We start from the raw sequence: 42378 nt of genomic DNA on the forward strand, positions 1-42378 counted from the left end.
TGTATAGTAATATCAACTTACATTATAATGGATTTTTTATGTATGTGGGAGATACTTTTTGTATCTCCTTTTAATTTTTTAAGCAGTAATTATTACTACTTTTGCCTACTAAAATTATACTCTAAGTGTGGCATTGATGGAAGGAAAATAATGTGATACGTTGGAGACTTAATGAGGGAGTTCTTATTAAGAATGAAATTAAGGGATTTATATGGCATTAAGTCTAAGTTAAGTTATGATTAAAACTGTTCTATTAGTACAAAACATATTTTTATATTAGCCATTGGGGTTCTATTCGGCAGCTTGTGCATCTGCTTTAGTTTTATGAACTGTACCATATGGATGCTGAGGCGGTGCATAGATGGAGTACAATTTAATTGGCTTATTACCTGTATTGATTAAATTGTGCCATTTACCAGCTGGTATGATGAAGATAAAATCATCATATACTTTTTTCTGAAAATCCAAATTATCTTTACTATTACCCATTTGAACAAGTCCTTGACCTTCTTCAATACGTATGAATTGATCAAGATTAGGATGAACTTCTAAACCTATGTCTTCACCGACATTGATACTCATTAATGTAAGTTGTAAGTGGTTTCCTGTCCATAGAGCTGTACGATAATTAGTATTTTGCTTGGCAGCCTCATTAATATTAACTACAAAGGGTTTGGGTCCATAATCTTTTAGCTGAATTAAATTAGCTCTATACATTGGTGTATTAGGATATAAATATGATCTGTAAGAATTATACATATACATTGGTGTGTTCATGAAATAAGGGCAAGGGCATGTTTTATAAGCATTATACATAGTATTCATTCCTTTCATAGACTTACAACATTATTATATGCTCTGTGTCTAGAGAATGTGCCTATAATACTTATTGATTAATAGCAAAAAATTAGAATATAATATAGATAATTCAACTAAAAGTTGATACTATTTGTCTATATTATTCCATATAAGTGCAGTTGTCCGGATTCTGCAAGAATGTGCAAGCATATAGCAGCTGCCTTATATGGAATTGGTGCACGATTAGATGAAGATCCAATTTTATTCTTCAAGCTTAGAGACATTGACTTTCAAGAATTACTCAAAAAATCAATGGAAGAGAAAATGCAAAGTATGTTTAAAAATGCAGATAAGAAGAGTGAACGCATTATTGATGATGGAGATGTATTTGATTTATTTGGTGTATAATACTGTATAAACAAAAAGGTACAGAAATATTTCATAAATAATAAAGAAGGAAATCTCAACATGTGCTAAGACTGTCCTTCTTTTTTTGTTGCTATTAATTATTATTTGATATAAAGTTACGTGTTACGTAAATTGTAATACCTAAATAAGTATCAAGTGTGAAATTTAAAGCAGTTGTTTTGCTGATGTAACTGTTATTTCTAAGACTCTACTTAGGAATGGGTATTTTTCTTTCATTATATCAAATTCTGAACCAGATGTGAGGAATTTTGCTGTTCCTCCAACTTCAAAACCTGTTCCTTGGTAATTATTATATCCCATAACTTCTCTAGAACCTAGAGTAACTTTTACTTTGTTATTATGATTTACATCATTTTCAGTGCTATGCATTCCAGCAGCAGGGATTAAAATTCTTTCGTCTTCTGTTACAACTAGATAGGAGTTCCAAGTACAAGTTACATGTGCCTCATCCACACCCCATGATACAATTGAAACTACACCTTCATGATTTAATACTTCATAAAATTTTTCTGTAATCATTTTATATTTCCTCCTCAAAATTTATTAAACAACACCATTAGAATTATGAAATACATATAATAGAATAATCAAATCCAAAGAAAATATGTATTGCATATATTGCAGACAACTGTTATCTACAATTATTATATAATTGCTTTTTTAAAAAGTCAACAAAATAAATATATTATAGATAAATATTATACGTAATATTATTGCGCAGATATTGACTAACAAAAAATAATAAAGTATTATGTGGGAAGATTATATTGTTAGATAGGAGGATGATTTTATTGCAATTTTCTATAGGAGTAGAATATGCATTACATTGTTTATTATATATGGTAGATATTCCGCCAGGAAAATCTGTTGGGATTAAGGATCTAGCAACATATCAAGGAGTGTCAGAGACTTATCTATCAAAGGTATATACAAAATTAAGAAAATCATGTATTGTGAAGTCAATTCCAGGTGTTAATGGAGGATATGCGTTGGCACGTAATCCCGAAGACATAACATTTTGGGATATAATTGAAGCAGTAGAAGGAAGCTCCCCATTATTTCAATGTGTAGAAATTAGGCAAAATGAGCTGTTGTTAGATAAAGATAACTTACCTGATACATATACGAAATGCCCTTGCTTAGTAAAAGCTGTAATGTGGGAAGCGGAAGAACAGATGAGACAATATTTGAGGAATAAGACTTTGGCGTGGTTGCATGAGCAAGTAAGAAATAAGATTCCTGAAGAGCATAGCAAAGCAACCATTGAATGGTTTAATAATACTAAATCAAGGTAAGAACTAATAAGTAAAAAGTAAAGGTTTATTTCTTACCTCTTACTTGTCTACAAATTTCAATTTTCAGAGTAGGCATATTATAGATATTTGTTCCACTAAATAATTTTCCACAGACTTTAGACAAATTTAGGTTGCATTTTTTACCATAAGGGTATATAATTAATTATTATAAATAAGAAAAGCTAGGGGTGCCGCAAGGCTGAGAAGGTAAAACCTAACCCTTGTACCTGAACTGGATAATACCAGCGTAGGAAAGCGCTATTTTAGTAGCTTAATTTAAAGTAACTAAAAGACACTGTTTTCTACAGTGTCTTATTTTTTTTTAAGGAGTGTGAAAAATGAACATATTAAATTTCAAATTCAAATTACCAGAGGCGGGACAATCTTTAAATACAGTGTTTAGTGATCCAAAAATCTATATTACTTTAGCAATTATTTTGGCTTTAGCAGCACTATTTATAGTGGTTAAAAATGTTAAATTAAATGCAAAAATAATAACAAATATTGCCATGGCGGTAGCTTTAGGCACAGTGCTTAAAATGTTTACCATTATGAAAATGCCTATGGGTGGTTCTGTTACACTTGGAAGTATGATCCCAATAATATTAATTGCTTATATTTATGGACCTAGGATAGGATGTCTTTCAGGATTACTTTTTGGCATAACTGATTTGCTGCTTGGAGCATATGTTGTTCATCCAGCACAACTTATAATTGATTATATTCTTGCATTTTCAGCTTTAGGTGTAGCAGGTTTCTTTAAAGAAAATATAACAATAGGTACATTAGCTGCAATAGGTTTAAGATTTTTATGCCATGTAGTTTCTGGTGTAATATTTTTCTCGCAATATGCAAATGGTCAAAATGCTATTGTGTATTCAATAATGTATAATGGAACATATTTATTACCAGAGGCAATAATTTCTGTAATAGTATTAAAAATTATACCTGTTGCAAGAGTTAAAAAAGAAATAGCTAAAACTGTATAAAAATGAAAAAGTAAAATGTAGTATTTATGCAAGGCTTACGCAAATTAAGCATCTCAATTTGGGGTGCTTTTTTCAATTGCTACAGTAATTTGTGTAATATAATCACTTTCATTTTTAACAGCAACTTCATCTAATAGGTATTCCTCATAGGCGAATTCACCTATATGAAAGTGTTTTTCTTCTAAGAATTTTAAAAGCCTTTCATAGGTTATGCTTAATGTTTCATAACTTCCATGGTGATAAGCAATAGCATACATACCCTTTGGTTTCACAAACATTGAAGGGACTTTTCGCTCTTTATTTGTTTTCACAAAGAAATAAGAATAATTGCTGTAATTGTTTTTTAACATATTTTCCTTGCTAAGCATGGCACCTGCAAAAGAGGTATCCATAGATTGTGTACTGTTTATAAAGCTTGTAAAATCTAACATAAATTGAATATAATTTTTAGTATCTTCCTCTGTTAGTAAAGCGCTTCGAATGAGATATTCCTCTTCCTGTTCTTCAATTGTTATTTCATCACAATTTACATGTGTGCCCTTATTAGTAAAGACAATTGTTTCCTCTAGTAAGTGCTTAATTTGATTTAGTTTTTCAATTTCATTATCAACCTCTGCAATTTTTTGTGTTGATAAATCAATGAGCCGCTCTGGAGTTCTTTCGTCAAGATATGATTTCATCTCTTTTAATGGAACATTTAACTCCTTTAATATGGATATAATAGAGAAAACATCTAACTGTCTATAGGAATAATAACGATACCCGTTTTTATCTGTAATGGCAGGACAAAACAGTCCAATGTCATCATAGTGAAAAAGGGTTCTTTTATTTACTCCGCAAAGTTTTGCGAATTTTCCTGTTGTAAAGTATTTCTGCAAATCTTTTCTCATAATTCAATATCTCCTCTTGACTATCTGGTTACGTTATACATTATTATAAAATAAGTGATACACAAATTCAAGTAAGGAGAATTCTATGTTAAGATTATTACGTTTTTTAAAACCATATAAAAAAGAAGTTGCAGCCATAGTATTTTTTACATTTTTACAAACTCTGAGTATATTATATATTCCAACACTCACTGCTGAAATTGTAAATAATGGAGTTACAAAAGGAGATATACATTATATTTTCAAGGCAGGATTATTTATGCTGCTGGTGTCGGCGATAGCAGGAGTAACAGCTATATTGTGTTCTTGGTTGTCAGCAAATATGGCCTCTGGGTTTGCCAGGGATATTAGAGAGGCCATGTTTGAAAAAGCACAAGCCTTTTCCATGAATGATTTAAATAAAATAAGCACAGATTCAATGATTACAAGAACCACCAGCGATGTCACCTTAATTGGACAAATGACTGTTATGTTTATGCAAATGTTGTTGCCAGCACCCATTATGTCCATAGCTGGACTGTGGCTGGCTTTCTCTACGGATAAGGTAATTTCATTAATTATTCTAGCAACAATGATCATATTTTTGCTCATTGCTTTTTTCCTTGGAAAAAAGATTATACCTTTGTATAAGCTGGTTCAAGTTAAAATGGATAATATCAATAGTATTCTTCGAGAAATTGTTACCGGCGTTCGTGTCATTCGAGCATTTAATCGTGAGAAGTATGAAAAAGGCAGAATTGATGCTGCTGCCTCTGATTATGCGGACAATGCCATTAAAATAAATAAGATGATTGCTGTTCTGCTTCCAGTGGTTATGTTCATTATCAACATGGGAGTTATCTGTATTCTATGGATTGGTGCGAAAAGGGCAGCAGCTGGAGATATGCAGATTGGTGATATTATGGCTATGATTGAATACTGTTTTCTGATTTTGATTTTTCTTATTATGGGCATCATGATGTTTATGTATATTCCTCGTGCACAAGCATGTGCTGATAGAATCAATGAGGTACTTTCCATCACTCCTGAAATTTTGGATGGTGAGGTAAAAAATCAAGAAATAAAAGAGAAAGCCCATGTTGAATTTCGCAATGTTACATTCCAATATCAAAATGCAGAGGAACCTGTACTGGACAATTTGAATTTTCAGTCAAAGTCAGGAGAAGTCACTGCAATCATAGGAGGAACTGGGTCAGGAAAATCTACAGTAGCAAATTTGATTCCGCGTTTTTTTGAAATTCAAAGTGGTAGTATTCTGGTGGATGGTATTGACATAAGGAATCTGCCCCAAAAAGAACTTCGTGATAAGATTGGATTTGTTCCTCAAAAAGCGTTCCTTTTTAGCGGCACAATAGCTGAAAATATTAGATATGGGAAAAAGGATGCAACCCAGGAGGAAATAGAGCATGCTGCACAAATAGCACAGGCACATGATTTTATTATGAATATGAAGCATGGGTATGACTCCTATGTTGCACAGGGAGGAAACAATCTATCAGGGGGTCAAAAGCAGCGTTTGGCAATTGCAAGGGCGCTGATTCGCAAACCGGAAATATATATTTTCGACGACAGTTTTTCAGCACTGGACTTTAAAACAGATGCAATGCTTCGAAGAGCACTGAAAGGGGAAATTGGAGGCTCAACTATGATAATTGTGGCACAGCGCATCACTTCTATTATGGATGCGGATAGAATTATTGTGCTGGATGATGGAAAAATCGTGGGCAGCGGTACCCATGGTCAGCTGATGAAAAGCTGTGAGGTTTATGGCCAAATTGCAGCTTCCCAGCTTAGCGAAGCCGAATTAGCTTAAATAATAATGGAGGTAACCATATGGACGAGAATGCAAATGAAGAGATAAAAACAACGGATGATACATCAGTTGAAAGAGCTAAAAATGCCAAAGCAGTTACTAAACGTTTAATAAGAATTTTAGGAAAACAGAAGCTGAAATTTTTAGCAATTTTAATTTCAGTTCTTATAAGTTCTTCTCTTATAATTGCTGAGCCTTTGGTCATAGGAAAAGCCATTGACAAGCTCTACAATGGCATAAAAGCATCTATAGCAACGGGAGTTAAATTTCATGTGAATATCAGTACAATGGGAGAAATAACTGGCCTTCTGCTTTTGATTTACATTGCTACTTCATTGTTTAAATACTTTGAGCAATATATGATGGCAGGGGTATCTCAAACCCTTACATTAGGCTTGCGTAAGGAATTGAGTGATAAGCTTAACCGTTTGCCCTTGAAATATTATGATTCCCATAAAAAAGGTGATATATTAAGCCGTGCCACAAATGATCTAGAAAGAGTAGCAGATAGTTTGCAGGAAGGTTTAATGCAGCTTATTACATCTGTAGTCACTATGACACTTGCAGTTATTGCCATGGTGACAATAAGCCCTATGCTTACACTGATTATAGCTGTAACGCTTATGGTGTCAATGCTTGCAACAACTAAGTTTGCCAATAAAATTGAGGGCTATTTTGCAAATAATCAGGAAACTCTGGGTGAACTAAATGGCTTCATTGAAGAAACATTCACAGGACAGTTGGTAATTAAAGCTTTCAGCAAAGAAGAGGATGCGTTGCAGGATTTTAAAGAAGTTAACCAGAGGATTTATGATGCAAGCAGGAAAGCTGAATTTTACGCTTATGCCATAGAGCCATTTATTAGATTTTTGGGGAAAATAGGCTATGTTATTGTTGCCGTTATTGGCGGTGTTTTCGCCGTAAATGGAACATTGACATTAGGAAATATTCAAGCTTTCCTTCAGTATGTGGATCAATGCTCAGAGCCAATGACTCAAATTTCATATATACTGAATATGCTTCAGTCTGCTGTGGCATCTGCAGAACGTGTCTTTGAAATATTAGATGAGGAGGAAGAAGCTCCGGAAGAGTTAGTTTGTAAAAATATTGATAATCCTAGGGGTGAGGTTGCATTTGAACATGTGAAATTTGGCTATAGTGATAATGCTATTTTGATGAATGACATTAATCTCAATTTAAGTGCAGGAAGCACGATTGCCATTGTAGGACCAACAGGAGCCGGAAAAACCACTCTTGTGAATCTGTTAATGCGATTCTATGAAATTCAGGGTGGAAGAATCACCATTGATGGGGTGGATATTAAAGAAATGAGCCGAAGTTCATTGAGGACAATGTTTGGAATGGTGCTGCAGGATACCTGGATTTTTCATGGAAGTATACAAGAGAATATTGCATACAGTCGTATGGATGCTAGTTTAGATGATGTTATTCTTGCTGCCAAGGCTGCCCATGCGGATCATTTTATCCGAACACTGCCTGAGGGTTATAAAACAATTTTGGAAGCGGATGGTTCCAATGTGTCTCAGGGGCAAAAACAGCTTCTCACAATTGCCAGGGCAATACTTGCGGATCCTACTATTCTGATTTTGGATGAAGCCACTTCCAGCGTGGATACAAGAACCGAGGCAGAAATTCAAAAGGCAATGAGCAACTTGATGAAAGGTAGGACAAGTTTTGTTATTGCCCATAGATTGTCTACCATTCGTGACGCAGATTTGATTTTGGTAATGCAAAATGGAACAATCATTGAGCAGGGAAAGCATCAGGAGCTTCTTAATAAAAAAGGATTTTATGAAAAACTTTATAATAGCCAATTTGCAAATAGTGCAGCAGAAGAAGTAAAAGCTCTATAATATAAGGCAATACCCGCCAACAAAAAGTGTGAGTTTGGCGGGTTTTTTTGTGCTGTAACAGTTAGTGAGAGGGAAAGGAGTGTTGGCACTCCTTTCTTTTGTGGCATAAGAACATAAGAAATTAATTATACTTTCATTCTATCAGTGAACAGTTTTTCTGATAATACATGTTTGCAGATAATATAAAGTCATACTTATTGTTAGTGCAACTACTATATATCCAATATTAATTACACCATTAAGATTATAAACATTTGTTGTAACTTCCTCATTAAACCATACACTGTGACCAGCAGCGAATAAAAGTGATGAGTGTTGTATTACACTTAATGCAAATAATATCCTCTTGTATTTATTAGAAATATTATGCAAAGTAAAAATCAATAGACTATAGACAATGCAGATTGCCATTAGTAAAATAAATAACCTATTAATTTTGTTTTGTAATACTAATAACCCTTCATTATTTAGTGTATATTTCATACCAACTTTAATATATATTTGGTAGTATATAATAACTAATGAACTTAATATTGTAATTACTATACCCACATGAAAATAAGGAGATACTTTAGCATTATTCTTCTTTGATTTTAAAAATATAAACAAGTTAACAAATGTATAAAATATTACTGCCATTAATGTATAGTAAAATTGAATTTCTAAAATAAAATTTTTATTTTTTATTAAAATCATAGGAACACTAATCAAATTTACAAATATAGAAGCTGTTATACCTGTTGTTAAAATAAATTGTTGGCAAGAAGCTTGCATACCAGAAAAATTCAATGGCATTTCAGGATATTGATGTTGACTTAATAGATTACTATATTTTGTATCATAAAGACAAAATATACAGAATGAAATGAATATAAATATCATTGATACCAATTGCATCATATAAAACCTAGTTAAACTTAAATAAGAGGTAAGAGCTATTACCTTTTCACTCTTACCTCTTGCCTCTTACTTATTATTTCTGCCACTCATTCTATAAGAAAACTACAACGTTAATTCCATTTTTTGATTTTAACATAATATATTCTTAAAAATAAAGTTATTATAAAAGCAGTTACTAATATAAGAGCTATACCTGCCATCTTATGCAATGGGAAATAGAAACATACAAAGCCTAAAGGTATACATATGAGAAAATCACAAGATAAAAATACCAATAAAACCACCACTCCATTTTTAATAAGGAAATAATAATAGAAAGCTATATCCCAAATGACTAATGAAATCATGAATAACATGTATGAAATATTTTTAAAACTATTTTTAATTAAGTTTCCACTAAAATACTGAATGTTTTCACCATTGTAAAAGATACTGATAACTTGAAACAAGCACCCTATGATAAAGACAAAAATGCCTGCTTTTATGAGCATTTTTGCAAATATACTACGATTCTTTAATATACAGTTCATTTCGTTTACTACAGAATTTTTTTGCCCAAAGGATTCCAATGCCTTTTCTACACTCTCTTCTTCACTTAGTCCTTGATTTTTTAAATCTTCTACTTCTTCATACAGATGATTCCTCGTCTCCTCTTTTAATATTTTTGTATTCTTATCTGCATTATCAAAATTTCCATAGATGTTATTAACATATTCCTCGATTTTACAATTATATTTCTCAGTTTTTTTCATCTAATACAACCTCCATAAAATTATTTAATAATGATTTTAAAAGCTTCCATTCCTCTACTTTATCTGAAAAATATTTCTTGCCTTCTTCAGTAATTCTATAGTATCTTCTTCTTCCGCCTCCAGTACCTTTATTATCATTCCAGTATCCTTCTAAATACTTCTTTTTTTCTAGCCTTTTTAAAGATACATATAGAGTAGCTTCCTTTATTTCAAATTCTTTTTTAGATTTTTCTTTTATTTTTTTAGCAATTTCATATCCGTACATATCACTATTTTGTAAAACACATAATACAATTGTATCAATATAACCCTTCAATATTTCTTTATCAAATTCCAATGTTTAAGCCTCCTTAATAAATTTATTTTAGTACATAAACTACTTAATGATGTTAAGTACTATTATACTATATAATAATGTAAATTACTATATTATGTGATGTAGTTTTATATAATTTTGTAAGATATATTCGAACAAATTGTGACCAATTTCTTCAGTTGACAGTTGATAGAGGATAATTGGCAGTTAAGGATAATTTTTCACCACATTTAGCTACTTAAATCTGTAAAGCTTGCAAGCATGGCTTGCTTTATTTAAATATGGTATAGACAACTATCTATATTGTGCATATAATATACATATAGATAGTTGTCTATATGATGAATAGTATTAATATAATTACAAAGGAAATGGAGTGGATTAAATGAAATGCAGCTATGCTGAATATGTGCCTATATTTAAAGCACTTGCCGATGAAACGAGATTGAAAATAATTGATATGCTTTCCTGCGGAGAAATGTGTGCCTGTGACATTTTAGAATATTTTAATATTTCGCAGCCAACACTTTCCTATCACATGAAGATTTTAACTGACTCTGAAATTGTTAATGCCAGGAAAGATGGCGCGTGGATGAAATACGCTCTAAATACATTTGAATTTGAGACAGTGGAAAAGTTTCTAAAGGATATCAGTGAAGATACTGATGATTGTATTTGTAAGAGCCTTGGAAAGTGTTCAAAGGACTCTGAATGTAAATAGTTTTAAAAATATTAGAAATTTGGGAGGCTAGTAAATTGGGAAATAATAATTGTTGCAATTCTGAAAATAAACTTGACAAGAATGCAAAAGTAAAAATAGTAAGAATAAAACCAAAATCCATTGGCAGCCTTACTTCTTCTAAGGGCGGAAAAACTAAAAGCTCCTGCTGTTGTGGAAATGGGAGTAGTGCATCATGTGAAGCCATTACTAAATATGATTTAAAGGAGAAATGGATAATTGGAGAAATAAGTACCCCTGCTGGTATGGTACCACGGGTTTCTACCAAATTGACCTTCGAGGATACATGGGGTACATGGAAGGTACGTTTTGGGATAAATAGAATGAATTATAAAATCAATGCTGGAATTTATGCAGTAGGAACACCTGATAATACTTCTCCTGTACTTGTAACGGCAAACTATAAGCTGACCTTTGATAGTTTGAGAAAAGAGTTAGAAGGACTTAATGCATGGATAATGGTGCTGGATACAAAGGGGGTAAACGTATGGTGCTCAGCAGGAAAAGGTACCTTTGGAACTAAGGAGCTAGTAAACAGAATTTCAAAAGTAAGGATTCCACAAATTGTATCACACAAAACTTTAATACTTCCTCAGCTTGGAGCACCAGGGATAAGCGCTCACCAGGTTACAAAGCAGTCTGGATTTAAAATTGTGTATGGGCCTGTGAGAGCTGAAGATTTAAAAGAATTTTTAGAAGCAGGTATGAAAGCTACAGAAGAGATGCGTGAAGTCAGGTTTAATATAATTGATAGAGTGGTTCTGACACCAATTGAATTTTTAAGTACTTTTAAAGTTGCCATTATTGTTTTTGGAATAATGTTTCTTTTAAACCTAGTTGCAGTTAATCCTTTTGGAGTAATTGATTTTTATGCATTTATGGGTGCATTGCTGGCAGGCTGTGTTATAACTCCTATATTACTTCCATGGATTCCTGTAAGGGCTTTTGCTGCAAAAGGCTGGATTATGGGATTAATATGGACAATTGTTGTAAATATGCTTAATGGCTGGCCTGCAATGCCTCAATATGGCGTATTAAAAACTATCGCCTATTTATTGATTTTACCCTCTGTTTCCTCATTTTATGCTATGAACTTCACCGGGTCTTCTACTTATACATCTTTTTCAGGTGTAATAAAGGAGATGAAGATAGCAGTTCCTGCAATTGCTGTTTCCATAGGAATTGGGGTAGTATTACTTTTGATAAACAGTTTTATTTATATTTAAGGAGGATGCTATGAAGAATAAATATTTAAAAAATGTTTGTACACTTAAACTTAATTCAGATAAATGTGTTGGCTGTGGAAGATGCATTGAGGTCTGCCCGCATAAAGTATTTGATTTGAACCAAGGTAAGGTTGAACTTATTAACAAAGATGGCTGTATGGAATGTGGTGCATGTGCAAAAAATTGTGCATTTAATGCAATTGAAGTAAATTCAGGGGTTGGATGTGCCTATGCAGTTATTATGGGATGGCTTCTGGGCACTGAACCTACTTGTGATTGTTCTGGTGGCAGCAGCGGTGGATGCTGTTAAATCAGTTTGAAAAAAGGGTTTAAATACATGACAGAGAAAATAAAAGTTGCTTTTGTTTGCGTTCATAACTCCTGCCGTTCCCAGATGGCAGAAGCAATTTCCAAGATAATTGCAGCAGATGGTTTTGAAGCCTATTCAGCAGGAACTGAAACTAAGCCACAGATTAATCAAGATGCAGTTGAAGTAATCAAATAGATTTATGGCGTTGATATGAACACAACACAAAAATCAAAATTCATATCAGATATTCCTCAGAAAGTAATATTTTTACGGATGTGATGCTTTAATTAAATACAGCACCTCCTGAAAGTTAAGGGAGGTGCTGGCATATTAATGAATAGTAAAACAAAAAAAGAAGTGCTAATCTTTGCAGGATGTAGCACTTCTTTTACGGCTTTTTGGCATTGAAATAGTCGAATTTAATTTATTGTTATATTTTTAACTTTTATGTTCTAAACATATTGCAATTTATATTTAAATGTGCTATATTTACTCACGGAGAGTTAGTTGTACATACAAATGAAGAGCTTATAAAATAGAATTAAGTCGAAATAATTAACTTTTCAACAAATTACTAGTAGTTTATATAAAAAGTGACTTTTAAAATTTTTAATCCGGATGATAAAAAATAAACAATTGTCAAGGACAAATTTTATGATAGGAAGAAGAGAAATATGATACAAGAGAAGAGAGTAAACCAAGAGGACATAGTAGAAGAAGAAAAATCAACATCTAAAAAAAGACTAACACCTAAAGATTATTTAAACAAAGTTTTGGCTGGAACTGCAACTGGAATAGTTGTAGGGTTAATTCCAAACGCAATTTTAGGTTCAGTATTTAAAAATTTAATACATGTTTCACCAATATTTGCTACTTTCTATAATGCAGTAAATATTATGCAGTTTGTAGTGCCACTTCTTGTAGGTGTTTTAGTAGCTATGCAATTTGATTTTAACCCTATGCAGTCAATCATTGTTGGATCAGCAGTATTTTTAGGTTCAGGTGCTTATAAGGTTACTGAACATGGCGTACAGATGATTGGTATAGGTGATTTAATAAATGTAATGTTGCTTTCAGCTATAGCAGTGTATGTTATTAGAGCAATAGGAAATAAGTTAGGATCTTTAACAATATTGCTATTACCAATTATAGGTGGAGCAGGTGTGGGCGTTATCGGTATGTTTATGCTTCCTTATGTAAGTAAAATTACTTTAATAATAGGTAATGGAATTAATAGCTTTGCAGTGTTACAGCCATTATTAATGTGCATTTTAATTAGTATTTCATTTTCAATTTTAATTATTTCACCAATTTCAACTGTGGCAATAGGAATTGCTATAGGAATAGCAGGACTAGGTGCTGGAGCAGCTGCTATTGGAGTTACTGCTTGTACAGCTATTTTAGTAGTTGGATCCATGAGAGTAAATCAAAGTGGAGTTACTTTATCTGTTTTATTAGGTGCTATGAAAATGATGATGCCAAATTTAGTTAAGTATCCTATAATAGCAGTGCCTATTATTGCTAACGGTATTTTATGTGGAATAGGTGGATACATACTTAATATAACGGGTACAGCTAAAAGTGCTGGATTTGGAATAACTGGATTGGTTGGCCCTTTAGCTGCTATGAACAGCTCAACCTCAACTGTTAAAGTGTTATTAGCATTTATTGTTATACCTTTTGTAGGTGCATTTGCTATTGATTGGTTCTGTAGAAAAGTTATACATTTATATGATGAAAATATTTTCAAATACATTTAAATTAATATAAAATAGAGGGTGAATTGAAATGAAAATTGCAATTGTTGGAGCAGGAGCTATGGGCTCACGTTATGGATATATGTTGCATAAAGCTGGAAACAAAGTTACTTTAATAGACGCTTGGAAACAACATGTAGACATTATAAATAAAGAAGGATTAACAGTTGAAGAAAATGGAGCATTAAGCAAGGTGAAAATACCAGCAATGCTGCCTGAAGATGCTAAGGAAGTTCCAGACTTAATAATTTTATTTACTAAGTCAATGGGATTAGAGCCTATGCTAAAATCTATAAAAAATATTTTAGGGAAGAATACAAGAGTATTATGCCTACTAAATGGATTAGGTCATAACGAAACTATTGCAAAATATGTGGATAGGAAAAATATACTTATGGGAGTAACTTTATGGACAGCTGGTTTAGCAGGTCCTGGACATGTTGTATTAACAGGAGATGGAAGCTTAGAAGTACAAAACAATGATCCTAGCATGAAAGTAGAAGCAAAAGAGATTTGTAGCATATTAAGCCAAGCCGGATTAAATGCTCATTATAGCGAAGATGTGTTATTTTCAATATGGCGTAAGGCTTGTGTAAATGGAACCTTAAATAGTAGTTGTACAATTCTTGATTGTAATATTAAGGAATTTGGAGAATTAAAAGAAGCACCACAACTTATTCGTAATATTATAAAAGAATTTGCTGAGGTTGCTGCTAAATATGGAGTAAAATTAAATGTTGAAGAAGTTGCAGAGGGAATAGAGAAGATATACGATCCAAGCCAAGCTGGAGCACATTATCCATCAATGCATCAAGATTTAATCCAAAATCATCGTCTTACAGAAATTGATTATATAAATGGATATGTATCCAGAAAAGGTAAAGAATTTAATATAAATACACCATACAATGATTTAATTACAGATATTGTTCATGCAAAAGAGCAGTTAATTATTAAATAAATATAGTTGTTTTAGAAAAGTTGATTACTATTTTAATATTAATCAACTTTTTTCTACAATTAAATAATTCTTTTAATAGTAAAAATAAAGGAAAAAATAAAATATTAACACTAATTTAGTTGCAAATGTTCGAAATTATCTTTAACATATCATTTATATAGATAAATTATAAGAATTTACAAGGGGGGATGGGATATAATGCTTGAACAAAATTTCTGTCAGTGTTTATATTTTACCGCAACTAGGTTAAAAAAGATAGCAGCTAAAATAGCTGAAGACGAGTCAAGGTTGTTAGGAATGTCGCCGACCTATGTATATGTACTTCTCGGTGTGAAATTTAAATCTGGAATAACACAAAAAGAATTATGCGAAGAACTTCATTTAAAGCCATCTACAATAACTAGACTTATAGATAAATTAGTGATAAATGGTTTTGTTGAAAGAAAAGCTGAAGGAAAGTTATCTCATATATACTTAACTAAAAAAGGAGAAGAAATTCAAGAAGATATACAAAAGTATAGGGTAAAATTACACAATCGTTATAAAGAAATCTTAGGAAAAGAAGAATATGAATTATTAATTAAGATAACAAATGATTCTGCCAGAATATTAGAATCTGAGTAGATATATTATATAAATGAAGATTGCGATACAATTTTTTTAAGTTGACAGATGACAATTGATCAATATGTTGATTTCACAAGAATATATGTTCTATCGTCTAGCGAGTTTTAATACTTTATGATATAATTTGCATAGTAAAAAGATATTCTGGTAGGGAGGGAAAGCATTGAAAAAGAATTTATTAGCTCAACCATTTTTGAAATGGGCTGGTGGTAAAAGACAGCTATTACCAGAATTAAATAAATATATTCCGTTGAAATATAAGACTTATTATGAGCCTTTCGTTGGGGCTGGGGCGTTCTTATTTGATTTACAACCTAAGAAGGCTGTTATAAATGACATAAATTCAGAATTGATTAACTGCTATAATGTTATTAAAAATTCATTAGATGATTTAGTAGAGGATTTAAAAAGGCATGAAATCTCATCTGATTACTACTATAATATAAGGGAACTGGATAGAAAACCTGAGTTTAATGAATTATCTGCAGTGCAAAGGGCATCAAGGATTATTTACCTAAATAAAACTTGCTTCAATGGATTATTTAGAGTAAATAGCCAAGGTCAATATAACGTGCCATATGGAAACTATAAAAATCCTAAGGTTCTTGATGAAGTTGTTCTAAAAGCTGTACATAACTTTTTAAATTCTTGTGATATTATTATTAGTAACCAAGATTTTGAGGAAGTTGTAAGAGATGCAAAAAAAGGAGACTTTATTTATTTTGACCCTCCTTACGATCCAGTAAGTGATTCAAGTAGTTTTACAGGTTATTCTTTAGATGGATTTAGTAGGGATGAACAAAGAAGACTAAAGTCTGTTTTTGATAGACTTAATAAAAAAGGTTGTTTTGTATTATTAAGTAATTCTTCAACTGATTTTATAAAAGATCTATATAAAGATTATAGGATTGAAATTGTATCAGCGAGCCGAAGCATTAATTCGAATGCTTTAAAAAGAGGAAAAGTTGATGAGGTATTAGTAATGAATTACTAAGTACAATTTTGGGGGATAGAGTATGGGTGCAGGAAAGGCTACTAAGAATGATATTGCATGGGAGCAATTATTTGATAAGTACAAAATAATAGATAAAATAAATGCTAATGGTTTTTATGAGATACAATCTAAAGATATCAATGAATTTAGAGAAAGTCGTCTTATGGCTAAGTTTGACCATAAGGTAAATTTACCAAGTATCTTTAAGAAATATAAAATATCTATACTTCCTATAAGTAGAAATAAATATATACTAGGTCAATTTCAAACTTACCATGATGTAAGGTATAGTGATAATATAGAGAATATCCCTATAAATTTTCCTACAGACATACAAAGTATAGATTTTAATGATTTATACTCTGAAAGTTCTGCTATTCATTGTGCTTATGTAAGTGGTATTATCAGTGATTTAATGGGTGAAGATGCTATTTTTACTTTAGGTGGAAGAATGTCAACTAATACCTTTGACTTTAACATAAAAAGCGGCAATAAACTATTTCCTGTTAAAGTTGAAAACAGCCAATGTGAAATAGATGCAGGCTTTGAAAGCTATAGCAATTTAATGATTGTTGAAGCGAAAAATTTTGAGGTCGAAGATTTTTTGGTTCGACAGTTATATTACCCTTATAGACTTTGGCAAGATAAAGTTTCTAAAAAGGTAATACCCACTTTTATGACATACTCAAATGATGTTTTTAGTTTTTTTGAATATGAATTTAAAGATAGCAACTTGTATAATTCTTTAAGTCTCGTAAAACAGAAAAATTATATAATTGCACCTGAAAAGATAGAGTTAGAAGATATTTACCAAATACTTAATAATGTAAAAATAGCAGAAGAACCTAAAGTACCTTTTCCTCAAGCAAATAGATTTGAAAGAGTAGTAGACCTTTTGGGTATCCTTTATAATAAGGATTTATCTAAGGATGAAATTACATCAAATTATCAGTTTTCCAAGAGGCAGACCGATTATTATACTAACTCAGGAATTTACCTGGGCTTAGTTACTAAGTATAAAGATAGTGATACTAATGAAATAATGTATACCTTAAGTGAAAAAGGGAGACATGTTATGAAAATGAGATATAAGCAAAAGTATCTATATCTTGTTAGGTGCATATTAGAACACGAAAGTTTTAATGTAGCATTAAGACAATATTTTGATACCGCTCAGCCTTTAAATAAAGAATCCTTATGTAGAGAGTTGAAGGGCTGCTATATATATAATGTGGATAAGGAAAGTAGCACACTGTCTCGAAGATCAGAAAGTGTAATGGCTTGGATAGATTGGATTTTAGACTTACCGAATAAGTAATATAATATTATTATGATAGTAAAAGCCCTTACCGTTGCTGTTATACAAGGGTAAGAGCTTTAATTTAATATGATTAAAAAATAGTAGCTATCCATTTGCGTACGTGGCTACTATTTTTTTGAGATTTTTTCTATAAGTAATACTATATTTACAAAATATGCTACAATTAAATGGGGAAAATGATTTTTAAATGCAAGACAAAATAGAAATTTATGGAGGGGAAAAAGATGTTAGAATTTAGATATGATACCCAGTTATTAATTGAAGGAGAAAATCTCGATGAAGATGTAATCAATGATTATTTTACAAACAACTTTAAAGGAAACTGCTTATTAGCTGTAGGTGATGAAGAACTTATTAAGATTCATTTTCATACAAATGAACCATGGAAAGTATTAGAATACTGTTCAACTCTGGGCGAAATTTATGATATCGTAATTGAGGATATGGATAGACAAGCGAAAGGATTAAAAGGCTAATAAATTTCAATTTAAAGTTGAGTGTTATAAATAGTAATTTGTTATTTAGCTAAGAACTAATAAGTAAAAAATAAGGGTTTATGAAAAAAATTCAGCAAGGCTGAATTTTCACCACAACTATTACTTCTTAGTCCTTACCTTTTACTTATCTACAAATTTCAAGAAAGAGGTCAGGAGGGAAAAACATGAGTGATTTTAAAAAGATAGATGTTAGAAATGCTGTTCGTAATAGTTATAGGAAAATAGCTATTGGAAATGTAAAAGAGAATGGCTGCTGTAGCGGAAGTATTAACCTTAAAAAATCTTCCATAGATATATCACGTAAAATTGGATATTCTGACGAAGAAATATCAACTGTTCCAGAGGGAGCTAATATGGGACTAGGTTGCGGGAATCCCCAATTAATAGCTAATATTAAAGAAGGGGAAACCGTTATAGATCTTGGAAGTGGAGGGGGATTTGACTGCTTTTTAGCTTCAAAGAAAGTTGGGACTAAGGGATATATTATTGGAGTTGACATGACTCCAGAGATGATCAATAAATCAAGGGTTATGTCTAAGAAATATGGATATAGAAATGTAGACTTTAGATTAGGTGAAATTGAAAATATTCCTGCAGCAGATAATACTGCGGATGTAATTATTTCAAATTGCGTTATAAATTTATCTCCAAATAAACAAAGGGTGTATAATGAAGCATATCGTGTATTAAAAAAAGGTGGTAGAATTGCTATTTCTGATATAGTTCTTATTAGAAAATTGACCAAGGAAATGAAGCAAGATGAGAAGCTTTATTGTGGATGAGTTACTGGGGCATCTTCAGTTGAAGAATTAAGATTATATTTAGAAAAGGCTGGGTTTAGTGATATTAGCATTGAAACCCAAGAAGTCTCAAAGGAATATGCTGAAAAATGGGGGCATAACTTAAAAGTTGGAGAATATATTATGTCTGCATCAATAAAAGCAGCAAAATTATAAGAAGATATATTATAATAAAGGGTAAAGAAAATAGCAATCTCTTTATTTTCAGATTTGCTATTTTTCTTTATTAATTCACATAACTTAAATCAAATCATCTAAACCATTAATTGTGGTCTGTTCATTCTCATTAATAGGAATAACTATGCATTTTTGACCATCAATTATTTGAGATTTTATTTCAGGTATTTTTTCAGGTTTTACTTTAAGTATAACGTCATAGGAAGCTTCTTCTAAAACCACATTATCATCATTAACCTCTGTAGACATGTGGGTTTCATCATCTGCAGCAGTTTCTTGTTTAACTTGATCAAGTCTAGCTTGAAGTGTTTCTACTTTCTTTTCAAGCTGTGCTTCCTTTTTTCTTTGAGCATTTGCCTTAAGTATTTTTGGGTCAATTAAATTCTTTGCTAAAGGCAGGTCTTCTCCAAAGTTTTCTACATAAGAATTTTCAATTTTAGTAGTAGCTTCCTCAGGAACTCCACTTTCTATTAAAAGATTTTGTACATCCTTTTGCGTTAATGTTATAGGTTCATCATCTACATCATCATATGTTGCATTGTATTCATCTACCATAGTATTTAGGTTTTCTTGTACTTCCATTAAAGTTTTCTCAGCTTTTTTTTCATCAGTGTCAATGTAATCTTTAATAATTGTTTGGAAGGTTTCCTTTTGAATAGTGGCAGTCTGTTTTGAAGAACAACCTAAAGCTTTTTCCATTAATTCAGGATGTGGATCCTTTGCATTTTTAGTGTAGTACATAATGGAGTTAACATCTGAACCACCATCAATAAAAGCAGGGAATACAAATCCAAGGGTTGGAGCATCCACCACCCAATCTCTAATACGTGATTTTATTTTTTTTTCTTCTTCGGAGTACTTAAGCCCAGGAGCCGAAAGTGAAACGGGACATATTGCACATAAAATATATTCATATACTTCTTCAGATTCATCTATTTTAGCATTATCAGTGGTTTTATTAATAACATCATAAGCATCATGGAAAACTAGTATTAAAAAATTACCAGTATAATCATAACTATCTATAATGGATTTATAAAAATCTTGAAGCAGAGCATCATCCTTTAATTGGCTTTTTTTAAGCTGCATGAGAGAAAGTTGTTTTTCATTTTCAAGATTTTCATTAAGTGGAAAGTTAAGCTCTAAAATATTATTACCAATGGTTCCAGATAGGACTTTTTTAGCAATTTCTAAATACTTAAAGTACTCATCCTCCTCTAAATTTAAAAAGTTTTCTCTAAAATTTAAAATAATATTTTTTTCACCATTAACATAGCAGCCACACATTTTGGTGAAGGTGCAATGATCTTTTTTTAAACGTTTTTTTAGCTCAAGGATATCTTTTCTCTTCATATACAAACCCCTCAATCTAGTTTTTTCTATTTAATATAACTAATGTATTATATAAGTATAGTATTTTTTTTATATTAATTAAAGATGTTATTAGGCAAAATTAAATCAGATGATAAATGTTATTATCCAAATATGTATTGAATTATTACCAATATTTGTGGTATACTTATAAAGTGGGCAGATTGCAGGACTTTGCAATTAGCTTATGACATTATAAATTAAATGTTCTTTGGTGCAATAGGAAGCTTGGCAGAGCTACTTATTGCTTTCTTTTTTGTTAAGATTTAATGTGATTTCAGAGGAAAGCTCATCATTTTTTACAGTTGTTTTTGCTTGAAATAAAGCTTTCATTATATCTTGTCTGTAACAGAAGCCAAGCAGCATAGCAACAATTCCAAGTATTGTTATACATAAAATAGGAATTATAAAATTTAGATTCATAAGATCACACTCCTTTCACAAAGATATGGATAGGTGCAATCTGCTCACTTCTTGAATAGAGTTTAGTAAATAATATATGCTTGTAGCTTAATTGTAGCATATATTATTTTGGGTTGTACTTAAAATTACATGAAAGCACCAATTGTTGTAATTAATTTCAGCGAAATGTTTAATTCAATTAACTAAAATTTTAATTTTACAGGAAGGTATTTATAAACCAATATAGAATATTTAATTAAACACAAATTATACAAAGGGGTATGATACTATATGTACAATATATTAATTTTAGAAGATGATTGTATTCAGTTGAGAACCCTGTCAGATATTATAAGACAGTCAGACGACGGCATGTATCAAGTATATGAAGCTACCAATACTGCAGAAGCTTTTGAAATAGCCAAGCAGAAGATGATTGACCTTTTTTATGTGGATATTAATTTAAAAAATGAATCAGGTCTTAGTTTTGCTCTCGAAATAAGGAAAATGAGAAACTATAGACTAACTTGGATAATATTTGTGACAATTTACAAAGAATTTATGCTTTCAGCCTTTAAGAAAATTCACTGTTATGATTATATATTAAAGCCTTATAATAAGGGAAACATTCAAAGGATAACAAAGCTTTTGCTGTCAGACAGCTGTGCACAGGCTGCCGTTACGGAAATTAAAAAGAAGTTTATAATCGTTCCTGTAAAAAACATCCAGGTAAAAATATTTATTAATGAAATAATTTTCGTAGAAGTCTTTATTAGAACTTCAATAATCCATACCATAAATGGTTCCTTCACCATAGATTATTTATCGCTTAAGAAACTAAATTCAATGATAGAAGATAAGAATATCCTTCAGAGCCATAGATCTTACTTAGTTAATATAAAATATATCAATAAGATTGAAAAAACTAATGATAAAACTGCTTACAAAATTTATTTTTATAATACCGACAAAACTGCATTATTAGGAAACAATTATAAGAAATGTATAATGGACAAGTTTAATGATGTTGTGGATGGAGAGATAGATGAGCGATTATAAGATGTTTATTCTAATATTACTTGAAGTAGGGAGCTTTATGCTGCTGTGGAACAGGTTTAATAAAAAATATGAAAAGACATTATATAAAAGTGTCATCATTGTACTTTTCACTTCATTAGTAGCGCAAATTACAAGTTGCATTTATCCTCAATTGCAGTTTTTTGTTAATTATCTGTTTTTATTTTTAGCTATTAAGTTTACATTTAAGAAAAAAATAAAGTATTTATTGTTAGAGTTCGGTTTGGTTATGGCTGTTTTTGGCATAATGCAGCTTACTTTAATAATTATATTGAGATTGTCTATTCCAGACTTTATGGCGAAGGATGATTTCATATATTTACTTATTGCAAACCTCATTTGCATGCTTTTAAGTTTATATATATATAAATATTTATCTTATGGAAAGCTAAAGATTTTTTTAAAACAGGAAAGTTCTAAAATATATTTTTTTTCTGTGAATCTTCTTATTTATATAGTAATTGCAAAATGGGTATGGAATTTTAAAAGAAATGAATTTTTAGATGTGATTGCACTGTATCTTATCATTCCTATAGTATTCATTCTGGCAAATTTGTTTTTTCTTGAGTATAATATGAAAAATAATGAAATAAAGAAGTCACTGGAGGAGTATGAGAAATATTCTGCTGTAATATCGAAGCTATTAGAAGACGTAAGAAGGAGGCAACACGATTTTAAAAATCATCTAAATACTATTTATAGCCTTGCTCTAGTATCCGATGAAAAAAATTTAAAGGAAACTATAGCACAATATATGGATTCCCTTAATACCTCCATGGAAAACATGGATAAGGTACTTCAAATAGATAATACTGTGGTAACGGCTATTCTATACAATAAAATAAATGAGGCTTCCAAGAAGGATATTGAGTTTAAATATGCCATTCAAGGGTTTTCTACATTTCCTTTTAAGGATTACGAACTTTCAGAGGTTTTAAATAATCTTTTGGATAATGCTTTTGAAGCCGTTTTAAATTCAAAAAGTGATTTGAAAAGAGTATTCTTAAATATAGGCTATCTTGAAGAGAATTATATTATAGAAATCGGAAATACAGGAGAAAGAATAGAATTTAATGATGTCGGTAAAATTTTTGATTTAGGATATACTACTAAAAAAGGAGAAAATCGTGGATACGGACTATATAACGTGAAAAAGATAGTTGAATCCTACGGAGGCAGAATTCAACTATCTTTTGAAAACAGCTATACAATTTTTAGCATTAAATTGTCATAGATTAGTCACTATTCTTCTTTCAAGCATTCTGGAATTTCAGGCTCCCCAAGAAAGAGAAAAGAGCCATACCATATAGTTACAAATGAAGTTATAGTAAGGCAAAGTGCACATAACATAGTTGCTCCTCTGAAACCCTTTGATTTTTTCATAAATTTCCTCCTTTTAGCTGGAAGCACCGAGTAGTTAATATTATACTCGTTCCCCGCTTGTAAATTATTTTTTAAATAGGCTATAGCTTCGGCTTTTTAACCAGCACAAGCTGTATATTTTGTATTAATATAGTGCTGAAGCCGCAGTTAACATAGGGAGTGCTTTCTAAAAACAATAAAATAATGATCCATAAAGCTACAGACAGAGCTGCGGTAAACTTATACTGCAGCTTTTTCTTATTACTTTTTATAGGCCTCATTACACTAAATATTGGGGCCCTAACTAAAACTATTAAAAAACTTGCTATACCAACAAGTAGATAATATACTTTAGGAAGCCTAGGAATTAATGGAGCAAGTACACTAGTTAAGATAAACATTAGTGTTGTTACAAGCAAACAATTCAGATTTCCCTTTAAGTGTACTCCACCAGCAAATACCCTTGTGGATAGAAGTATGAGTAAGGAAAAATAGAAGTATTTTTGTCTATGTATTATATTAAAGAACAGTAATAAAGAAACAATTTTAAATCCTTCACTTAAAAGTACATTTAAGCCATACTGTATTCTTGCTCTGTCTTTAACATTGTTGTAGGCTTCAGGACAAATGTAGGAGGTAAGCTGTAAAGCTAATTTATCTATCATTTTCAATGCACCACCTAGAAAGTGAAAAACACTTTAATTTTAAAATACATTCATTTAAGAAAGCTTGTTTATATAATAATACTATGATTTAAATTATGAGTTTATTACAATATGAGGATAGATTTCACTTTTTATACTTCATGAAAAAAGGGGAGTATTAGAGCGGAGAGTCATAGGATAAAAAAGCACCGGGAAGGGATGATTCCTGGTGCTTTTTATCTATATTGAATTATTTTACTTTACTTGGTGAAAGTCTGGTTGAAAGTATAATAGCTAGGATAATAAAGCATATAATCATGCCAACCACACCATTCCATCCATATAATGTCCAGAAGGTTCCGCCTGCAGTACCTCCTACACTTGAACCTACATAATAGAAGAAAAGGTAAAGTGAGGAAGCCTGTGCCTTGTCATGGGTTGCAAGGCGCCCAACCCAGCTGCTGGCAATGGAATGACCTCCGAAAAAACCAAAGGTTAACATAGCAATGCCTACAATTTTTAAAATCAAGCTGATACTTAGGGTTATTAATACCCCAACAAGCATTATAAAAAGTGCACTGAAGAGTATCTTTTGCTTTCCATGCTTGTCCGCTAAACGGCCCATCCAGGTAGAACTAAAGGTTCCTGTAAGATAGAGTACGAAAATAAAGCTTACAAGGGTGGGGCTTAAAGAATATGGCGGAGCAATCAACTGAAAGCCTATATAATTGTATAAGGAAACAAGACTTCCTAACAGTAGGAATCCAATGCAAAAAAGAGAAAGCAAGCTTGGATTTTTCAGATGACTCAGCAAGGATTTAAATAAATTCCTTATTTCTAGAGTACGGGGCTGAAAGTGCTTTGAGGGTGGAAGTTCAATTACGAACAATAGGCTTGATGCCAAGCTCAATACACCTATGGTGCAAAGTGCAACACGCCAATTAAAAATATCCGTAAGAATTCCTATGATAATACGGCCAGACATTCCACCTAAAGAGTTTCCACTAATGAATATGCCCATTGCTACTCCAAGATTTTTTTGATCAATCTCTTCACTTAAGTACGCCATGGCAATAGCAGATAATCCCGATAAAGCAAAACCCTGCAGTACACGAAGTACCAAAAGAAAGTTAAAATTTGGAGCAAATCCTGTAAGTATTGCCAGGATAGATGCAGAAAACATTGAAAATGTCATTATTGGCTTTCGACCCAATACCTCCGATAAAGAACCAACTATAAGCAGACTCACTGCCAGTGTAATTGTGGCAACTGAAAGCGAAAGGCTAGAGGCTGCGGGAGAAATATGAAATTCCCGAGACAGATAGGGAAGCAACGGCTGTGTGCTGTATAAAACTGCAAAGGTGCAGAAGCCGCCTGCAAAAAGTGCGATGCAGGCTTTTTTAAATTCATTTGAACCCTTTTCAATATAACCCATAATGATTTCACCTCAAATATATGATATAGCTATAATTTTATTACATTCTATTAACTTTGGCAATTAGTCATGATTGTTATTTTGTTTAAGTATAAATAGTATGGAATAAAGTGGAAGACAATTTCATAATATTAATATAACTTGCAAGTAGATGTGGCAGTTGTATTTAAGTCTGCAAGAGATTTTATGAAATATTCAATGGAGGTGTTTATTATGTATGATTTTGTTCTGAAAGATGGACTAGTAGTAGATGGCACAAGAAAGCCACCCTATAAGGCTTCGGTTTGTATTAAAGGTGATAAGATTGCAGAAATCACTGATGATCCAGATATTCAAGGTAATAAAATAATTAATTGCCAGGGGAAAGTTATCTCACCAGGATTTATTGATCTTCATACCCATTCAGATGCATGCCCTCTCAATTCAAAAGAATCAGAAAGTATGTTACATCAAGGAGTTACATTGGAGGTTACAGGTAATTGTGGTATTTCTTTAATTCCATCCAATAAGTCTAATCGAGAAGAGATCAGAGAATTTTTTTCAAGAACAATTGAAATAGGCATTGAAGATACATCTTTGGAAATAGACAACATGAAAGACTATATAGAAATTGCAAGCAAAAATCCATTGAGGATTAATACTGCTACATTGATTGGGCATGGCACGCTTAGAGCTTGTGTAATAGGTTTTGATGATAGAGAGCCTACAAATGAAGAACTGGATAAAATGAAAAATATGCTTCATGAAGAATTAAAGAATGGGGCATACGGTATGTCTCTAGGATTAATCTATCCACCAAGCAGCTATGGAAAATTAAATGAGTTTGTAGAACTTTCAAAAGTAATTAAGGCAAATAATGGCATATTAACTGTACACTTGCGCAGTGAAAGTAATTTAGTCTCTGAAGCTGTTGATGAAATGATTAAAGTGGCAGAACTATCAGGGGTTCATTTGCATATTTCACATCTAAAGCTTATTGGAAAACCACAATGGGGCAACTCTCAGAAACTTCTTGATAAAATTGAAGCAGCACGCCAGAGAGGATGTAATATTACTTGTGATCAATATCCATATGAAGCAACCTCAACTGGATTATCTGCACTTGTACCTGGCTGGGCGCAGGATGGTGGCAATTCAAAGATGCTTAGGAGACTTAAAACAAAAGATTCTAGGCTGCTTTTAGATATTGCATCTGAAATGGAAAGACGTGGAGGAGAAAAATGTGTAGGAATATCTTCTACACATGGTCATATTCCTGAAGTTGATGGGAAAAATATTGAGCAAATTTCAAGGATTTATAACCTATCCCCAGTAGATACTGTAATTAAAATTCTGATTCAGTGCAGCGGAGAAGTATCAGCCATATATTATTCACTTAGTTTAGTTGATGTTCTTAATATTATGAAGGAGATGGATATAGCAGTAGGAAGTGATGGATACAACTTTAGCTATGATCTTCAGTATAATCCTCACCCAAGATGTTTTGGAACATTTCCAAGGTTTTTACAGATGGTTCGAGAAAATAATTTAATGCCATTAGAAGACGCTGTATATAAAATAACAGGCCTTTCTGCTCAGATTATAAATTTACCTGATAGAGGAGTGCTTAAGGTTAACAATATAGCAGATATAACTGTTTTTGATTTTGATGAAGTAAAGGATATGTCCACATTTGTACATTCTCCAGTAAAACCTGTAGGTATCTATCATGTTTTTGTAGCTGGAGTGCCTGCACTTATTGATGGGGTAAAAACTAAAAATAAAAAAGGCAGAGTATTATTAAAAAATAATTAAAATTTTTAGGGGGAGAAAAATGGAATTAGGGAAGTATGCGTTAATTTCAGCACCATCACTATTAGCGTTAATCCCACTATTAGCATATTTAATAATGGTTTTTAGAAATAAATCCAATCTTTCAGGTTTAATTGTAGGTGTAATTGTAGCTGCTATTTTAACTGGACAAGGAATTAAAGGCTTGGCTGGAATATTTGCGGCTTCATTAGGTTCTTTTTTAGCCATAATAGGCATTATAATCATGTTTGGAAGTGGACTTGGTTACTTAATGAATAAAACAAAAGTAAGCCAAACACTTGTATACTGGATTGTAAATGGGATAGGAGTAAATACTGAAAAAAAGGGTATGGCAGCAGTTATAATTAGCTCTATTGTTATATGTGGATTACTTGGAACCTTAGCTGGCGGTAATGCAATTATTGCTCCTGTTATCATCCCTGTTGTAGCGGCAGTTGGATTAACACCAAGCGCTGTATGCACTTTATTTAAGGTTGCAGGTGAAGTTGGCCTGATAATGGGGCCGCTTACTGGAGTTACTATTGCAACTATGGGGGTTACAGGTCTTTCATATGGTAAATTAATGTTGTGGGCTGTTATTCCATTTAGCATAGTATGGCTTGGTGCTACGATTTTTGCAGTTACTAAAATCCAAAAGAAACTAAAGGGTGTTGAAGTATATGAAATAACTGAAGATATGGTTGATATTAATAAAATGGTTATAACTGCAAAAGAAAAACGTACAACAATATTATTTTTAATATCATTTGCTATTTTAGTTGGCTTTGGTGTTATTACAAAACAGGGTACGAATTATGCCATAATTGTAATGCTAATCCTGTCCTTAATTCTTACCATCAGCAGTAGACTAGAAATTGATTCTGCAATTGAAACATTTGTTGAAGGTGCATCAAAAATGACAAATATGTTCTTTGTATTTATTTTCTTTGAAGTAATGTTTAGTATGATTAATATTGGTGGTGGATTCGATGCATTAGGTAAGCTTTTGACGGGTCTGGTTTCTGGTGGAGGAAAAGCAGGAGTTTTAATCATTGCTTCTTTAGTTGGAGGATTCGGTATAGAGGCAGCTGCTGTTGCTGAAATTACAATAGTACACAAAATGTTCATCGACTTAGTCAGATCAGTTGGATTACCAATGGAAATCTGGGCTACTGCAATTCTAGCAGCTACAAGAATTACAGGATCTTTATATCCTACAGCAAACCTTGCAGGTCAGCTTGGTATTGCACGATGCAGCAATATGAAGACAGTCTTAAAAGCAGCCTGGATTGGAGCTGCGGCATTATGGGTTTGGGTTATGGTTTGGGCATTCATTGGGCCAATACTTGTGTAGGAGTATGGGAGTATGGGGACTGACCCTTGTAAAAGATTGGAAGATATAATCTACTTTATTATTTAAAGCAACTGGAGTATATGTTATATATTGTGAATGTAAACTGAAATCCCAATATAAAAGAAATTAGCATTGCAATAATGATTAATATTTGGTATTGTCTTTATCGAAGAGGAATAATATAAATCCATTTCTCTTATATTGTGAATTAATAAGGAGTGATTATACATGAGCAATATTTATACTAGAACAGGGGATAAGGGAACTACAGCTTTATTTGGTGGCAGCAGGGTAGAGAAGGATAGCCTAAAAGTTGAAGCCTATGGAACTATAGATGAATTAATTTCTAATATAGGTGCAGCTTCTTCCTTTATAAAAGATGAAGAACTTAAAGCTGAATTAGCAGACATACAAAAGAAGTTGTTTGTATTAGGTGCAGAACTTGCCAGTGATGAAAAAGGAATTAAACATCTAAAGGAACAAATTGAACAGAAGGATATAGATGATTTAGAAAAAATTATAGATAAATACATGGGAAAAGCGGGTGCTTTTAAGGGATTTGTAACCCCAGGGAAAAATACTCAGTCAGCTATGCTTCACATAGCTAGGACTGTGGCAAGAAGAGCAGAAAGAGTAATAATAACTTTGAGCAAAGAAGGTAATGTTAGAGAAGATATTAGAAAATATGTAAACCGACTTTCAGATGCCTTGTATGCTATGGCCAGATTTGAAGAGGAAAAATAGTGGTAAGAAAGTCTTTTCTCTTGTATATTAAGAAATAAATATTTACCCAAAATAGTTGTATTAGAAATTATGAAAATAAACAGAGTTCTTGGCTTTGGAGGGAGTTTTTATTTCCAATAAAGCTTAGAACTCTGTTTATTTAACACATAACAATAATTTTGTATGGTACGGTTTGAGCTGGGATACTTCTGGTGGTAGGGCCATATATAACAATTAGATATCGGTTTGAAGGATTTTGGGTAAAGGTTTGATCATTTTCAAGTATTATCTCAGTAGAGGGGGCAATATTTAATTTTAATGTATTATCGCTGCTCACCAATTGATTATCAAAATAGTCTACTTTCACATTTTCATAGGGCATATCTTCTGCCATTACAATGGCATTATATTGTGGTGGGTAAATAAGGGGAACAGGTACATTTCCATCATAGAATCCAGTTACCATATTTCCTAATGCCATAGTTGTATGGTCTACAAAGTAAGTAGTTGGTGATACAATATTATTTTTTCTGGAAGGAGACACTTTGATGATTAACATAATGATATGTGATGATTGCTTGGAAATACGGAATATTATAACTAATGTAATCAATGATTTTTATAAGGAAATTAACTTTAAAGAGTTTAATATAGTAAGTTTTGACAATTTTCATGATAGTATTGATTATGTGAGAAAAAACAATAATGAGAAGAATATATATTTATTAGATATTGATTTAAATGAAGAAAAAAATGGTTTGATTTTAGGACAAGAGATAAGGGAGTTAGATAATTATTTAGGGGAAATGATATTTATAACTAATTATTCTCATATGGGGTTTAAGGTTTTTCAGTATAAATTAAAGGTTTTGGACTTTATTGATAAAAATTATAATTTTCAGAAACAATTAAGAGAAAGTATTCTAATTGCTACTAAAATATTGAGTAAAAAAGAAAATGGACATGCAGAAAAAAAGCTGCAGATAAAGGTAGGGTCACAGATATACAATGTATTATTTAAAGATATATATTACATAGAAACTATAAAAAGTAGCCGTAAAGTTGTTTTATATACATCTAATAGCAGATTAGAATTTTACGATACATTAAAGAATTTAAGTAGTTTATTAGATGATAGATTTATCCAAATTCACAGAACAATTATAGTTAACAAAAATTATATAGAAAATGTGTGTAAAGATTATAATAATCCATATGTAGTATTGAAGGATGGAGTTAAATGTATGATTTCTAAAGATAGATTAAAAGAAGTGATGAAAAATTGGATGTAATTGGCATTAGTATTTTACATTATTATGTTTGTATATACATTGCATATAAGTTAAGTAAATGGGAGGTTAAAATAAATTTATTTAACCTTTTAACAGTAATTGTTCTATCTATAGTATTTAGCTTTTTAATTCAGGTACCATTTTTTTATAAAATAAGGATAATTCTATCCACTGTAAATACTTGTTTGATTTTTAAAATTCACTTTAAAAAAGATATTTTTACAACACTTAAAACTACTTTTTTTATAATTTTAATAATGTTGCTTTCAGAAATGTTAATAACAGCAGTTTATATTAATGTATTGCATATAGATTTTGCAAAATTGTACAATGATAAAACAACAAATATAATGTTAACTATTTCATTGGATGTTATTGCTATATTTATAACCTGTTTAAAAGAAAGGTTTATAAAATTTTATACTATAAAAGACCATAATAATTTATTTAATATATTTTTTATGATTTCTATAATAAATATGCTTATATTAAACTACTTTGCATTGTATAAGAATTTAAGTATTATAGCCTTCTGCATAACCTTTATAATATCAATAGTTTATGCGATTATTGTATTAATATTTATAAAAAAGAATTCCATAATTAATAAAAAGGAAGAGGAGTATGAAGAACTGAAATTATATACAAGCATTATAGAGGATTCAGTCAACGATACAGCAAAATTTAAACATGACTTTAACAATATAATGTTTATGATAAAAGGATACTTAGATAATAATAATTTTGAAGAATTAAAGGAATATTTCAGTGATAAAAAATTACAGGAAAATGAACCCTCAGATATTTTAAAACTTAAAAAAATTAAAAATGCTGGATTAAAGGGGCTATTAACTTATAAAGTAACAACTATAGAAGCTAACAAGATAAAGGTTTATATAGAAATATTGAATGATATAGATGAAATAAATATGGATATTATGGAGCTATGTAGAATTTTAGGAATACTCATAGATAATGCTTATGAATCAGCCAAGAATAGTGAGGAGAAATTTATAGCTATAACCTTTATGCAGCAGAAGGCTTTAAATATAACTATATTAAATAGCTGTAATGATAGTGTAAATATACCTAATATATATAGATTAGGATATTCAACTAAAGGCTCTAATCGTGGCATAGGGCTTCAAAATGTAAAAGATATTATAGATAAATATGACAATGTTTTATTGCAAACAAATTTTAATGAAGATGTGTTTATACAAGAATTGTATATAAATTGATTAGGTACCTGACCCTTTTCAAAAATTGGAAGTGTGGTGAACAATTTTTATTTTCATACATCATAAATTCAATACATAATATAGGCTATTAAGCTAATATGTGTATAATTTTATTTCAAATAAGTCTATTATTATAAGTGGAAGAAGCTTACCTAAGTGAAATTAAAAATTATTGAGAGGACAACCATATGTCTATTGGCTAGACTCCTGGTTACAAGTGGATTTAATTATGAAAACATTAAAAGTTTTAGTGATAGTTTTGTTCCCAATGTTTTTACTGTATTTATTAAATATTCTTATATTTAATAAATATCCTATGTTTCTAGGAAGTTTTTGTGGTTCAACTATATATAGTAAAAGTTTGTTTGAAATAAGCTCTTGTAACAAAGTAATAGATGATTTATTAGAAAAAGAGAAAAGAAAATTATCTACCACAGATTTTATAAATTTACTATTAGTTTTTATTATAACTGTTTTATTTACCTTTTTAATATATTTGTTATTTAATAATGGTGATTTAGGTTCTCCTTTTGGATTAACATCATTGTTTTTTGCGCTTATGGTACATTTTAAATTTCCTAAAAGATTTTTTCATTAGGTACCTGACCCCTTTTACTATAGTTAACATTTTTTCACCTGGCAAAAAACACGTAGTGCTTTTGCTATGTGTGTGGGGAATAGTGCCATATGAGGGTTCTCGTGGAATATAAATTAAACATATAATATATTTATAAAGAGGTGACTGTATATGAAGGTTGTTCCATCTATAACTTTTTTAACTGATTGGTATACAATTTTGTATTTTGCAGTTTTGATTTCTCAATTAACTTCAATATATAGCAATGCTAAGAAAGGGAAAAATCGTTTCGCAATTGCAAATATTGTTTTCATAGTAATATTTAGTTATTTGTATTTATCTAAATATTATATTCTTAAGTAATTTGAGTCTATGTAATGGCAAAAGTTTCTAGGTACCTGACCCCTTTCAAAAATTGGAAGTGGAGTGAACAATTTTTGTTGCTAAAAAGGTGGTGGTAAATAATGAAAGTCGCAAAATCAGTTTTAATACTTTCTATTCCAATACTTTTACTGTATTTATTAAACATTTTTATGTTTAACAAATATCCTTCGTTTTTCGCATGTTTTTGCGCTTCATCTATATATATACCTAGCTTGGACAAGATGAAATCTTTTAATAAACTAGAAGATAATTTCTTAAATAAAGAGAAGAAAGAATTATCTACTGAAGATTTTATTAATTTAGTATTAATTTTTATTCTAACTTTTTTATTTACTGGTTTAATATTCATATCGGGAAATCATAATGAATTGGGTTTTCCTTTTTTCGGAGCATCAATTATTTTTCTACTTATGAGTTATTTTAAATTTCCTAAAAGATTTTTTTCTTAAAAACCTAAGTATATGGATTATTTAATTTTATGATAATATTGAATCAATCATTAAAAATAGCACTAATTGTTCTATGATTTTTGGAATATTTAGTGCTATTTATCTTTTTTATTTTCATCATCATAAATCCAATACATAATATAGGCTATTAAGCTAATATGTGTATGATTTTATTTCAAATAAGTTTATTATTATAAATGGAAGAAGCTTACCTAAATGAAATTAAAAATTATTGAGAGGACAACCATATGTCTATTGGCTGGACTGCTGGTTATAAGTGGATTTAATATGAGGACATTAAAAAGCTTAATAATAGTTTTTTTCCCAATGTTTTTAATTTATTTATTAAATATTCTTATATTTAATAAATATCCTATGTTTCTAGGAAGTTTTTGTGGTTCAGCTATATATCTTAAAAGCTTATTTGGAATAAACTCTTGTGCCAAAGTAAAAGATAACTTATTAGAAAAAGAGAAAAGAAAATTATCTACTACAGATTTTATAAATTTGCTATTAGTTTTTATTATAACTGTTTTATTTACCTTTTTAATATATTTGTTATTTAATAATGGTGACTTAGGTTATCCCTTTTGGGCAACATCATTTGTTTTTGCACTTATGGTACATTTTAAATTTCCTAAAAGACTTTTTCCTTAGGTACCTGGCTATTTTCAAAAATTGGAAGTGGTTGAACGATTTTTATTGCTAAATATGATATAATTAGTTGATTTAACATTTGAAAGGAAGAATTATGGTTACTAATGATTTATCAGATTTTAAAGTGGCAGCTAAAAAAGGATTATTTCATATTTTGGGATCTAATTTTATAAATAAAGTTATTAGTTTTGGTATAGGTATAGTTTTATCAAGAATACTTAGCACTAAATTATTTGGAACATATACATATGCTCAAACTATTCTAAATACATTTTTATTATTTCAAGGGTTAGGTGCCGTATCTGCTATTCTTCAATATTGTAGTGAGATTGATAATGAGGAAAAAAAGTTATCATATGTGAACTCACCCCCACTTTAGAAGTGGTGGCTTCTTGGGTAATACCTTTTAATGAAGATAAGTTTACCAAGCTAACAAGGCAGAACCAGCCTCTTTTATATTTAGTGCTGCATTATAATCTCTATCTATAATACAGCCACAATTTTCACATTTATATATTCTATCTGATAGCTGTAACTTTTCTTTCATAGCTCCACAATTACTGCACATTTTGGAAGATGGAAACCATTTATCTATTTTGATAAGTTGCTTTCCTTTATCTTCTAACTTATACTTTAGAAAATTTCTAAATGTTCCAAACCCATTGTCGGCTAATGATTTACCTAGCTTTAAGCATTGTCCTACTGCTCTTAAGTTTATATCTTCTACTATTATTGCATCGTATGCTTTTGCTAGATTATATGATTTTTTATGAAGCCAATCTTTCCTTTGTTCTGGTTTTTTCTTTTACATTTGCAAAAGCTAATGAATCTATTTCTTTCATATACTCATAATCTTTTTTTATTATTGCTGGTGTTGGCAAGTTTATAGCCTTGTAATCAATTTTTCCATTAATAAAATTTTTCTCATGAAGCTGTTTATACAGCATATCAACATATAAGTTATACATTTTTCTACTACAACCAAAAGCTTTCTCTAGGTATACCATTTGTTCTTTATTAGGTTTTAGCCTAAATCTATACCCCTTATTTTTCTTAATCACAGATTTCCACCTCATTTAGTACTTTTCCCCTATATTTAATAATCAATACTAAACGATTAATCGAACCTAAAATAATAAGAGGGATATCCATCCCCAACCTAAGAGGATGGAAGAGTTCCACCCATTATATTAAAACATTTTAATAGTGAATTTCATCTGTTTTTTTTAGATTTACGTTTTTTTATTTCTTTTTTTATTCCTCTATAAATAGGATCACAACCAACAATAACACTTAGTGTAAATATTGATGCAGCAGATATTGAAAAAAGCTTAAAATAGATAAATGGGAGGAATATGAATTTAAGGAAAAACCTCATTCCTTATAATTATTTCTCCATATAAATTTTGTGTTCATCATGCCCATCATCAAAATAAACATAACCATCAACTATGTTTATAAATCGAGCAGGTATATCGCTTAATTTAGTTTTATCCGTGCCATCGGTTTTGATTCTATAGAGTCCAAAGTTAGGGGAAATTCCTAAGTCAACTCCCCATACAGAATAATAAATATAATTTCCTACTGTGTTTACAGAATAAAATCCTTCTATGGTAAAATCCTCATGTAATAATAGAGTCTTATTTGTACCATCGGTTTTAACCTTATATAAATTTTCGCTATCATAATAATATACCCAATTGTCTACTACATTAACTTTATAAGATGAATCCTCAGAAACCTTTGTTACATTTGATCCATCTGTTTTGAATTTATAAATGTAACGATTATAAGGCGGGGTATCAGTTTTTACTAAGCAATCTGTATAAATATAATCTCCAGATATAGTGAATCTTTGTCCACCACCTAAAATTGATTTATCCTGTATATTTATTTTTTGGTCTAAAGTACCATCAGTTTTTACTTTATAGAAATAACTTACACCAGTGTCTATGTTGTAATATATCCAATCCCCTATTACCTGCATGGAAAATATACCATGCTTGGAAAATATTTTTGTTTTAGAGGTGCCGTCTGTTTTTACCTTGTATATATCACCTTTAATAAAGTCTAAATAATATATCCAACCATCAACTACATTAATATAGGAGGCATTATCATCCGTTATTTTTATTGGATTTGATCCATCCAGATTCATTTTGTGCAGTTTATATTTTCCGTCAACAAGAATACTGGTATAAATATAATTTCCTTCCTTTGCTATGGAACCAAAGTTTACTATGTTTGCAGAAGTGTTTCCTATATAATTTTTATTCACTAGGTTTTCTATTAAAGATGAAGGGACAACTCCTTCACCACCAAGAATAATTAAATTACTTCTAGTTGGTATTAATCTTTCATTAGTAAATTCCAAAGTTTTTTCAGAAGGAGATTTACTTATTAACATAATAGGTGATGAAGTAATTGATGCTAAGGCAGAACCGGAAAGAGCATCAGGAAAATTTTCACCTGAAGCAATGAACACTTTGTCTAAGTTTAATTCATCTGAAAAGTTCTTTATTATTGAGATATTTGTATCATATCTATTTTGTCCAGATAATCTTAATGTGTTTGAAAAGTCTTTTTCAATATTACTGCTTAAAACACCTGTACCACCTAATATATAAGCTTTTAAGATACTTTTTTCTTTTAAATAATTTTTAACTTTGTCCGGTAATGCTTCTTTTGGTGACAATATAATTGGTATTTGTTTCTTAGCTGCAATAGGGGCTATTGAAAGAGCATCTGCAAAACCATAACCATTTGAAATAACAACTTCATTGAAATTTTCTAGTTTGTCCGCAATTTTTAATGAAGTTTCATATCTATCCTGTCCAGCTAAACGATTACACTTGATTCCCATGGTAGTTAATTGATTTTCTACATTTTCAGAAATAACACCTGTACCGCCTATAATAAAAATTTCTTTAACTCCTAATTTTGTAATTTGTTTTTTACAGTTATCACTTAAACCATTTTTAGAAGATAAAAAAATAGGAGAATTATATTTTTTAGCAAGTGGAACAGAACAAAGAGCGTCAGGGAAATTTTCTCCTGAAGCAATAATTGCAGTAGGGGAACTAGTCCAACCTTCCTTTGAAATGGATATAGAGGTTTCATATCTATCTTTTCCATAAATACGATTTAATTCAGCGGCATGAACATTTGATGACATACTAAAAAGTGCAGCACTAGCAATTACAAAGGTTTTTACTAATAATTTTACATATGCTTTTTTATTTTGTATAATAACCACCCCTTATTATAAGTATATTTTTTATTAACATTGTAAACTATTTGTAAACAATTTTCCAATTTATTTGGATTAGTATTTCCATAGCAATTTAAGCCAACTAAGCCAATTGAAGTTATTTTCTTGCAGCTGGTTTTTAAAATTCTATTGCTTCCTTTCGCATATAAAAATTTTTGTAGTTAATACTAAGATTAAAGTAGTAATATTTTACGAAATTTTGATAATAATAATTTTAGCTAACTATTTAAGGAGTTGAGGGTTATGACAGTAGGTTCAAAGGTGAAACAAACATTGGCTAACTTAAAGGGAGTTGAAAGTACCCTAAAAATTTATTCCTTGCAGAGTAGAAATAAGGAAGAGACAAAGGTCTATAAAGAAGCACTTGAGACTACGGAATTAGTTATTAAGGATATAGAAGACAGATTAAAAACATTAGAGTTTGAAGAACCACAATACAGAGAAAATTAAGAGAGGAAAATGCCTATGCAGAATTGGGTTATGATACTTTTAAGAACTGCAGTTTTGTTTTTTGTAACTTTATGGATAATGAGAATTATTGGAGAGAGGAGTGTGTCAAGGATAACCCCTTTTAAATTTGTAAGCTATATGGTTATTGCCATTATTGTTTCATTGATTTCTTTGGGTGCTATAACAAATATTGTCTTTGGATTTATTGCATTAGCGGTTTGGATAGCACTTTCTATAGCGCTGGATTACTTATCCATAAAAAGCAAATGGGTTCATGACTTTATAAATGGAAGAGAAACCATACTGATAAAAGACGGTAAGATTATGGAAAACAATTTAATGCATGTTAGGTACTCTGGTGAGGAACTATTAAGAGAATTGCGATCAAAAAATGCCTTTAATTTAGCAGATGTTGAGTTTGCAGTAATGGAATCAACAGGAGATATTAATGTTTTATTAAAGTCAGATAGAAAACCTATTACAGCTAAGGATTTACAAAGAAAAGTTGCACCTTGGTCCCAGCCCCAGACTGTAATATTAGATGGTAATATTTTGGATGATTCATTGACGGATATGGGACTTGATAGGGAATGGCTAAAAGTTCAACTATCAACCTCAGCAGTGTCACTGGATAATGTGTTCATTGGCCAAGTGGATTCCTCTGGGGATTTGTTTATAGATCTTTTTGATGATTCAATTGAAGTTGCACAGCCTAAAGTTAAAGAGATGCTTTATGCAAGTATGTCAAAGGTTCAGGCTGATTTACTATGTTTTTCATTAGAAACAGAGGATATGAAAACTAGAAGAATGTATTTAAATAATGCCAATAAACTAAAGAAAATCATGGATAAACTAGAGCCTTATTTATTACGTTAGAAGGTGTTGAGATTATGTCAAATAAAAAAAAGAAAAAATTAACTCCTATTCAGCAGGAATATCAAGATTTTGCCAAGGACAGGGAGCCAAAACCACAAGTTTTAAAAAATTGTATAAGAGCTTTTTTAGTTGGAGGAATTATATGCACTATAGGTCAGGGGCTGCAATGGTTTTTCATGAAATACTTTAATTTTACAAAAGAAACCGCTGGGAATCCTGCATCTGCTGTGTTAATAATAATTTCTATTTTACTTACAGGCTTTGGAGTTTATGATCATATTGCACAATGGGCTGGAGCGGGTACTGCTGTTCCTGTTACAGGTTTTGCAAATACCATGGCTTCTGCTGCTATTGAACATAGAACTGAAGGTTATGTTTTAGGAGTGGGAGGAAATATGTTTAAACTCTCTGGAGCTGTAATTGTTTATGGAGTTTTTTCAGCTTTTGTTGTTGCAATATTAAAGTTAACTATAAAGTGGTTAGGTGGGATGTAAATGCTTAAGGGTCATCAAACATGGGTTTTTGATTCTAAACCAGTAATAATATCCTCTGCTGCAGTTGGAGGGGCATTTGAAGCTGAAGGAGCATTGGCAGAGGATTTTGATATTCTTCATGAGGATATATGGTTAGGACAGGACAGCTTTGAAAAGGCAGAAAAAAAACTATTGGAAGAAGCCTGTGAAACAGCTATTAGCAAAGCCAAGATGAAAAAAGAAGATGTACAATTTTTTATAAGTGGAGATTTAATGAATCAAATTATTTCCAGTAGTTTTGCGGCTCGCACATTAGGTATGCCTTTTTTGGGAATTTTTGGAGCTTGTTCTAGTTCTATGGAAGGTCTTGCACTAGCTTCTTTACTAATTGATAGTAAGTCAGCAGAATATGTAGTAGCAGGTGCATCCAGCCACAATGTAGCAGCGGAAAAACAATTCAGATATCCTACAGAATATGGGGGACAAAAGCCGCCAACTGCTCAATGGACAGTAACTGGAGCGGGAGCAGCTTTAGTAGCACAAAAAGGTGATGGACCAAAAGTGAGCTGTGCTACCATAGGCAAAGTAGTAGATATGGGAATCTCGGACCCATTTAACATGGGAGCTGCCATGGCACCAGCAGCAGTGGATACAATAGAGGCACACTTTAGAGATTTAAATATAGACCCCTCCTATTACGATTTAATTGCTACGGGAGATTTAGGAAGTGTTGGGCATAGCATTGCTGGTGACTTATTAGATAAACATGGTTTAAAAATCCTAAAACATAGATTTACTGATTGCGGACTATTGATTTATAACAAGGATCAGCCTGTAATGGCTGGTGGCAGCGGATGTGGATGTTCTGCTGTAGTTACCTATGGCCATTTACTTAAACGCATGAAAAAAGGCGAATTGAAAAAGATATTGATTGTAGCCACAGGGGCACTATTATCTCCATTGTCCTATCAACAAAAAGAAAGTATACCTTGTATTGCTCATGCAGTATCTATAGAGATGTAAAGAAAGGTGCTGGTTGAAATTGTGGATTTTTGTTTGGTCATTTATTGTTGGTGGAATTATATGTGTTATTGGTCAGATAATGATGGATGTTTTTAAACTTACACCAGCTCATACCATGACTACATTAGTTGTAGTAGGAGCCATATTAGGCGGTTTAGGATTGTACGATCCATTAGTGAAGTTTGCAGGTGCAGGTGCTTCTGTACCAATAATGAGTTTTGGTAATTCCCTAGTAAAAGGAGCACTAATGGAGGCTGAGAAGTTTGGTATTATTGGAGTGCTCACTGGTATATTTGAAATTACAAGTTCAGGTATATCTGCAGCCATAATATTTTCATTTTTAGCTTCATTAATATTTAAACCAAAAGGTTAATATAACAAAATACTTGAAGGGAGGTGAGAATGATGACAGTAGGAACACAGATGCAGCAAGCTATAGCTGGTATTCAATCAGCAGCAGCTACAATGAAAACTTTTGCATTGGAAACAGATGATAAAAATGCACAAAAGGAATTTCAGCAGTTAGCTCAAACTTTTGAAAACTCATTACAAGTTTTACAGAAAAGACAAAAATATATTGAACAGCAGGAACCTCAATATAAGCAGCAGTAAACTAAATGAACTTATAATTAAAAAGAAGTGCACAGCACTTCTTTTTATACTATCTAGGTTTACTAATAAACATCTGTGAAAACATATTTCCGTAAGGGCCTCCTGCTTTAATGCCTATACCTATATGAGTATAGTTAGGATTTAATATGTTTTGTCTGTGACCAGGAGAATTCATTAATGCGTTTTCAGCATTTTCTACACTTTGATTACCTGCAATATTTTCTCCTGCTTGAACGAATTTAATACCAAAGGATTTCATCATATCAAATGGGCTTCCATACTTAGGAGAATTATGACTAAAATAATTATTATCTATCATATCCTGAGCCTTAGTCCTAGCCACATTAGCTAATTGCATATCAACTGTTAAAGGTGGTAAATTATTTTGGGCTCGAGCTTCATTCACCAAGTTTACCATTTTTTGTTCTGCATCAGTTAGTGTAGTAGAAGTTGTTTCAGTAGCTGGTGTTTTAGGCGTATTTGTTCCCTGTGGGACTGTCCCAGAGGTATCAGGTGTGGTAGTTGGCTTTTTATCCTCAGCTACTATTGGTGTACATTGTGACTTAGGAACGAATCCGATATTATTGTCAGGAAGTTTTACAGCAAACCAATCTGAAACTTGGCTTACTACATCAAAGGTATTATCTTTATTTGATTTTTGGGCCACAGGGGCATTACCTGAACAACCTGTTCTTACATTTGCTGTATCAGAAGTAATTTTTACTCTTTCAATGTCTCCCATTTTAGAAACGGAAGATTCTACGCCACCTATAGCTTGCTGCTTTTGCGGCTTTTGCTGTTGTGCACATGAAGTAGCACAAATGGATGATATAATTAATGTTAAAGCAATAAGCTGCTTTTTCACATAACTCACTCCTTTATTTTAATATTTAGTACATATAAATAGTATTAGTAGAATTTCAAATTTTATTAGAAAAATTTCATAAAACATGATAAAAAAATTTTTAGCTTAAATACTTGTCCAGGTGTATCTATAATAGTATTTTTAACAAATAAATAGAAAATAGAAGTATCTTAAATATAATTTGGATTCAATGGGATTATAAATAAAAATATAGTTTAAGTACCGTGGTATGATATATTTTGTTCCCAAGAAAACACATTCATCAGCGAATTAATTGATGAAAAATAAATTTAAAAAATGTGTTGACAAAGGAATTTAGAAATGATAATCTATATAAGCTGTCACATGATAGCAATGGTCTTTGAAAATTAAACAGAGAAGAGAAACCAGTCAATTCTTAACAGGTAACTGTTAAAATAGCGATGAGCTAAAAAATTGACAGAAACGAGCAGTACAAGGAATGTGGTGCAGTGAGGAGCGGAGTTTACTTCAGTAAATGAGCACCGGAGCAAGCCAACATGACGAAGTAATGCGAAGTTTATGGCAATTTTTGATTAAACTTTTAAATTGAGAGTTTGATCCTG

At 31.2% G+C, this 42378-nt stretch carries 47 protein-coding genes, 2 pseudogenes and 1 riboswitch; of the genes and pseudogenes, 33 read left to right on the forward strand and 16 right to left on the reverse strand.

Annotation, left to right across the window (positions count from 1 at the left end; all coding sequences use genetic code 11):
- Positions 1-291 precede the first annotated feature (291 nt).
- Positions 292-816: a cupin domain-containing protein gene (locus CLLI_RS11545; protein WP_106064363.1), complete on the reverse strand. Its 525-nt coding sequence runs from the start codon at positions 814-816 to the stop codon at positions 292-294.
- Positions 817-939: 123 nt separating this feature from the next.
- On the opposite strand from CLLI_RS11545, the gene CLLI_RS11550 reads away from it, so the two are divergent.
- Positions 940-1206 carry an SWIM zinc finger family protein gene (locus tag CLLI_RS11550; RefSeq protein WP_242975593.1) on the forward strand — a complete coding sequence of 89 codons (267 nt, stop codon included), beginning with the start codon at positions 940-942 and terminating at the stop codon, positions 1204-1206.
- A 165-nt stretch (positions 1207-1371) separates the two neighbouring features.
- Here CLLI_RS11550 and CLLI_RS11555 read toward each other — a convergent pair whose 3' ends face one another.
- Positions 1372-1746 carry a pyridoxamine 5'-phosphate oxidase family protein gene (locus CLLI_RS11555; RefSeq protein ID WP_106064365.1) on the reverse strand — a complete coding sequence of 125 codons (375 nt, stop codon included), beginning with the start codon at positions 1744-1746 and terminating at the stop codon, positions 1372-1374.
- Between the two features lie 272 nt (positions 1747-2018).
- Between CLLI_RS11555 and CLLI_RS11560 the strand changes: the two genes are divergently transcribed.
- Positions 2019-2522 carry an RrF2 family transcriptional regulator gene (locus tag CLLI_RS11560; protein ID WP_106064366.1) on the forward strand — a complete coding sequence of 168 codons (504 nt, stop codon included), beginning with the start codon at positions 2019-2021 and terminating at the stop codon, positions 2520-2522.
- A gap of 174 nt (positions 2523-2696) precedes the next feature.
- A riboswitch (TPP riboswitch) is annotated at positions 2697-2793 on the forward strand.
- A 67-nt stretch (positions 2794-2860) separates the two neighbouring features.
- Positions 2861-3511: an energy-coupled thiamine transporter ThiT gene (gene thiT / locus CLLI_RS11565; RefSeq protein WP_106064367.1), complete on the forward strand. Its 651-nt coding sequence runs from the start codon at positions 2861-2863 to the stop codon at positions 3509-3511.
- Between the two features lie 53 nt (positions 3512-3564).
- Here thiT and CLLI_RS11570 read toward each other — a convergent pair whose 3' ends face one another.
- The gene (locus CLLI_RS11570; RefSeq protein WP_106064368.1) at positions 3565-4401 is read right to left on the reverse strand and encodes a MerR family transcriptional regulator; all 837 of its coding nucleotides are present in this window, start codon (positions 4399-4401) and stop codon (positions 3565-3567) included.
- Positions 4402-4486: 85 nt separating this feature from the next.
- On the opposite strand from CLLI_RS11570, the gene CLLI_RS11575 reads away from it, so the two are divergent.
- Positions 4487-6214, forward strand: coding sequence for an ABC transporter ATP-binding protein (locus CLLI_RS11575; RefSeq protein ID WP_106064369.1), 1728 nt, complete (start codon positions 4487-4489; stop codon positions 6212-6214).
- A gap of 20 nt (positions 6215-6234) precedes the next feature.
- Entirely contained in the window at positions 6235-8088 is a 1854-nt protein-coding gene (locus tag CLLI_RS11580) for an ABC transporter ATP-binding protein (RefSeq protein ID WP_106064370.1), read from the forward strand.
- A gap of 141 nt (positions 8089-8229) precedes the next feature.
- Here CLLI_RS11580 and CLLI_RS11585 read toward each other — a convergent pair whose 3' ends face one another.
- From CLLI_RS11585 to CLLI_RS11595, 3 genes are all read right to left on the reverse strand, one after another.
- Positions 8230-8988 carry a hypothetical protein gene (locus tag CLLI_RS11585; protein ID WP_146127095.1) on the reverse strand — a complete coding sequence of 253 codons (759 nt, stop codon included), beginning with the start codon at positions 8986-8988 and terminating at the stop codon, positions 8230-8232.
- Positions 8989-9098: 110 nt separating this feature from the next.
- A complete protein-coding gene (locus tag CLLI_RS11590) occupies positions 9099-9740 on the reverse strand; it encodes a permease prefix domain 1-containing protein (RefSeq protein WP_106064372.1) in 642 nt (213 codons plus the stop codon).
- On the reverse strand, positions 9727-10077 hold the full coding sequence (locus tag CLLI_RS11595; RefSeq protein ID WP_106064373.1) for a PadR family transcriptional regulator: 351 nt from the start codon (positions 10075-10077) through the stop codon (positions 9727-9729). The genes CLLI_RS11590 and CLLI_RS11595 overlap by 14 nt, the downstream gene beginning before the upstream one ends.
- A 364-nt stretch (positions 10078-10441) precedes the next feature.
- Between CLLI_RS11595 and CLLI_RS11600 the strand changes: the two genes are divergently transcribed.
- From CLLI_RS11600 to arsM, 11 genes and pseudogenes are all read left to right on the forward strand, one after another.
- Positions 10442-10777 carry an ArsR/SmtB family transcription factor gene (locus tag CLLI_RS11600; RefSeq protein ID WP_106064374.1) on the forward strand — a complete coding sequence of 112 codons (336 nt, stop codon included), beginning with the start codon at positions 10442-10444 and terminating at the stop codon, positions 10775-10777.
- Between the two features lie 35 nt (positions 10778-10812).
- A complete protein-coding gene (gene hgcA, locus CLLI_RS11605; protein ID WP_207655107.1) occupies positions 10813-12021 on the forward strand; it encodes a mercury methylation corrinoid protein HgcA in 1209 nt (402 codons plus the stop codon).
- Between the two features lie 10 nt (positions 12022-12031).
- Positions 12032-12331: a mercury methylation ferredoxin HgcB gene (hgcB, locus tag CLLI_RS11610; RefSeq protein ID WP_106064375.1), complete on the forward strand. Its 300-nt coding sequence runs from the start codon at positions 12032-12034 to the stop codon at positions 12329-12331.
- Between the two features lie 27 nt (positions 12332-12358).
- Positions 12359-12607 (forward strand): annotated as a pseudogene (locus CLLI_RS11615) (arsenate reductase/protein-tyrosine-phosphatase family protein); the annotation flags it as partial.
- Between the two features lie 398 nt (positions 12608-13005).
- Entirely contained in the window at positions 13006-14091 is a 1086-nt protein-coding gene (locus CLLI_RS11620) for a PTS sugar transporter subunit IIC (RefSeq protein WP_106064376.1), read from the forward strand.
- A gap of 28 nt (positions 14092-14119) precedes the next feature.
- Positions 14120-15049: a 2-dehydropantoate 2-reductase gene (locus tag CLLI_RS11625; protein WP_106064377.1), complete on the forward strand. Its 930-nt coding sequence runs from the start codon at positions 14120-14122 to the stop codon at positions 15047-15049.
- A 198-nt stretch (positions 15050-15247) separates the two neighbouring features.
- A complete protein-coding gene (locus CLLI_RS11630) occupies positions 15248-15673 on the forward strand; it encodes a MarR family winged helix-turn-helix transcriptional regulator (RefSeq protein ID WP_106064378.1) in 426 nt (141 codons plus the stop codon).
- Positions 15674-15839: 166 nt separating this feature from the next.
- Positions 15840-16670 carry a DNA adenine methylase gene (locus tag CLLI_RS11635; protein WP_106064379.1) on the forward strand — a complete coding sequence of 277 codons (831 nt, stop codon included), beginning with the start codon at positions 15840-15842 and terminating at the stop codon, positions 16668-16670.
- A 22-nt stretch (positions 16671-16692) separates the two neighbouring features.
- Positions 16693-17988, forward strand: a complete 1296-nt coding sequence (locus CLLI_RS11640) for a type II restriction enzyme (RefSeq protein WP_106064380.1) — start codon at positions 16693-16695, stop codon at positions 17986-17988.
- A 227-nt stretch (positions 17989-18215) separates the two neighbouring features.
- Entirely contained in the window at positions 18216-18467 is a 252-nt protein-coding gene (locus CLLI_RS11645) for a kinase to dihydroxyacetone kinase (protein WP_106064381.1), read from the forward strand.
- Positions 18468-18652: 185 nt separating this feature from the next.
- The gene (arsM, locus tag CLLI_RS11650; protein ID WP_170063720.1) at positions 18653-19444 is read left to right on the forward strand and encodes an arsenite methyltransferase; all 792 of its coding nucleotides are present in this window, start codon (positions 18653-18655) and stop codon (positions 19442-19444) included.
- An 84-nt stretch (positions 19445-19528) separates the two neighbouring features.
- On the opposite strand, the gene CLLI_RS11660 is transcribed toward arsM, so the two are convergent.
- Positions 19529-20818, reverse strand: coding sequence for a DUF4317 domain-containing protein (locus CLLI_RS11660; protein WP_106064384.1), 1290 nt, complete (start codon positions 20816-20818; stop codon positions 19529-19531).
- Between the two features lie 255 nt (positions 20819-21073).
- The gene (locus tag CLLI_RS11665) at positions 21074-21259 is read right to left on the reverse strand and encodes a hypothetical protein (RefSeq protein ID WP_106064385.1); all 186 of its coding nucleotides are present in this window, start codon (positions 21257-21259) and stop codon (positions 21074-21076) included.
- A 270-nt stretch (positions 21260-21529) separates the two neighbouring features.
- Here CLLI_RS11665 and CLLI_RS11670 point away from each other — a divergent pair, with 270 nt between their 5' ends.
- The gene (locus CLLI_RS11670) at positions 21530-22297 is read left to right on the forward strand and encodes a LytR/AlgR family response regulator transcription factor (protein ID WP_106064386.1); all 768 of its coding nucleotides are present in this window, start codon (positions 21530-21532) and stop codon (positions 22295-22297) included.
- On the forward strand, positions 22284-23549 hold the full coding sequence (locus CLLI_RS11675) for a sensor histidine kinase (protein WP_106064387.1): 1266 nt from the start codon (positions 22284-22286) through the stop codon (positions 23547-23549). The genes CLLI_RS11670 and CLLI_RS11675 overlap by 14 nt, the downstream gene beginning before the upstream one ends.
- 8 nt (positions 23550-23557) lie before the next feature.
- Here the strand turns inward: CLLI_RS11675 and CLLI_RS11680 are convergent, their stop codons facing one another.
- From CLLI_RS11680 to CLLI_RS11690, 3 genes are all read right to left on the reverse strand, one after another.
- Positions 23558-23698 carry a cyclic lactone autoinducer peptide gene (locus CLLI_RS11680; protein ID WP_106064388.1) on the reverse strand — a complete coding sequence of 47 codons (141 nt, stop codon included), beginning with the start codon at positions 23696-23698 and terminating at the stop codon, positions 23558-23560.
- Between the two features lie 80 nt (positions 23699-23778).
- The gene (locus CLLI_RS11685; RefSeq protein WP_106064389.1) at positions 23779-24342 is read right to left on the reverse strand and encodes an accessory gene regulator ArgB-like protein; all 564 of its coding nucleotides are present in this window, start codon (positions 24340-24342) and stop codon (positions 23779-23781) included.
- Positions 24343-24571: 229 nt separating this feature from the next.
- On the reverse strand, positions 24572-25756 hold the full coding sequence (locus CLLI_RS11690) for an MFS transporter (RefSeq protein ID WP_106064390.1): 1185 nt from the start codon (positions 25754-25756) through the stop codon (positions 24572-24574).
- A 213-nt stretch (positions 25757-25969) separates the two neighbouring features.
- On the opposite strand from CLLI_RS11690, the gene CLLI_RS11695 reads away from it, so the two are divergent.
- From CLLI_RS11695 to CLLI_RS11705, 3 genes are all read left to right on the forward strand, one after another.
- The gene (locus CLLI_RS11695) at positions 25970-27550 is read left to right on the forward strand and encodes an N-acyl-D-amino-acid deacylase family protein (protein WP_170063721.1); all 1581 of its coding nucleotides are present in this window, start codon (positions 25970-25972) and stop codon (positions 27548-27550) included.
- Positions 27551-27569: 19 nt separating this feature from the next.
- Entirely contained in the window at positions 27570-28901 is a 1332-nt protein-coding gene (locus tag CLLI_RS11700; RefSeq protein ID WP_106064392.1) for a TRAP transporter large permease subunit, read from the forward strand.
- A gap of 228 nt (positions 28902-29129) precedes the next feature.
- Positions 29130-29645, forward strand: a complete 516-nt coding sequence (locus tag CLLI_RS11705; protein ID WP_106064393.1) for a cob(I)yrinic acid a,c-diamide adenosyltransferase — start codon at positions 29130-29132, stop codon at positions 29643-29645.
- A gap of 139 nt (positions 29646-29784) precedes the next feature.
- Here CLLI_RS11705 and CLLI_RS11710 read toward each other — a convergent pair.
- A pseudogene (locus CLLI_RS11710) lies at positions 29785-30150 on the reverse strand (hypothetical protein); the annotation flags it as partial.
- A 22-nt stretch (positions 30151-30172) separates the two neighbouring features.
- Here CLLI_RS11710 and CLLI_RS11715 point away from each other — a divergent pair.
- From CLLI_RS11715 to CLLI_RS11745, 6 genes are all read left to right on the forward strand, one after another.
- Positions 30173-30916 (forward strand): LytR/AlgR family response regulator transcription factor, encoded by a 744-nt coding sequence (locus CLLI_RS11715; RefSeq protein ID WP_106064394.1) that lies wholly within the window; start codon positions 30173-30175, stop codon positions 30914-30916.
- The gene (locus CLLI_RS11720) at positions 30907-32157 is read left to right on the forward strand and encodes a sensor histidine kinase (RefSeq protein ID WP_106064395.1); all 1251 of its coding nucleotides are present in this window, start codon (positions 30907-30909) and stop codon (positions 32155-32157) included. Before CLLI_RS11715 ends, CLLI_RS11720 begins: the two co-directional genes overlap by 10 nt.
- 229 nt (positions 32158-32386) lie before the next feature.
- Entirely contained in the window at positions 32387-32755 is a 369-nt protein-coding gene (locus CLLI_RS11725) for a hypothetical protein (protein WP_106064396.1), read from the forward strand.
- Between the two features lie 443 nt (positions 32756-33198).
- Positions 33199-33567, forward strand: coding sequence for a hypothetical protein (locus CLLI_RS11735; RefSeq protein ID WP_106064398.1), 369 nt, complete (start codon positions 33199-33201; stop codon positions 33565-33567).
- Between the two features lie 216 nt (positions 33568-33783).
- On the forward strand, positions 33784-34224 hold the full coding sequence (locus tag CLLI_RS11740; protein WP_106064399.1) for a hypothetical protein: 441 nt from the start codon (positions 33784-33786) through the stop codon (positions 34222-34224).
- Positions 34225-34318: 94 nt separating this feature from the next.
- Entirely contained in the window at positions 34319-34603 is a 285-nt protein-coding gene (locus CLLI_RS11745) for an oligosaccharide flippase family protein (RefSeq protein ID WP_106064400.1), read from the forward strand.
- A 42-nt stretch (positions 34604-34645) separates the two neighbouring features.
- Here the strand turns inward: CLLI_RS11745 and CLLI_RS14915 are convergent, their stop codons facing one another.
- The 3 genes from CLLI_RS14915 to CLLI_RS11755 form a co-directional block, all read right to left on the reverse strand.
- Positions 34646-34957 (reverse strand): RNA-guided endonuclease InsQ/TnpB family protein, encoded by a 312-nt coding sequence (locus tag CLLI_RS14915; protein WP_242975596.1) that lies wholly within the window; start codon positions 34955-34957, stop codon positions 34646-34648.
- A gap of 34 nt (positions 34958-34991) precedes the next feature.
- Positions 34992-35285: a helix-turn-helix domain-containing protein gene (locus CLLI_RS14920; RefSeq protein WP_242975594.1), complete on the reverse strand. Its 294-nt coding sequence runs from the start codon at positions 35283-35285 to the stop codon at positions 34992-34994.
- Positions 35286-35611: 326 nt separating this feature from the next.
- Positions 35612-37480 carry a cell wall-binding repeat-containing protein gene (locus tag CLLI_RS11755; RefSeq protein ID WP_106064401.1) on the reverse strand — a complete coding sequence of 623 codons (1869 nt, stop codon included), beginning with the start codon at positions 37478-37480 and terminating at the stop codon, positions 35612-35614.
- Positions 37481-37738: 258 nt separating this feature from the next.
- Between CLLI_RS11755 and CLLI_RS11760 the strand changes: the two genes are divergently transcribed.
- The 6 genes from CLLI_RS11760 to CLLI_RS11785 are packed head-to-tail and all read left to right on the forward strand — an operon-like array spanning position 37739 to position 40929.
- Positions 37739-37945 (forward strand): DUF1657 domain-containing protein, encoded by a 207-nt coding sequence (locus tag CLLI_RS11760; RefSeq protein WP_106064402.1) that lies wholly within the window; start codon positions 37739-37741, stop codon positions 37943-37945.
- 15 nt (positions 37946-37960) lie between these two features.
- Positions 37961-38821, forward strand: a complete 861-nt coding sequence (locus CLLI_RS11765) for a DUF421 domain-containing protein (RefSeq protein ID WP_106064403.1) — start codon at positions 37961-37963, stop codon at positions 38819-38821.
- 14 nt (positions 38822-38835) lie between these two features.
- Positions 38836-39315: a stage V sporulation protein AC gene (gene spoVAC / locus CLLI_RS11770; protein ID WP_106064404.1), complete on the forward strand. Its 480-nt coding sequence runs from the start codon at positions 38836-38838 to the stop codon at positions 39313-39315.
- Positions 39316-40317 (forward strand): stage V sporulation protein AD, encoded by a 1002-nt coding sequence (gene spoVAD, locus CLLI_RS11775; protein ID WP_106064405.1) that lies wholly within the window; start codon positions 39316-39318, stop codon positions 40315-40317.
- Between the two features lie 19 nt (positions 40318-40336).
- Positions 40337-40690 (forward strand): stage V sporulation protein AE, encoded by a 354-nt coding sequence (gene spoVAE / locus CLLI_RS11780; protein WP_106064406.1) that lies wholly within the window; start codon positions 40337-40339, stop codon positions 40688-40690.
- A 32-nt stretch (positions 40691-40722) separates the two neighbouring features.
- Positions 40723-40929, forward strand: a complete 207-nt coding sequence (locus tag CLLI_RS11785) for a DUF1657 domain-containing protein (protein ID WP_106064407.1) — start codon at positions 40723-40725, stop codon at positions 40927-40929.
- 49 nt (positions 40930-40978) lie between these two features.
- On the opposite strand, the gene CLLI_RS11790 is transcribed toward CLLI_RS11785, so the two are convergent.
- Positions 40979-41794: a CAP domain-containing protein gene (locus CLLI_RS11790; RefSeq protein WP_242975595.1), complete on the reverse strand. Its 816-nt coding sequence runs from the start codon at positions 41792-41794 to the stop codon at positions 40979-40981.
- Between the last annotated feature and the right edge of the window lie 584 nt (positions 41795-42378).

It is taken from the genome of Clostridium liquoris, from assembly GCF_002995785.1.
In the GTDB taxonomy this organism is placed as follows: Bacteria; Bacillota; Clostridia; order Clostridiales; family Clostridiaceae; genus Clostridium_AO; species Clostridium_AO liquoris.

Coding starts and splice junctions, on each gene's coding strand:
- CLLI_RS11545 (WP_106064363.1), bottom strand. CDS start 816: ATGTATAATGCTTATAAAACATGCCCTTGCCCTTATTTCATGAACACA.
- CLLI_RS11555 (WP_106064365.1), bottom strand. CDS start 1,746: ATGATTACAGAAAAATTTTATGAAGTATTAAATCATGAAGGTGTAGTT.
- thiT (WP_106064367.1), top strand. CDS start 2,861: ATGAACATATTAAATTTCAAATTCAAATTACCAGAGGCGGGACAATCT.
- CLLI_RS11570 (WP_106064368.1), bottom strand. CDS start 4,401: ATGAGAAAAGATTTGCAGAAATACTTTACAACAGGAAAATTCGCAAAA.
- CLLI_RS11575 (WP_106064369.1), top strand. CDS start 4,487: ATGTTAAGATTATTACGTTTTTTAAAACCATATAAAAAAGAAGTTGCA.
- CLLI_RS11580 (WP_106064370.1), top strand. CDS start 6,235: ATGGACGAGAATGCAAATGAAGAGATAAAAACAACGGATGATACATCA.
- CLLI_RS11585 (WP_146127095.1), bottom strand. CDS start 8,988: ATGATGCAATTGGTATCAATGATATTTATATTCATTTCATTCTGTATA.
- CLLI_RS11590 (WP_106064372.1), bottom strand. CDS start 9,740: ATGAAAAAAACTGAGAAATATAATTGTAAAATCGAGGAATATGTTAAT.
- CLLI_RS11600 (WP_106064374.1), top strand. CDS start 10,442: ATGAAATGCAGCTATGCTGAATATGTGCCTATATTTAAAGCACTTGCC.
- hgcB (WP_106064375.1), top strand. CDS start 12,032: ATGAAGAATAAATATTTAAAAAATGTTTGTACACTTAAACTTAATTCA.
- CLLI_RS11620 (WP_106064376.1), top strand. CDS start 13,006: ATGATACAAGAGAAGAGAGTAAACCAAGAGGACATAGTAGAAGAAGAA.
- CLLI_RS11625 (WP_106064377.1), top strand. CDS start 14,120: ATGAAAATTGCAATTGTTGGAGCAGGAGCTATGGGCTCACGTTATGGA.
- CLLI_RS11630 (WP_106064378.1), top strand. CDS start 15,248: ATGCTTGAACAAAATTTCTGTCAGTGTTTATATTTTACCGCAACTAGG.
- CLLI_RS11640 (WP_106064380.1), top strand. CDS start 16,693: ATGGGTGCAGGAAAGGCTACTAAGAATGATATTGCATGGGAGCAATTA.
- CLLI_RS11645 (WP_106064381.1), top strand. CDS start 18,216: ATGTTAGAATTTAGATATGATACCCAGTTATTAATTGAAGGAGAAAAT.
- CLLI_RS11660 (WP_106064384.1), bottom strand. CDS start 20,818: ATGAAGAGAAAAGATATCCTTGAGCTAAAAAAACGTTTAAAAAAAGAT.
- CLLI_RS11665 (WP_106064385.1), bottom strand. CDS start 21,259: ATGAATCTAAATTTTATAATTCCTATTTTATGTATAACAATACTTGGA.
- CLLI_RS11670 (WP_106064386.1), top strand. CDS start 21,530: ATGTACAATATATTAATTTTAGAAGATGATTGTATTCAGTTGAGAACC.
- CLLI_RS11675 (WP_106064387.1), top strand. CDS start 22,284: ATGAGCGATTATAAGATGTTTATTCTAATATTACTTGAAGTAGGGAGC.
- CLLI_RS11680 (WP_106064388.1), bottom strand. CDS start 23,698: ATGAAAAAATCAAAGGGTTTCAGAGGAGCAACTATGTTATGTGCACTT.
- CLLI_RS11685 (WP_106064389.1), bottom strand. CDS start 24,342: ATGATAGATAAATTAGCTTTACAGCTTACCTCCTACATTTGTCCTGAA.
- CLLI_RS11690 (WP_106064390.1), bottom strand. CDS start 25,756: ATGGGTTATATTGAAAAGGGTTCAAATGAATTTAAAAAAGCCTGCATC.
- CLLI_RS11695 (WP_170063721.1), top strand. CDS start 25,970: ATGTATGATTTTGTTCTGAAAGATGGACTAGTAGTAGATGGCACAAGA.
- CLLI_RS11700 (WP_106064392.1), top strand. CDS start 27,570: ATGGAATTAGGGAAGTATGCGTTAATTTCAGCACCATCACTATTAGCG.
- CLLI_RS11705 (WP_106064393.1), top strand. CDS start 29,130: ATGAGCAATATTTATACTAGAACAGGGGATAAGGGAACTACAGCTTTA.
- CLLI_RS11715 (WP_106064394.1), top strand. CDS start 30,173: ATGATTAACATAATGATATGTGATGATTGCTTGGAAATACGGAATATT.
- CLLI_RS11725 (WP_106064396.1), top strand. CDS start 32,387: ATGAAAACATTAAAAGTTTTAGTGATAGTTTTGTTCCCAATGTTTTTA.
- CLLI_RS11735 (WP_106064398.1), top strand. CDS start 33,199: ATGAAAGTCGCAAAATCAGTTTTAATACTTTCTATTCCAATACTTTTA.
- CLLI_RS11740 (WP_106064399.1), top strand. CDS start 33,784: ATGAAATTAAAAATTATTGAGAGGACAACCATATGTCTATTGGCTGGA.
- CLLI_RS11745 (WP_106064400.1), top strand. CDS start 34,319: ATGGTTACTAATGATTTATCAGATTTTAAAGTGGCAGCTAAAAAAGGA.
- CLLI_RS11760 (WP_106064402.1), top strand. CDS start 37,739: ATGACAGTAGGTTCAAAGGTGAAACAAACATTGGCTAACTTAAAGGGA.
- CLLI_RS11765 (WP_106064403.1), top strand. CDS start 37,961: ATGCAGAATTGGGTTATGATACTTTTAAGAACTGCAGTTTTGTTTTTT.
- spoVAC (WP_106064404.1), top strand. CDS start 38,836: ATGTCAAATAAAAAAAAGAAAAAATTAACTCCTATTCAGCAGGAATAT.
- spoVAD (WP_106064405.1), top strand. CDS start 39,316: ATGCTTAAGGGTCATCAAACATGGGTTTTTGATTCTAAACCAGTAATA.
- CLLI_RS11785 (WP_106064407.1), top strand. CDS start 40,723: ATGACAGTAGGAACACAGATGCAGCAAGCTATAGCTGGTATTCAATCA.